Source organism: Campylobacter concisus, from assembly GCF_002165785.1.
Lineage (GTDB): Bacteria > Campylobacterota > Campylobacteria > Campylobacterales > Campylobacteraceae > Campylobacter_A > Campylobacter_A concisus_W.
In genome coordinates, this window is sequence record NZ_NDYO01000005.1 from 1 (window position 1) to 57671 (window position 57671).

The window sequence follows — 57671 nt, forward strand, 5'->3', positions numbered from 1 at the left end:
TTTGGCGCTTGCCCAGCAAGGACAAGGGTAAAAACAGTCGGTTGCCCTGGCTGGGGAACTTATTTTAACATTGAGGGTGCGACCGTTTGGGGCGTGGAGCTAAGTGGCGATTATGACATCCTTTCAAATCTAAATTTAAGCTCAAACTACACTTATAACAAATCAAAGATAAAAACTGGCGACCCAACGATAAACACGCCAAATGGCCCTATGAAATTTAGCCAAACAGGGCTTAACAGACTTGATGGCAAAAGCCTAACAGCAACGCCAGAGCATGTATTTCACGCTACGCTTACATATAAGCCTGTAAAAAGCGTCAAGACATTTTTTGGCACAAACTACGAGAGTAAGCTAACGAGCGTAAATTTTGGTGCTGGCAACAAAGTAAGAGAGAACACAAAAGACCTTCTCACCTTCGATACAGGCGTCAGCTGGGACGCAAACAAGCACCTAACTCTTAGCCTAAATGCTTATAATATCTTTGATAAAGTAAGATACGATGAGTCGCTTGTGGGCGATACATACTACTTTTATCCGCAAGAGGGTAGGAGATTTTGGTTTAAGGTCGCTGCAAAATGGTAAGAGCGTTTAAATTTTTGCTTTTTACGCTTGGTGTGACGCAAACTTTGCACGCAGGACCTAGCCAAACGCCTGAGCCACTTAGCCAAAAAGCTGCTAGTAAATTTGAAATTTCAAGCTTTAAAATGAGCGCAAATGGTGAAATTTATAAAATTTTCACAGCCAAGCTAAAGGGGCAAAATGAGTTTAAAAATGTGCTTTTTTTACTTGATGCAAACGCTCAGTTTAACATGCTTTTAAATGAATTTGATGGCTCTTTTGCCCCACTAATAATAGGCATAGGATATGATACAGACAAAAGCTATGAGGTGGAAAAACGCACAAGAGATCTCACACCAAAAGCAAAGGGCGAGGAGTTTAGCAAAGGCGGTGGTGCAGATGCGTTTTACTATTTTTTGACAAGAAATTTAGTGCCACTTATCGATCAGAAATTTAATGTGCAAGACAGCCAAAAAAGCCTTTATGGACACTCTTTTGGCGGTCTTTTTACACTCTATGCGTTGCTTAAAAATGAGGGTATTTTTCAAAATTTCTTTATCGCTTCGCCATCTCTTTGGTGGGGCGAGTCTGAAATTTTAAAGCAAAACGTGAGTGAGGGTAAATTTAAAGAGAAATTAAAAGCCAAATTTGTCTTTCTTAGCGTTGGCGAGCTTGAAAAGAGAAAGGGCAAAACTGATAAAGCTGGCATTTTAAAGGCGAGTGATCTAGCTCAAATTTTAAAGCAAAGTGGCATAAATTCTCACTTTGAGCTTTTTAAAAATGAAACCCATGGCAGCGTCATACCTCTAAATTTAAAAGAGCTTTTAAAATATATAAAGGATTAAAAATTTAAGGCTATTTTTGTTAAAATCCGCCACATGAGAGTAGATAAATTTTTAAACGTAGTAAATATCACCAAAAGGCGTGCTGTCAGCGAAGATATGTGCAAAAGTGGCGTTGTGAGCATAAACGGCGTGCAGGCAAAAGCGGCCAAAGATGTCAAGATAGGCGACGTGATCACCATCAAATTTCTAGCTCACGAGGCGAGATATGAGGTGCTAGCGATCCCAACTACAAAAAGCATACCAAAAAGCGCTCAGAGCGAATATGTAAAAGAGCTTTGATGGTTTTTGAACTTTTAGAAAATGAGCTTGATGAGCTTGTGCGGGTGCTGCCAAAAAGTGGCGTGGTGCTACTAAGTGGCGATCTAGCAAGTGGCAAAACGACGCTTGTAAAGGCGATCATCAAAGCGCACGGCATAGATGAGAGCGTGACGTCGCCGACATTTTCTTTGATGCAAATTTATGGTAAAGATATCTACCACTACGACATTTATCAGATCGGATTTGACGGGATGGCCAAAAATGGTCTTTTTGAAAATTTATTTGAAGAGGGGCTTCATCTAGTAGAGTGGGGCGATGAAAATTTAGAAAAAGCTCTAAAGAAAAACGGCGAAAGCTATACATTAGTAAAAATTTCTCCTAGCAAAAATGGTAGAAAATACGAGGTTATAAGTGCATAAACTAGAAGTAAAAGATCTAAAAAAGACGATCAAAAAAACTGAGATCATAAAAGGCATATCTTTAGAGGTAAATAGTGGCGAGGTTGTGGGGCTTCTTGGGCCAAATGGCGCTGGAAAGACGACTACTTTTTATATGATTTGTGGACTCATCTCGCCAACTAGCGGAGATGTCTTTTTGGATGATCAAAAGATCACAAGTGTCCCTCTTCACAAAAGGGCGCACCTTGGCATTGGCTATTTACCGCAAGAATCAAGCATATTTAAAGAGCTAAGTGTAGAAGAAAATTTACTTCTTGGAGCTGAAATTTTAGATCAAAACACAGAAGAGATCTCTAAAAAAGTAAATGAGATGCTAAATATGCTAAACATTGAGCCTATTCGCCTAAGAAAGGGCGTTAGTCTAAGTGGTGGCGAGCGTAGACGCTGTGAGATCGCTAGAAGTCTCATCATAAAGCCAAAATTTTTGCTGCTTGATGAGCCATTTGCAGGCGTCGATCCTATCGCAGTTAGCGACATCCAAAGCATCGTTAGGGACCTTAAAAAGCTAGGCATCGGTGTTTTGATAACTGACCACAACGTCCGTGAGACACTAGCTATTTGCGACAGAGCCTACGTCATCAAAGATGGCTCACTTTTAGCAAGCGGCAGTGCGAGCGAAGTAGCAAACAACAAGCTTGTTAGAACGCACTATCTTGGCGAAGAATTTAAGCTACTTGAGTAGATGATGCTAAGGCAAAAGCAAACTTTAGCGCCAAAGATCAAACTAAACCAAACGCTAAGAAGCTGGCTTCCTATCCTTCAAAGCGGGCTTGATGAGCTAAAAGAGACGCTTGAGCCTTTTATAAAAGACAATCCATTTGCCACAATTGAGCATAAAAATTTAGAAAAAAGCGAAAAAAAACGAAATTTTTTCGAGCAAGTCAGTAAAAATTCAGTAAGTGAGAGCATCGAGGCTTTAAGCATTTATAAAGAAAGCCTCTATGAAAAGCTAATTAGTCAGATAAATCCACCACTTTTTCCCACGCAAAAGTCACAAGATATCGCATATAAGATCATCGAGTGCTTAGACGATGAGGGCTATTTTTCTTATGATGATGAAATTTTTGCGGGCTTTAATGAGGGCGAAGTAGAGCGGGTTAGAGCGAGATTTGCTTACCTTGAGCCTTGTGGCGTTGGTGCAAAAGATGTCAAAGAGAGCTTTTTGTTTCAGCTTGGCGAGGCAGAGGCAAGTGATGAGATCATAGAGTGTGCGAAAAAGATTATCTTAAATTTTGAAAACATAGAAAAACTTAGAAAGCTAAAATTTTACGACGACGCGCTAAAGATCATAAAAAAATTTAAAAATCCCCCGGCCATTGAGTATCTCGAAGATGAAAAAGAGGCGGTGCCTGATATCTTCGTGCTAAGCACAAGCAGTGGCATAAGTGTGCAGATAAATGATGAGTACTATCCAGAAATTTTGGTTGATACCGAGGGGCTAGACGAGAAAGAGGTCTTTGTAAGCTCGCGCATAAAAGAGGCGAGCGAGCTCATAGACGCCCTTGAGATGAGAAAGGCAACGCTTTATAAGATAGGGCTCATGATAGTTGAGTATCAGTATGACTACTTTTTGGGCGGCGACATAAAGCCCATGAAACTAAAAGACCTAGCAGACGAGCTTGGACGCAATCCGTCAACCATCTCAAGGGCAATCGCAAATAAGTATCTAAGCTGCTCAAGAGGCACGGTCGCACTTAAAAATTTCTTTTCAACTGGCTTTGACGAGGAGACTTCAAATGCTGCGATAAAGGAATTTTTGCTAGAGCTTATAAAAAACGAAGATCACAAAAAGCCACTTTCTGATCTAAAAATTCAAGAGCTAATCCAAGCTAAATTTAACATCCAAATCGTTCGCCGCACTATCACAAAATACCGCAAAATTCTAAACATCGGCAGCTCAAGCCAGCGAAAAAAAGTCTATCAGATAAACGGCTAACTATCACTCATTTACAGCAAAAAGTATGGCCTTGCGTATCTGCGTAAAAAGCTCGTTGCTAAGCTCTTCATACTCTTTACCACGTTTTTTATATTGTGCCATGCCTGCTGCATCGTCGTTCCAAGAGCCCATACCACCAAAAACATCAGCCAAGCTTGCCGCAGCAAAAAGAGCTAAATTTTTCTTTGGAATAAGCGGTGCATTAAATATCTTTTGATCATCATTGCTTGAAGATCTAAGTGATTTTAATGCCCTGCGAAAACACTCACCAAAATTCTCACACTCTATCTCATCTGCAAAGGCCGCTATCTTGATAAGTATGGCCACAAAAGCCTCTGTGTTGTCGCTAAAATTTTCTAAATTAACATCTTTTTCAAGACCAAATTCTTTATATATTATATCCCAGCCTCTTTGATCTTTGTTGTATTTCCAGTAGGGTACGAAGCAGCTTATATGCTCTTTAAAAATGCAGATGATCAATTTTGCGGTAGAGTTTGAAAAGCTAAGCAATAAACGTTCATCTGATGAGCCAGTTAAATTTGCAGTAAGTCTTACATCGCTTAATCCAAGTTTTAATGCGTGCTCAAACCACTCATTTACGCTATTTGCCCTATGGCCTGATAGAAAGTGAAAATTTATACTATTTTCGTAGCTAGTGCCATTATACAGGATAGGAGAATTTGACTTTATGGCCTGCTTTGCGGCAACAATAATGGCGCATATATTAAACATTTCACCATTCATTTTTGCTCTCTTTAATAGCTCTATGGTAAGCCGTGCTCTAGCCAACCATTACAAAATTTTCTTGATTTTTAAAGTATGGTTTTAGACTCTCATAAGCAGATTGAATATTTTTAAATTTCTTTGCGTATTCTTCTTGTATGAGAGGATTTTTGTTGGTGTGCCTGTCTGGGTGGTAGATATTTACGAGCGAAAGGTAGCTTTGTCTAATGGTTTCAAAGTCATCATCTTTTTTGCAACCCAAAATCCCAAAATTTTCCTCAAGTAAATTTGCAAGCACAGAAAATCTACTTACAAATTTAGATGAGCTTTTTATTTTTATGCCTTGTTTAAAGGCTTTGTAGTCTTTTTCATCATAGATAAAATTTACGCTAAATTTTGGGTAGCTTCTTTTGTAGAGCAGTTTGTTTAATGTGTTTATGTCGTTGTCATTTGAGATGGTGATGTTTAAAAAATCATCATTTTTGCTAAAAGTAACATTACTTTTTACCAGACTCTCGCTGATATAGCCAGCAAAATCTCTGCAAAGTGCATCTTTTAGTTCAAATTTGACTTCATTTTTTACAAAATTTACGTTTAGGCTAATGACTGGAGTTAGGGTATTTTTTTGAACAAAGCCAAGTTTTATGGTTTTATAGTTTGCAAAACGAATATCAAGCTTATCATCACTTTGCTTTTCATAAAGTTTTTTTATAAATTTTAAAAAGCACTTGCGTTGTGGGATCTCGCTCTCTTCGTAAAACGAAATAACCTTATTTTTATTAGATAAAATTTTTGTAAAATTTCTGCTTATCATATCTCTAAGCTCACGAAACAAAGTGTCATTATCAGTTAAAATGCTTAGAGATTCTAATGTTTGCGTAACTTTCATTGCCTACTCCACATAAAATATTACATGTTTTAGCAATAAGCATTCCAAATTTATATTTTTCTTATATCTTGACCTTTAATGTACTCTGCAAATTCGTTTTTTAGTTTATTTTCTTTATACGAGATCGCCTCTTCTTTTGTATGAGAAACGGCTTCTTTTTGAGTTTTTTTGATCTCACCTTGCTCTTTAGTAAGTTCTTTTTTTATCTCTTTTAAACTATCGAAAAAATCATTCATTTTTGCTCCTTTTATTTTTATTGGATTTTACTAAAACAGTTATAAAATTAAAATGAATACAATTTTTCTTTAAGGAAAGTTTGGCTAATATCTCGACTTAACTTTCTTGTGCGCTCGTAGCTCAGCTGGATAGAGCATTTGATTGCGGTTCAAAAGGTCAGAGATTCGAATTCTCTCGGGCGCACCATCTTTTTAATTCTTAATGATAAACTTCATAATTTTTATAGTAAAATAAGCAAAAAAATTAAAAGAGAAAAAATGGATTTTCAAAATATTCAAAAACAAATTTCGGTACTAAAAGAAAGTTTGACAGCATTAGAACAAAATAGTGAGCACGAGATCGGGTTAGCAGTTGGGGTTGTAGAGTTTAATAAAAACGCTGATGAACTTAAAAAAAAGCTTATAAATTTAAAAGGTGAAAGCGATTTCTTTAAAAGTGTCTTCAACACAGAGGACTATTATGAAAACATTAGTACTTATTTAGAGCAGATAAAGAGAAGCTTAAACTATAAAATTGAGAAAAATGGCGTGAGCTTTAAGGCAAATGAAAATTTACAAGAAAGCTATGTCGCCATTTTAAATATAATAGAAATTTTGGTAGCAGAGTATCAAATACAAAACAAAAATAAAGCGAAAAATCTCTTTTCTAGGACAACAGACACTACTCAAATAAAATCACTACTTGCGGAGCTAAATACTCTACAAGAGCGTATACATAATGTTTTACATATTCATTCTAGGATAGTTTCAAATGTTATTTTGCAAAATTTTAAGATAATTTATACGTTCTTTTATAATTGTATTAAGGCTGCAAAGCAACGCAAAGATGAGCTTTTGCTAGTGGAGATCGCGGGCATAACTGACAAGATAATAATTATGATAAAACCAGTCTTTAGTGCAAAAATTTTAAATACAAATGAGCTTATTTATCACTACTTAATCTTTGAGCTAAAAGAACTAAAAGCTTGTACGATAGGCGAGGAGCTAGTTTAAAATTTTATCAATTATCTCTTTTGCTCCATTTGGCAAAAGGATCTCTTTTAGAGCTTTGCTGCTTTTGTTTAGATCAAAATTTTCTATCATTCTTATAACTTCGTCTTTGTCTAAAATTTCTCCATTTTGCAAACAAATTTCAGCAATGCCCTTATCTTTTAAAAATTTAGCGTTATAAAACTGATGATTACCAGCAGCATAAGGAAATGGCGCAAAGATAGATGGCAAAGCATTTGCACAAAGCTCCCAAAGCGAGCTAGCTCCTGCTCTTGATATGGCAAGGTCAGCCTTGCTCATCTTATTTTCTATCTCTTTACTAAATTCAAAAATTTCTAAATTCGTTTCATTAAAGCCAAGTTCATCATATCTTTTTTTAAGTTCATCAAAGCCGTTTTTACCACATTGATGAATTATATTTATGCCTTTTTCTTTAAGATATGGAGCTAAATTTATAGCTAGCTCGTTTATCGCTTTTGCACCTTGTGAGCCTCCTAAAAACAAAATAGTCTTTAGCTCATCTCTCACTCTTGCACTATCAAAAAATTTCTTTGCTACGGGATAAGGGTAGGGCGAAGCTTCATCATAAGAGCTAAAAAAGCCTTTCGCGTAGGGCTTTAAAATTTTATTTAATTTGCCCATTACAGCATTTTGTTCGTGGATAAAAAGCGGTACTTTTGAGATAATGGCTGCAATGGCTGCTGGCGCTGCCGAGTAGCCACCAACGCTAATGACTGCCTTAACGTCATTTTGCTTAAAAATTTTTCTACATTTTAAAGCAAGATTTACGATATTTGTTAGTGATTTTAGTTTAGCAAAGCCTCTCTTATTTACCACACCACTACTTGGTAAAAAAAATTTTTGTAAAAAAATCTCGTCATTTTCAAACCAAAATTTATCTTGCCCACTAGTTGAACCAATAAATATAGGCTTAATATCTCGTCTATTTAGCTCTTCGCAAAAGCTTCTTGCGATCGCTAAATGCCCACCAGTGCCTCCACCGCAAATAACAATCATAATTTTGCCCTTTTACTAACCATCAAGACCATGCCGATACCGATACAAATCGCAAGCACAGAGCTACCGCCGTAACTAAGAAATGGCACAGCAATACCCTTAATAGGCGTGATCGATGTGATACCGTAGCTATTCATTAAAAATGAAAACGATAAGATAAGTCCTACACCAAGCGTAAATAGATGATATACCTTATTTTCGCTTCTAGCTGAAATTCTAAAAATTCTATAAAGTAGCGTTATAAATATAGCTACGATACACAAAATACCAAATACACCTACCTCTTCAGCGATACCAGCTAATACAAAGTCAGTATGAACCTCGCTTAAAAAACCAAGCTTAAATATACCAGCGCCAAGCCCTTCTCCGAAAAATTCGCCATGTTTTATAGCGTTTAATGAGTGAGAAATTTGATATGGCTCTGGTGCATCAGCCACTCTTAATACGTCTGCAACACTATCAGGCAAGAAAGAAAGCACCATATTTTGTATCGTACCCCACCATGATTTTATACGTAAAATTCTATGCTCAGAGCTGATTATCGCTACTGTCATAACAAAAGCGGCTCCTAAAATACCGATACTAAAAAGTCTCGCACTTGCTCCTGCAAAAAGTGCCATCGTCACAAATGTAAGTGCCAGCACGACCACTTGACCAAGGTCATTTTGCATAACAGCGATAAGAAAGATAGCAACACCAAAAAGAATGATATAAGGCATAAGTATCTTAATCTCATCTAGTAAGGTCCTTTTGCCTTCACTAAATTTTCTAGTAAAACTCCAAGCCAAGAAGTAGACAAAACCGATTTTAAAAAACTCGACTGGAGCTAGCGAAAAGCCAGGTAGCCTGATCCAACGCCTAGCACCACCAGCGTCAGTTACCATAGAAGCTGGCAATGCATGCATTAGCCCCATGGCGATACCGCAAGATATAAGAAGGCCAAATCCTATCCAAACAAGCGTCTTTTCAGGATTGAGCCTAGAGAGCCACCACATGAGAAAAATTCCTATGCAGCCGACGATAAATTGGCGGATAAAAAAGTGAAATTCGTCGTAATTAAAAAATAAAACCGTAAAAACTGGCAAAGATAGTGAAAAAATAATGCTTATAGCGATCAAAGTCGAACAAAGATAGAAAATGATCTTATCAACTGCCAAAATTTAACTCCAAGTTTAAAAAGTGCCAAAGTATAATAAAAAACGGCTTACAAAGATATTATTTGCTATAATTGCAGGCTTTAAGGATGGGCATGAAGATAGGCATATTTGACTCGGGGCTTGGCGGACTGAGTGTCTTAAATGAAGCTTTAAGCAAGCTTAGCGAGCATGAATTTTTATATTACGCAGACGTTAAAAATGTCCCATACGGACAAAAGAGCAGGGATGAGATCTTAAAATTTAGCTTTGATGCGGTGAAATTTCTCATAGAAAATGGCGCAAACGCCGTTGTAGTGGCTTGCAACACGGCAACAAGCGTAGCGATAAAAGAGCTTAGAGCAAATTTAAATGTACCTATAATCGGCATGGAGCCAGCCGTAAAAAAGGCTCATGACTTAAGCCATGATGATGCCTTAAAAACGCTTGTCATAGCCACTCCGGTCACCGTAAATGGTGCAAAACTAAAAGAGCTGATCGCAAATTTACACGCAAAAGATAAAACTGAGCTACTTGCTCTACCGCGCCTTGTAAATTTTGCTGAAAATGGGGAATTTGATACCAAAAACGTAAAATCATATCTAAAAGAAGAGTTAGCTAAATTTGATCTAAGCAAATTTGGCTTTTTGGTGCTTGGCTGCACGCACTTTAACTATTTTAAAGATAGCCTAAGAGAAATTTTGCCATCAAATATAAGCATAATTGATGGCAACGAAGGGACAATAAACCGCCTCATAAGTGAGCTTGGACTAAAAATTTCTACTTTAAATAAAGCCCCAAAAGTTAGATTTTTCTATTCTGGCAATGAAGTATTCAGTAAATTTGAGCTAGATAAAATTTTAAGAAATTTAGCTAGATTAGAGAAGATGAGGGCGATCTGCTAGGTTAAATCTAACTAAATACCACAAATAAAAATTTTATAAAATACACTAAATTTTACATACTTTTATATGTATTTAGGCTTTTCTTTGCTTTATTATATAGACTACACTTATTACTATAACCACCGCTAAAAGAGCGATCGTGATTATTAAAAGTGTCTGTTTATCAGGGTTTGAGCCTATAAAATAGCCAACTCCAAGCAAAACAGCACACCAAATCCCAGCTCCAAGTGAGGTAAATAGGCAAAATCTAAAAATGTTCATCTTAGCAAGTCCGGCTGGTAGGCTGATGTATTGACGAATGCCAGGAATCAGACGTGAGTTAAATGTAGAAATTTCGCCGTGTTTATTGAAAAATGCCTCAAATTTATCCATTTTTTCATGAGTAATTCCCACAAATTTGCCGTATTTTAAAAAGATCTCACGTCCAAAAAAATAGCAAAGATAGTAATTAAAAACAGCTCCAAGCAGGCTTCCAAGCGTACCTGCAAGAAAGGCCAAAATTAAACTCATTTCACCTTTATGTGCCAAATAACCAGCTGGTATCATCGCGACCTCGCTTGGAAATGGAAAAAACGAGCTTTCTAAAAACATCATCACAAATATGCCAGCATAACCCCAACTACTTACGCTCGCAACTATAAAATCAATAACATCATGCAGCATTTAAATTCCTGAAAAATTTTAAAGTGAGCCATTTTAGCAAAGCATAGCTTAAGCTTTTTGACAAAAATAAAGAGAGTTTATAGCTTATTAAAACAAGATGAAAGTAGAAACAAAATAGGGCGAAAGCTCGCCCCGTTTTTAAAATGCAGGTATAACTTCGCCTTTATAGCGAGTGATGATGAAATTTTTGGTATCAGGGCTAAGCACCGCATCAACTAAAGCTTTGATTTTAGGGTTATTTTCGTTGCCAGCCTTTGTAACGATGATGTTAGCGTAAGGACTGTTGGCATCCTCAAGCAAAAGTGCGTCTTTTGCCACGCTCATGCCAAGATCAAGGACGAAATTTGTACTAATGGCAGCGATATCGACATCATCAAGCGTTCTTGGTATCTGAGCACCCTCAAGCTCTACAAATTGTAAATTTTTAGAATTTTTAGTTATGTCATTTATAGTTGCAACTTTTACGTTTTTATCGATCTCTATAAGACCAGCTTTCTCTAAAATTCTAAGTGCTCTATTACCATTTGATGGATCATAAGCGATCGCAACTTTTGCACCATCTTTTAATTCTTTTATGTTTTTTATCTTTTTAGAGTAAAAGCCAAGTGGCTCAACATGAACATTTGCAACGCTTACAAGATGCAAGCCTCTAGCCTTGTTTTGCTCCTCAAGATATGGTAAATGCTGAAAGAAATTTGCGTCCAAACTGCCATCTTCTGTTGCGACATTTGGGATAGAGTAGTCTGAAATTTCAGAGATAACAAGGTCATAGCCTTTATCTTTTAGCTTTGGCTTTACAAATTCTAAAATTTCAGCGTGTGGTACTGGCGAAACGCCGACTATGATAGTGTGGTCCTTGTCGGCTGCGTGAAGGCTTAGAGCAACTAAAGATGCGGTTAAAAGTTTGATGAATTTCATTGTTTTTCCTTTTTTGATTTGATTTGAAGCGACGCTAAAAAGGTAAAAGCTTTTACGTCGCTTTTTTATAAATTTGACTAAAACGCTGGGATGATAGCGCCGTTATATTTTGTTTCGATAAATTTCTTAACCTCTGGTGAGTGTATCGCTTTATCAAGTGCTTTAGTTTTAGGGCTATTCTCGTTGCCAGCTTTTACAACTACGTAGTTTACGTATGGGCTATCTTTGCTCTCGATCACAAGCGCGTCTTTTGTTGGATTGAGGTTTGCATTTAGAGCGTAGTTTGTGTTGATAACTGCGATAGTAACGTCATCAAGCGTTCTTGGCACTTGAGCGGTCTCTATCTCTTCAAATTTAAGTTTTTTAGGGTTATCAACTATATCAAGCGGAGTTTTTAGTGGGTTGTTGTTTAGCTTGATAAGACCAGCACTAGCTATGATGTCAAGTGCGCGGCTCTCGTTTGTTGGGTCATTTGGGATAGAAACGATCGCGCCATCTTTTAGCTCTTTGATATCTTTGATCTTTTTAGAGTAAACTCCCATTGGCTCGAGGTGTACGCCAACTGTTTTTACAAGGTGAGTGCCTTTGTTTTTGTTAAATTCTTCAAGATATGGGATGTGTTGAAAGAAGTTTGCGTCAAGGTCGCCGTCCTCTGTCGCAAGGTTTGGCGTGGTGTAGTCGTTAAATTCTTTGATCTCAAGCGTATAGCCATCTTTTGCCAAAATAGGCTTTACAACCTCTAAAATTTCAGCGTGTGGGATAGGTGTAGCACCAACGATTATTGTTTTTGATTTATCAGCTGCATTTGCACTTACACTAAGACCAAGAGCAACTAAAGAAGTAAGAAGTAGTTTTTTCATTTATTATCCTTTTAAAATTTGCTAAGCACTAAAAAAGGATAAATTTAAGCTAGAGGGTTAAATTTCTTTTTAAGCGCTTAAGCTAGTTCTAAGCACTTAAAAAGAAATTTTGTGCTTAGAGATTAGTCTTTCGACAACGCGTTTTTTAGTAGGCGGCACATGTGGCACATATCTGATTTCATCTTTTATCCTTTCAGCTAAAAATTAATTCGGGCAATTTTAAGGAAAAAAGCTTAAAATCAGATAAAAACAAAGGTCTATTTTTTAGAAATTTTATATAAATAGTTACCTAAAACTTGAAAAATTTGAACCATAATGATAAGAATAACCACGGTGTAGAGCATGATATCTGGGCGAAATCTTTGATAACCGTAGTTTATAGCGACAGATCCTAGTCCGCCACCGCCAACCGCGCCAGCCATTGCTGAAAAGCCGATATTTACGATAAGCGTTAGTGTAAAAGCCGAGATGATGCCAGGAAGCGCTTCTACAAACATCACTCTAAAGATGATCTGAAATTTCGAACTACCAAAACTTTGAGCGGCTTCAATTATACCTTTATCAACCTCTTTTAGCGCATTTTCAATGAGCCTTGCTACAAACGGAGCCGCTCCGATAGTTAGCGGAACGATCGCAGCTGTGGTGCCAATACTTGTACCTACGATCATTTTTGTGACCGGAAAGAGCACAATAATGAGGATAATAAATGGAAAGCTTCTAAGCACGTTTATAACGATATCAAGGACAAAGTAAAGCTGTTTGTTTGGCTTTAGGCCGTCTTTATCTGAAAGTATGAGCAAAACCGCTGGTATGAGGCCAATGGCAAAGGCGAGTAGGGTGGAGACGATGCTCATATATAGCGTCTCGCCGATAGCTGGCAGCAGTATCCTAGAAAATACATCTGGAAATTTAGAAAAATCAATACCAAACATCAAGCAACCTCCCACAAAACGCCACTTTGCTTGATGTAGTTAAGCACGTTTTCTTTATCTTTTTCATCTATGTTTATGACAAGCGAGCCAAGGACGTTGTCGTTTAGCTTCTCAAGCTTGCCCCAGACTATATTAAAGTCGATATTTAGGCTTCTAGCCATATGTGTGATCACGCTATTTTGAGCCACTTCTTTTGGAAAAAATAGCCTGATATTTGTGCCAGTGCTTGGCAAAATTTCAACCTCGCCCAAAAACTCTTTCATCTTCTCATCTGGCTTTAAAAATAGCTCCTCAATGCTTCCAGAGCCTATTATCTTGCCACCTTCTAGCAAGATCGCTCGTTTTGCGATCGATTTTACAACCTCCATCTCGTGCGTGACGATGACGACGCTGATATCTAGCTCTTTGTTTATCTTTTCAAGCAGCTCTAAAATTTGATTTGTCGTGTTTGGGTCAAGGGCTGAAGTCGCCTCGTCGCTTAGTAAAATTTTAGGATTTAAAGCAAGTGCTCTAGCGATAGCGACACGCTGTTTTTGCCCGCCACTTAGCTCGCTTGGATAGCTTTTTGCCTTGCTTTCAAGACCGACTAAATTTAAAAGTTCTCTCACTCTTTTTTCAGTTTCATCGCTTTTATAACCCCAAAATTTAAGCGGAGTAGCGACGTTTTCAAAGACGTTTTTTCTAGCCATCAAGGCAAAATGCTGAAATATCATCCCAACATCTCGCCTTAAATGTCTCTGCTGCATCTCATCTAAATTTTTTATCTCTTTATCAAAGATTTTTAGGCTGCCACCTTGATAGCTCTCAAGCCCGTTTATGCACCTTAAAAGCGTTGATTTACCAGCGCCGCTGTGTCCCACGATAGCAAAAATTTCACCCTTTTTAACCTCTAAATTTATATCAAAAAGGATCTGCGTATCACCATAAAATTTGCTTAATTTCTCTATTTTTATCACTATTTTTCTCCAAGAGCTTCTAATTCTTCACATACTTTTTTAAATTTAGCCTCAGCACTATCTAAAGCCTCTTTGTTTGTCTCTATAACTTCTTTTGGTGCATTTGCCACGAAATTTTGGTTATTTAACATGCCTGAAAGTTTGGCTATCTCTTTTTCAAGCTTTGTCTTTTGAGACCTTAGTCTTGTGATGATACCGCTCATATCAAGCCCTTCAAGCGGGACAAATGCCTCTAAATTTTCGCTCACATCTCTTATTGAATTGTCGATTTTCTCATCTATAAAGCCGATCTCTTCGCATTTTGCAAGCAGTTTAATATACTCTTTAACCTCGTCAAGATCTATTTTTTCGTTAAATTTAACAAAGGCTTTTGCGATCTTTGAGTTGCCAAGATCGATGGTCGCTTTTGCACGGCGAATAGCCACGATCGCTTCGATAACTAGCTCAAATTTCTTCTCAACCTCTAAATTTCGCTCTTTTACCTCTGGATAGCTCATCACCATTATTGATTTTGCGTTTTCAAGCTGTGTGCCACTAAGTTCTTGGAATAGATACTCTGAAAGAAACGGCATGAAAGGATTTAGCAGCTTCATCGCCTCTTTAAATATACTTCCAAGCTCTTTTACGCTCGCTTTATCAGCCTTGCTAAGCTCGATGCCCCAGTCGCAAAACTCATCCCAAAGGAATTTATAAAGTGTGTTTGCTGCGTCATTGAAGCGATAGGCGTCGATGTTTTCGCGCACCTCTCTCACGCACTCGTTAAAGCGGCTATTCATATAAATGCCAAGCTTTGTTTGAGGCTTGATATTCTCTAAATTTGCAAATTTGCTCTCATTTAGCATAAGATATTTGCTTGCGTTATAAAGCTTATTGGTGAAATTTCTTACCTGCTTCATCTTAGCGTCGCTTAGCTTGATATCGCGTCCTTGAACGGCCAAAAGCGTTAGCGTAAAGCGCAATATATCAGCGCTATACTCATTTATGCTATCAAGCGGATCGATGACGTTACCAAGGCTTTTACTCATCTTTCTACCAAACTCATCTTTTACAAGCGCGTGCAGATAAATGTCGTCAAATGGCAGCTTGCCAAGGGCATTTTCACCCTGAAACATCATCCTAGCAACCCAGAAAAATAATATATCAAAGCCAGTTATAAGAAGGTTGTTTGGATAAAATTCAGCCAAATCGCCCTCAAACCATTTTTCATTTTTTAGCTCATTTTCATTACCCCAGCCAAGCGTACTAAATGGCCAAAGACCAGAACTAAACCACGTATCTAGCACGTCTGGGTCTTGGTGGAAATTTTTACTTTTACACTTTTTACACTCACACGGCTCGCCTTCGTCAGCCCACATATAACCGCAGTCATCGCAGTAAAATACTGGAATTTGATGTCCCCACCAAAGCTGACGTGAGATACACCAGTCTCTTAACTCTCTCATCCACGCATTAAAGCTGTTTATCCAGTGCGGCGGATAAAATTTAGCAAGACCTTCTGAGACTTTTTGTATCGCCTCGTCTGCAATCTCTTTTTTGACAAACCACTGCTTTGAGATATATGGCTCGACGACGTTTTTGCAACGGTAGCAGTATCCTACTTGGTTTTCATAGTCTTCTATCTTTTCGACATTGCCAAGTTTTTCAAGCTCGGCCATGACGATATCTCTAGCCTCAAGCCTCTCAAGTCCTGCAAATTTATCGCACTTGTCGTTTAAAATGCCTTTCTCATCAAAGACGGTGATAAACTCAAGGTTGTGCTTTTTGCCTACCTCGTAGTCGTTTTGATCGTGTGCAGGTGTGACCTTAACAAGGCCTGTTCCAAACTCCATATCAACGTGCTCGTCTGCGATGATCTCGATCTCTCTATTTATGATAGGTAGTATCACCTTTTTACCGATTAAATTTTTATAGCGCTCGTCGTTTGGATTTACCATTACTGCGGTGTCGCCAAAGTAGGTCTCTGGACGAGTTGTCGCCACTACAACAAAATCGCTTGGCTTGTCTGCAAAATAATATCTCAAATGATAAAGCTTGCCTTTATTCTCTTTGTGCTCGACCTCGATGTCAGAGAGTGCGCCGTCATGTGTACACCAGTTTATCATGTAGTTTTTCTGAACGATCAGTCCTTTGTCGTATAAATTTACAAAGGCTTTTTTTACGGCTTTTCTTAGGCCCTCATCCATAGTAAATCTCTGGCGCGACCAAGCTGGAGTGATGCCAAGTTTGCGCATCTGATGGACGATCATGCCGCCGCTTTTCTCCTTCCACTCCCACACTTTTTCTACAAATTTCTCACGTCCGAGCTCTTCTTTTTTGATGCCTTGAGCTAAAAGCTGCTTTTCAACGACATTTTGAGTGGCGATGCCAGCGTGGTCAAGTCCTGGCTGCCAAAGCGTCTTGTAGCCGTCCATCCTCTTGTAGCGAGTCATGATATCTTGAAGCGTGAAGGTTAGGGCGTGTCCGATGTGAAGCGAGCCAGTCACATTTGGAGGTGGCATCATAATGCAAAATTTACGTCCATCTTTTTGGATATCTTTGTTCGCGTCTATTTCGAAGTATCCGCGTTCTTCCCAAATTTTATAAAATTTATCTTCTATCTCTTTTGCATTGTAAAATTCTGCCACTTTTGTGTCCTCTTTCGTTTAAAAAATACTTAATGTTATCTAAAATTTGTTTAAAAAAATCTTTGCAAAAGTGGGGAAATATGGGCTTGGGGCGGTTAAACGCCCCGGAATTTATATGGCTTATTTGACAGTAAAGCTTCGCTGAGCTAGGTCGTAGTCATTTTGTCTTTCGTTATACATATTTTCAGTTGTGACTGCGCCAAGTGAGCATTTGCCGCCAAGTCTTACACGATAAGGTGTGTAAAGCACAGCCTCTCTCTTGTCACTATCTAGTGTATAAAAACTTAAAACGCGATCATCTTTTATGCTCTGATATTCAAGCTCAATGCTATCTTTAAGACTCTTATTAAAGCCACTTAGATTTTCATTTATTGGCTCAAAGCAGCTGCTTACGATCTCGTTTATTACACCATTTTTAACCATAGCTTTAGAATTTATCACTATTTTTGAATAGATAACATCATTTACTCTTAGGCTGTCAAGACCTAGCTCTTTGCCTTTTTCATCCACAAATGTTCGGTAGATGTCAAGCTCTTTTGGCTCTATTTTATGTTTAATCTCAAGTGGCACATAAGCATAGCTTAAAATAGTGGCATATAGCTTGTTTTCACCAAGTGGAGTGATGGTAAAATTTCCATCCTTTGCTGTAAACGATACGCTTAAAAGGCCGTTAAATTCTTTGCTTTCGCCATTGTAGCTAAGCTTAAATTTATTATTTTTCTCGCCAACATCTTTGCCAAAGTAGGCATTTAGTGCTCTAAGAGTAAAAGCGCGCTCTTGCGTTGAGCTAAGCTCATTTAAATTTGTTATCAAGAAATTTGCAAGATCATCTGAGTAGTCGTTTTTCTCAAAATATTTTGCATGCAGATACAAGATAAATGCATTGTCTCTCATCTTTGAGCCAAAGCTAGAATAATCCCTGCTGTAATCAGCCGCCTGAGCTTTTTTGATATCTTTTAGCGCCACCTTTGCTTCGTCATTTAAGCCGTTTAGCTTTAGAGCCGCTGCCATTAGATATTTATTAAGTGCAGTCGTATTGTAAGCTTTGTGGTCATAAATTTTATTTAGCACTGATTTATCAGCAACATTTGCGCGGGAGCTTACATAGATAGCATATAGGGCTTCAATGTCTGTATTTGTATATTTTAAGAGCGAATTTAATGCTCTTTGCTTTACATTTTTATTTAGCTCATATCCAGCCTCTTCAAGATCAAGCAGCACGTCAGTTGCATAGATCGAAGCAAATGCATTTGTACTACCTAGATCGCTCCAGTAGCCAAAGCTACCATCTGGTTTTTGCATCTTAATTAGCTCACTCATACCGCTTGCAATAAATCTCTTTTGATCATTTTTTTCAAGCTCATCTTTTGGCTTTAAATTTAAAAGCGCAAGCAGCCTTGAGCTCCTTTGTTCCGCACATCCATAAGGGTACTCGACTAAATTTTTAGAAGCTGCTAATAGCACGCTTGAGACCGAGCTTGACGCATCTATACTAACATTGTGAAAGCCTTTTGGAAGAGAGATCATGCTCTCTTTATCAAAGACGCTACTTTTTGCATAGGTGCTAATCGTATAAGGATTAACTACATCAAGTAAATTTTGAGCAGTTTTTGAGCTACTTTTATCACTTATTGTTATATTGTATTCGCCAGCTCCAGCTTCAAGAGCTGAAATTTTAAATGTAAAGGCTTTATTTTCAAGCGGCTTTAAATTTACATTTTCTTTTGTTTTAATGCTTAAATTTTTACTGCTAGCCACTTTTATGGTTAAATTTTTATCCTCATTTGTTGTGTTTATGAGTCTTAAGTTGGCATTTAGATCATCGCCTTTTAGCAGATAAACTAACGCGCTTGGCTTAATAATCACATCATCTTTTACTAAAATTTCTTTATTTACCGCATTCATGCTATTTTCATTATTTGCCACGACATCTACTCTAACGGCAGAGTTAAAGCCATTTGGTGTTTTAAACTCGTATGAAATTTCACCATTATCGTCAGCTTGAAGGCTTACTAAATTTGCATATGTTTTTACCTTTTTACTATCGACCGGGCTAGCATGTTTTGCCATTTTTGCCTCCATGGCAAGTGCTGCCATATCGCCACCAAAGCTTAAAGTTTTGCCCTCAACCTTATAGTTTGTGAGCATATTATAAATGTCATAGTCAAAGACGCCATCTGGTAAAATTTTGTCAAAAAATTTAAGCGGATCGGCTGGCTTTTGTGACGTTATATCAAGCACGCCAACATCTGTGATAAATAAATTCACATAAGCTTTTGGCTTTGTTTTTAGAGAAATTTTTATATTTTCATCGCTTTTTGCTGTATTTGGTGCATCAAGACTTAGATCAAGTATCCTTGATGACTTATCAGCTTTAGCATAGACCTTGCCGTAAGTCCTAAACGGAGTTAATCCACCATCTGTCATGCGGTAGATATTTGCACTCACGTAAAGTCCGCTAAAATCAAAATCAAGTTTAAATTTCACATTTGCTGAGTTATTCTTTATCTTAACAACCTTGTAAGCTTTCACGCCACCATCTTCAAGCGTAACAAGTGCGATACCTTCTTTTATAGCTGAGCTTATATCAGCACTTAGCTCATCGCCTTTTTTGTAGATATTTTTATTTAGTTTGATTTGAGATTTACTAAGCTCTTTTGTAGGTGCTAGAGTCGAGTAGTTGTAGCCACTTACGTCCATATCAAGGCTTGTGCTTGCTCCGCTTACTAGATTTGTGGCGATGATCACATATGAGCCACTTTGTGTAAATTTATAGCTAAACTCGCCATTGTCTTTATAAAAATTATCCACATCTTCTAGCGTTTGAAACCACTTTATATAGCCATTTGCATCTCTTTGGTATTGCCAAGTGACACGTTTTATATCAAATTTTAAATTTGATTTTACGGCCTTTTGACTTGACATATCTACCACAACTGTTCTTATTTTTACATCTTCGTTTGGCTCAGCAAATGTCGTGCTTGCTGCGATACCGACCATATCTTTATAAGGATAGAGCGTAAAGCTTTTTGTATTGCTTACGTTTTTGCCATCATCATTTACATTGAAATTTATCACGCCTCTTATGATAGAAGAGGCATTTTTAGTGCTAAAGCTAAGATCTATCATTTGACTTGATTTACCATCTTTTGAAAGAGTGAGATCATTCTCAAAAGATGGATAAGCACTTGGTTTTAGCGTATTGTTTTTAAATTTATACTCTTTAAACTCGCTATTTTTATATTCATCATCAAAAAAGCTCACCTGCATGCTGCCATCAAGCTCGCTAGCAGCGCCACCAAAGAGATAGTTACTAGCTAGATTTGCTCTAATAAGCTCATTTGCGAAGAATTTATCTCTCTCAAGCGTTATCTCATTTTTTATCCTATTTGGCATAAAACTCTCAACAAAAAATGGCACATTTGAGATCACTTTGCTTGCGTAAATTACTTGCATATTAAATCTGCCACTAAGATCGCTTAGTATCTCTTTTTCAAAATTTACCATGCCAACGTCATTTGTATTTTTTGAAATTTCAGCGCTACTTTTGCCTTGCGGATCGAAAAATTTTATCTTTACAGGCATATTTTTTAAAGGATTAAAATCTCTATCTCTTAGATAGATTGCACCCTTTAAACTCTCATTTGGTCTTATGATATTTGAAGCAAAATGAACGTACGCATCGATACTCTCACTAGCATTTTGGCTCATAAATTTCGCTTCATTTAGCGCTTCGTCTTCTTTTAAAATAAGAAAATTTTGCTCTTTTCCAAGAGAGACAACTACTGAGGAGATATCTTTGTAAATATCTTTTTTGTTAAATTTAAAAACGCCTATATCATTTGTCGCACCAACTGCGATCTCTTCGTTCTTCTTGCCATAAATTTTTACATTTGCGTTTGGAAGCATTGTATTTTCGCCAAGACGATTTGCAAATACGAAAATTTCATCCTTGCCAAGCTTTGCATTTACGGCGATATCGCTTAGATAGACTACTTTTGAGACGCTCTTATCCTTGCCGTAGTTTAAATTTATCTTATAAACGCCGTCTCCAGCTCCGGCAAAGTCAAGTTTGATTTTATTTAGCGAAATTTCATTTAATGCGCCATCAAGTTTATAGCTTTTGCTTGCCACTTTTGTGCTGAAGTTGCTTAACTCTTCGTTATTGTCATTAAAATTTAAGAAATATCTAAAATTTTGATCGCTTAGCTTTTCAATGCTTACATTTAACTCAGGCAAATTTGCACTTCTGATACCGATCTCACCGACACTTGAGATATATGGCTCATTATTTATAAAATTTGCAAATGGAGTGAAATTGCCAGCTACTACTTCATAGCTACTTTCTTCTCTTACTACATTTCTATCATCGCCAAAACCGGGCTTAATGGTGATTTCATAACTATTTTGTGGCTTAAAATCGTCACTTGTAATATCAATGTAGTAATAATACTCGCTAAGCTCTGAGTTTTCTTCATAGTTGTCACTATATTTAACGTCACTAATGCTAAAGTTTTTTACACCTTTAATGTTTATAAATTTTTTTAAGTTAATATCGTCATCAAGCCAATTTTTTAGATAAATTCTAAAGCCCAAGATACCATTATCAAGGCTCACTGGATAAATTTCTGGTATCTCAAGACTCTTTGCATTATCATTTATATTTACGCTTTCTTCGCTTATTTCATCGGCAAAATTTACTATCGTTTCACCTGAAAGCGTTGCACCAAATTTGCTCTCAAATTTTTCACCAAAATCAAAAACTGGATTGCTTAAATTTTTATCAAGATTAAGCTCAAAGCTATTGTTAGAAAGCTCAATCACTTTAAATTTTGCATCTTTTACGGCAATATTTTTGATAGCTTCAATATTTACTTCATCATTAAATTTAAGTATATATTTACTATCGCTTATTTTTTCTGTCTTTGTTAGCTCAAATTCTTTCGTGGCAAAACTAGCAGTGCTTCCATTTTCAAGCTTGCAGCTGTAATCCAAACCAGCATGCATATCTTTTGTAAAAAGTAGCAAGCTTTGACTATTAAATCTAACCGTACCATTTAATGCTGGTTGGCACAAAAGTAGCTTTTTATCACTTAGCATACCAACAAAATTTTTATCGACTTTATCTTCTAGTCCAAACTCTACGCTTAGGGGCGATTTTATCTGCGCAGTGCCATTTAGGCTCAAAGCATATAAATTTGTCATTCCCAAAAGTGCTAGAAGCGCTACTTTTTGCCACATTTTATCTCCTTATTTTTATTGTTATTTCACTTTGATTTGAGTTTTGATCAAGGCATTTTATGCTGTGCTCGCCAAGAGTTAGATCAAACTTTTTTTCGCTTGCATTTTCTATCTTAGAAAAGTTCAAATCATCTATTTTTAGGTAAATTTCATCGCCTAAAAACGCGTAGCATTTTACCATAACTTGTGTAATATTTTCATCTGTCACTATCTCTTCATTGTCATACGGATAGGCAAAAACTGGCTTTTTATCTTTAAAAATTTCAGCACAAGGGCTTTTTTGTATCTCATCTTTATCCAAAAGCTCATTTTTAACCAAAAAATCAAGCTCTTCGCCCCTTAAACTTTCGCACTTATCCTTTAAATCTACACCATTTATCCTATCATCAAGCGCCATTTTTTTACACTTTTCATAGTTAAAGGCATCAAGGCAAGTTGGCAGCTTTTCTATGCCATCTGGCTCACTCATAAATCTTAACTTCTCTTTTTGAGCGATTATCTTAAACATATCAAAAAGGCTCTTTGATACGTCATTTAGTCCTGTTAGTTTATCAGTTTTACTGGCATTAAAATTTCCAATCCAAATAGCAATTGTGTAATTTTCATCAACGCCTATGGCGTAAAGATCACGTGAGTTTGCGCTTGTACCAGTTTTAAAGGCTATTTTGGGCGTATTTTTGGCGTACTGCCAAGCATTTTTTAGATATGATCTTGAGGCTTCGCTTAGCATTTTAGCAGTTAAATAGGCACTTTGAGGCGAGATTAGAGTTACATTTTTCTCTTCATTTTTGTAGTTTTTTCCTGCAAACTCAAGTGGCCTATAAACGCCGTCATTAGCATAAATAGTATAAAGATGAGCAAGATCAAGCAGGCTCATTTCAGCACTTCCAAGCGTTATAGAAGCTCCATAATACTCCTTATTTTCATCTACTAAATTTACCTTTTCAAGTAGTTCGTAAAGGGAATTGTCTTTTAGTTTTAAGTTTAAATTTATAACCGGAATATTTAGGCTGAAATTTAGAGCATCTTTCGCGCTTACGATACCTAAAAAATCATTACTAAAATTCTTTGGGGCATACTCTTTTATATAAATTTGCGTGTCTATTAACTGCGAATTTGGCGTTATAAGCCCACTATCAAGCGCAAGTGAGTAGATAAAAGGCTTTAGCGTGCTGCCGGTGTTTCGCTTCATATTTATGGCTGAGTTTTTGCCATCACGTGCGCGCTCATCGTGTGAGCCTATGAAGGCAACAACACTCATTTTTTTATTATCAATGACTACCGCAGCAGCGTTATTTGCATTTTTAGCCTTTAGCGAAAACATCGTATCTTTTAAAATTTTAAGCATATCTTTTTGTAAATTTAGATCCAAGCTAGCCTTTGAAATTTGGTTTTTAAAAGCGACATTTGCGTAGTCGCCTGCGTTTACAACGGCTCTTATCCTTACATTTTTAAATGGCTCGGCCTGTGCTCTTTTAAACGCACTAAGATCGATCAACTTTGCCTTGTAAAGCATCTTTATGACTCTGTTTTTTAGGGCATTTATGTTTGAAACATGATCTAGTCTATTTTTATTTGGATTTTTAGGAATCGTGCTTAAAAGTGCTGCCTGAGCGTAGCTAAGCTCATTTAGCTCTTTTCCAAAATAAAAGAAACTTGCCGCCTTTGCACCCTCGATATTGCCACCATATGGGGCTAAATTTAGATAAAAATTTAAAATTTCATCCTTGCTAAAGTGAAGTTCAAGCTGAAGTGCTCTAAAAATTTCTCTTATTTTATTTTTATAACTTCGATCACTTGGCTCCAGCATCCTAGCTACTTGCATCGTAATAGTGCTCGCACCTATACGGTTGTCGCTTCTTAGGTTGTGGAAAAATGCTCTAAAAATAGAGGCAAAATTTACGCCAAAATGGTAGTAAAAGTATCTATCCTCAAAAAGAACGACGCATTGTTTTAGCGAGCTTGGGAAGCTTTGCTCGTGAAATCTCCAAATTCCGTCACTACTAAGCTTCATATTTATGATCTCACCATTTTTATCAAGCAAAATTTTGGCTTCGTCTTTTTTAAGTGCGTCTAAATTTAGTGGATAAATTTGATCAAGTATCAAAAAAATAGCAACCAAAAGAGCCAAAAATAGGGCAAGGAATTTTAGAAATTTAAGCTTTTTCATTTGCGTGATTATAGCTGTTAAAGTTTAAGTAGCTATAATTAGACCTTTTTAAAAAAGAGGAAACAATGCCCTTATCTAGGTTAAACAAAGAACAATACACCGCCGCAACTGCGCCATTTGGACACAATCTCATCATCGCTTCAGCTGGCACTGGCAAGACTAGCACCATTGTCGCACGCATCGCTCATCTACTAAATTTAGGCGTAAAACCAGAGAAAATTTTGCTTCTAACTTTTACTAACAAAGCAGCAAGCGAAATGATAGAGCGCTTGAATAGGTATTTTGACAAATCAGTCACCTCCAAAATCACTGCAGGCACCTTCCACTCGGTCTCATTTTCGCTTTTAAAAAGCCTTGATAAAGGCGTCACGCTAAAGCAGCCAAGCGAGCTAAAGACGCTTTTAAAAAGTCTTGTTGAGAGGCGTAAATTTTACCATTTAAGCGACGTCAAACCTTACGGCGGAGCCTATCTATACGATCTTTACTCGCTATTTCAAAACAGCGAGCAAGGCACAACATTTGGCAAATGGATAAGCGATAAGAGCGAAGAGCAAGGCGTTTATGCTGAAATTTATGAAGATGTTTTAGAGGAGTTTGAGGCTGAAAAGGCTAAATTTTCTTACGCTGACTTTAACGACCTTCTCATAAAAATGCGCGACGAGCTAAAAAAGGGAGCAAATTTAGCTTATGATGAAATTTTGATCGATGAGTATCAAGACACAAATACTCTTCAAGGCAGCCTCATAGACGCATTTAAGACAAAGAGCCTCTTTTGCGTGGGCGATTTTGACCAGAGTATCTACGCATTTAACGGCGCAAATATCGAGATCATTGGTTCATTTAAAGATCGCTTCCCAAACGCAAATATCTACGCTTTAAATGTAAATTACCGCTCAAGTTCAAGCATACTTGCCCTTGCAAACAAGGTGATAAACAACAACCCAAGGCTTTATGAAAAGCACCTTACAGTTAGTCGCGAGGGAAATTTCAAGCCCCCAAGGCTGCTTGTCTATAATGAGCTTTTTGATCAGTATCAAAACATCGCTGATATCATCTCGCTCTCGCCATTTAATAGAGAAAATATCGCCATAATTTTTAGAAATAACTCATCAGCTGATGGCATCGAGGTCGCACTAAAAGAGCGAGGTATTGGCTCAAAGCGAAAGGGCGGGGTGAGCTTCTTTGAGAGCCGTGAGATCAAGGCGCTCATCGACATCATGGGAATTTATGTCAATCCAAAAGATATAATGGCATTTATCCACATCTGCGAATACGCAAAGGGCGTTGGAAGCGCAGTTAGCAAAGAAATTTTTGATGCACTTCTTAAGCTTGGGCATGGAAATTTGATAAAAGGGATAGTCGAGCCAGATGAAAGCGTAAATATCTCATCAAACAAAAGGCGAAACTACCAGCTTGGCCTTTTTGACGATCTTGACGAATTTGCCGAGATTTCAAGGTTTTCCAAGCTTGGCTTTAGCGATAAATTTCTAGGTCATCCTGTGCTAAAACTACAAAAGCTAAGCGAGAGTGGAGCGCAGTTTTTATATGAAATTTACAGCTTTTTAAGAGGCATGAGAAATATCTCAAAGCCAGCCACGATGATAAATGAGATAAAAACTAGCAAAATTTACTCGCTCATAGTTGAAAACATCAGCACAAAAAGAGCAACTCTAAAAAACGGCAATGTCGATCTTGCCCTAAAAGAAGAGGTCAAAGAGCGCATAATGGCAAAGAGTGTGGTGCTAAGCGAGCTAGCTAAAAAATATCAAGATATCAGTAAATTTTATAACTTCTTAGCCCTTGGAAGCAACGAAATGAGCGAAGGGCAGGGCGTTAGCTTGCTCAGCGTGCATGCGAGCAAGGGGCTTGAGTTTGACCAAGTTTTCATAGTCGATCTCGCGCAAAACCGCTTTCCAAATTTAAAGCTAATGTCCATGGGAGGCAGCCTAGAAGAAGAGAGGCGGCTCTTTTATGTCGCAGTTACTAGGGCAAAAGACGAGCTCTATCTTAGCTACGCAAAATACGACAAGATAAAGAAGGTGACCTACCAACCAAGTAGGTTTTTGATAGAGGCTGGCATGGCAAAAGAGGAAGCTTAAAGAGTGTTTACTCTTGTGAAGTAGAATTTACCAATTTTTTACAAAGAGAAGCGATGAAAAAATCTAAAATTTTAATAATCCTGCTTATTTTAGGCGTCGGTGGATATTTTATCTACGATAAATTTTTTAAGGTAAAAGATGAAAAGGTGGAGTTTATCACCAAAAAGGCAAAAAGAGGATCATTTAACAAAAAGGTCGATGCCACTGGAGAAATTTTCGCTACCGAGCTAGTTGATGTGGGCGCACAGGTGAGCGGTCAGATAAAAAAGCTATACGTTAAGCTTGGAGATCAGGTAAAAAAGGGCGATATGATAGCAAGTATAGATAGTTCGACCCAGCAAAATAGCATTGATAATAAAGAAGCCCAGCTAGCCATCTACAAAGCTCAGCTTAAAAGCGCAAAAGTGGCTCTAGACATTGCAAAAACGCAGTTTGATAGAGAAAATGCACTTTTTGCCAAAAACGCCACTTCAAAACAAGAATTTGAAAGCGCAAAAAACACTTTTAGCACAAATAGTGCCAAGATAAAGGAGCTCGAGGCTCAGATCAAGCAGACAAATATCGAGCTAAGTACTGCTAAGATAAATTTAGGCTACACAAAGATCACCGCCCCAAGAGATGGCATAATAGTAAGCGTGCAGGTCGAAGAGGGACAGACCGTAAATGCCAATCAAACTACGCCAACTATCGTAAAGATCGCAGATCTTAGCTATGTCAAGATGAAGATGCAAATAGCTGAGGGCGACATCACAAAGATAAAAGTCGGCACGCCAGTTGAGTACTCGATCCTCTCTGAGCCAACAAAAAAATTTCAAACGACGGTTAGCTCAATCGACCCTGGCTTAACGACATTAAGCGATGGTAGCTACGGCTCTAGCAGTAGTAGCAAATCCACAAGCTCAAGCACTTCAAGCAACTCAGCTGTTTATTATTACGCGCAAAGCATAGTTGAAAATAAAGATAAAATTTTAAGAATAGGCATGACCACGCAAAATGAGCTTTTAATAGCAAACGTAAAGGACGCTATCATCGTACCAAGCATCGGCATTAAAAGAGATGAAAACGGCACGTTTGTCTATGTTTTAAAAGATGGCAAAGCGGTAAAAACAGCGGTCAAAACCGGCATAAAAGACAACCTCGATACGCAGATCATTAGCGGTGTGAACGATGGCGACGAGATCATCACATCACAAGGCTCAGCAAGCGAAATAGCCAAGATGATCGAAAAAGAAAATAAGAAGTTTTAAGTGATAAGTCTAAAAAATATCACAAAAAGCTTTAAGCTAGGTGAGAATGAAATAGAAATTCTTCATGGCATAAATTTAGAGATAAAAAAGGGCGAATTTATAGCCATTATCGGTCAGTCTGGCTCTGGCAAATCAACCCTGATGAACATCCTTGGTTGCCTTGATAGCCCAAGTGGCGGGCAGTACCTGCTAGATGGCAAAGATATATCAAAATTTGATAGCGACGCACTTGCTAAGCTTAGGCGAGATAAATTTGGCTTTATATTTCAAAGATATAACCTTCTTAGCACAATGAACGCCCTTGAAAACGTCGCACTTCCTAGCATTTACGCAGGGGCAAACAAGAGCGACCGAGAGAAAAGAGGGATGGAGATCTTAGACTCTCTTGGCCTTAGCGAAAAGGCTAAAAATTTACCAAATAAACTCTCAGGCGGACAACAGCAAAGGGTCTCCATAGCAAGGGCGCTGATGAATGGCGGCGAGATCATCTTAGCTGACGAGCCAACAGGTGCGCTTGATAGCAAAAGTGGGCTAAGAGTGATGGAAATTTTAGTTGATCTTTACAAAAAAGGTCACACCATCATCATCGTCACACACGATCCAAAGATCGCCGAGTATGCTAGTCGTGTAATCGAGATAAAAGATGGCAACATCGTAAGCGACAATGTCAAAAGTAGCGAAATTTACGAGGCGACAAAGCAGAGCCAGCCAGAAAAAAGTAAATTTACCTACTATAAAGATCAGCTAATTGAAAGCTTTAAAATGTCGGTAAATGCGATGCTGGCTCATAAATTAAGATCGCTTCTTACTATGCTTGGTATTATCATTGGCATCACTGCAGTCATTAGCGTTGTAGCTCTTGGCAAAGGCTCACAGGAGCAAATTTTAGCTGGTATCAGAAAGATCGGCACAAATACGATCGACATAATGCCAGGAAAAGGCTTTGGCGATATGCTCTCGGGCAGGGTAAAAACGCTCTCTATAAGTGACGCAAATATGCTCTCAAAACAGTCATTTCTGGACTCAGTCACTCCAAACACAAGCACTTCAGGCGTACTAACGTATGAAAATATCTCCTTAACAGCGACACTAAAGGGCGGTGGAGTAGGGAGCTTTGATGTAAATGGACTAAAACTAGAAAAGGGAAGAATTTACGATGAGGACGAGGTTTTAAACTCAGATTCTGTCACACTAATAGACCAAAATACCAAAAATAGTATATTTAAAAACGAAGATCCGATCGGTAAGATCATTCTTTTTAATAAAAAACCACTTCGCATTATAGGTGTTTTACAAAAAGATGAATTTAAAGTCGGCGATGCTAGCTCGCTTAAAATTTATGCTCCATATACGACTGTGATAAATAAGATAACGGGCGATAAATTTATTAGCTCAATAACCGTAAAAGTAAATGAAAGCGTAAATGCTCAAATTGCAGAAAAGAGCCTAACTGATCTTTTAACGATAAAACACGGAAAAAAAGACTTCTTTACTAGAAATTCTGATAGCATCAAGCAAACTATCGAAGAGACCATCTCCACAATGCGCCTTCTAATATCAAGTATCGCTGTAGTTTCACTAGTAGTTGGTGGCATAGGCGTGATGAACATCATGCTAGTTTCAGTTACAGAGCGCACCAAAGAGATAGGCATCAAAATGGCGATCGGAGCTAGGCAGAGCAACATCTTGCAGCAGTTTTTGATAGAGGCGGTGCTACTTTGCTTAATTGGCGGAGCTATCGGTATAGCCTTTTCTTACGCGATCGGCTACATCTTTAACAACTTTTTAGATGGCTTTAGCATGATCTTTTCAAATGGCTCGATCGTGCTTGCGCTTGTCACGTCGATGGCCATTGGCATCATTTTTGGCTACATGCCTGCCAAAAATGCCTCAAAACTAAATCCAATAGATGCGCTTTCAAGGGAGTAATATGAAATTTTTAAGCTTAGCTTTAGTACTTGTTTTAAGCGGCTGCGCTGTTAAAAATATAGACGAAAACTACAAACAAATTTTACTTGAAGATAACGCCAGCCAGGAGCTAAATTTAAACACTTCTTGGTGGAAAGAGTATCATCAAAGCTACCTTGATGAGCTTGTAGAGCTTGCGCTTAAAAACAACACCGACCTTGCAAAAGCTGCGATAAATATAAATAAAGCACTCGCTCAAGCTGGAATTTTGGAGGCAAATCTCATCCCAAGCTTTAACGCTGGCATTGAGGCATCAAGCAACAAAAATATAAAAGAGGGTGGCGCCTCTAGTAGAAATTTTAGCTCAAACATAGGGCTTAGCTATGAGCTTGATCTTTGGCAAAAGCTAGCAAATAGCAAAGATGCAGCGATGTTTGAAGCAAGGGCAACTAAATTTGATCTGGAAGCTAGTAAGCTAAGCGTAATAAACTCCGTAACAGACGCTTATTTTCAAATTTTATATCTAAACGAGAGCATAAAAACTTATGAGCAAATTTTAGAAATTTATAACAAGCTAAATGAGATAGTCGGGCTTAAATTTGAGCTTGGCAAAGAGGAAGCGTTAAGCCTAAAACAGATAAACTCGCAGCTTTTAAGCGCTCAAAATAAGATAGAAAGTGCTAAAAAAGAGCTAGTGAGCGCTAAAAAAACGCTTAGGATTTTGCTAAATGAGAGGCCAGAATTTGAGCTTAAATTTGAAGGCCTCACGCTAAGCCCTGTAAAAAGTGTGGGCGTTGATCTAGATGTGCCAACAAGCGCCATAGCAAATCGCCCGGACCTAAGAGCGGCTATTTACCGCATAGAAGCGGGCATCCTAAACTATAAAGCTAGTCAAAAAGAGTTTTATCCAAGCATCACGCTAGGAGCTAGCCTCAAAAGCAGTACCGACAAAAAAGACGAAGCGTTTAATCTTAAATTTCTAAATGGCAACATCGCTTTAAATTTACCGTTTTTAAACTACTCTAAACTAAAGTCAAATTTAAAAGTAAGTGAGGCAAATTTCGAGCTTGCAAAACTAAACTACATAAGCACTCTAAATAGCGCATTAAACGAAATAGACGCATTTTACAAAGGCTATCTAAACGACGAAGCGCTGCTTATAAACTATCAAGAGCAGATAAAAAACTATGAGGAAATTTCAAAAATTTACGAGCTAAAATACTCCTACGGCAAAGTCGAGCTAAAGCAGTTTTTGGAGGCTAAAAACAGCGAGCTAGAGGCTAAAATAGGGCTATTAAAAGCAAAATACACGCTTTTACAAGACGAGCTAAATATCTACAAAGCCATGGCTGGTAAATTTAGTAGGTAAATTTCTTAGTTTGGAGCTATGAGACAAACGAGTTTAGCGCAGATAAAACTAAAACAAGCAAAAAAAGTTGTGAAATTTCTCTCATTTATGAGAAGATATGCTAGAAATTTTAGACTCACCAATCTTTATACTAAAGAATATACACTGAATGTCCGTATATTCTTTCTTTAGTTAAATTTAAAAAATAGGTTAGCTAAATTTTCTACCACAATCGCTTAAATTTTTAAACTACAACAAAAATCTATTATTTTTAAAAATTGTAAATTTTAACTGATTTTTTACAAATATTTTTACATCAAATTTAATGGATAAATTAAATCATACAAAAGATAAAATCCAAAATAAGCCTATAAATCAATATTTAAATTTATTTAAAAGAAAAAACAAGAAAATTAAAATAATAATTTGAAAATTATAGTTTTCAATACAAATATATAAAAAAGCTTGTATTTTACCTTTTAACAATATTCATAATAAGTATTATGCTTTTAAAATTATCTTTTTAAAATGAAAGTCGTATTTGATTTTTTGAAAACTTACACATTTAGAAGTAAGTTTTCAAAATTAAAAGTTTTATAAGATTGTATATTTTAAGCCAAAAGCTCTTTTGCGATCATAGTTATGCGTTTTGCTTCAGCACTTGCTCCGATCTCATCTTTTGCCATTTTCATTACAGCGCCTAAATTTTTACCAGCTCTTTCAATAATCTTTTTTATTTTCTCTTTAAGCTCTTCATCACTTAGTTGTACTGGCAAATATGCCTTAATAAGCTCAATCTCGCCCTGCTCTTTTTTAGCCAAATCCTCTCTAGCACCTTTTATATAAAGCTCAACCGAGTCAGCCCTCTTTTTGATCTCCTTTTGAAGCAGTGGGAGTACCACTTCATCAGTCATTTCGATCCTTTGATCGACTTCAACTTGTTTAAGTGTTGCATTTAGCGTTCTTAAAGTGTCTCTTTTAAACTCATCTTTTGCCTTCATAGCCTCTTTTATATCAGCTAAAATTTGCTCTCTTATACTCATTTCCTCTCCTTTAAATTTTTGAAATATTAACTAAAAATTTGTGATAATTTCTTGAAATTTTCCTTGCAGATAGGCCACCCCAACACCCTCTCTAAGCCCATCATCTATAACTAAAAATTTTGCTTCTTGCTCGCCTAGAAGCTCCTCTAAAAGTAAGGTTCCAGCGATGAGTGGATACTTTCTGTTTCTTCCAACCGCTACGTCAGCGCTTATATCATCCATCTTTAAAAGCTCATCCATAAACCAGGCAAGATCGTCATTTTTAAGCTCAAATCCACTTACTTTTTTTGGATCATAGTTCTCGTAGTTAAGTCCAAGTCGTAACGCTGCGATAGTAGTTGGTACGCCAGAAGTCAGCACGATAAATCTATTTCTTAAGCTATTTAAAAATTCTTTTGCATCTTTTGTATAAATTTTTGCATTTTCTTGCATTAAATCAAGCGTTTTAAATTTCTCAAAAAATGTAATAATGCCAAATTTAAAGCTCATGAAATTTCCATCTTCACCGATCTCTGAGCTTGCTCCACCGATGTCAATGACGCTAAAATTTTCATTTATTCTAAGCTTTTTAAAAGCATTTTGAACACCCAAAAATGTAAGTTTTGCTTCTGCTTTGCCACTGATGATATGAAAATTTATGCCAAATTTCTCTCTTATCTCGCTAAAAATTTTTCCGCTATTTGATGCCACCCTAAAAGCCTCAGTCGCGACTGCTGCGCATTTAAATTTATCAAAGTCAAATTTATTTTTAGCCTCTGTTATCGCTTCAAAGAGCCTATTTTTAGACTCATCTGCTATCTTACCACTTTCATTTAAACCCCTTGCAGCTCCTACTATCTTTTCATAAATTTGCTCATTACTAAAGCCATTTTGTTCTTTTTTGACAAGTGCTACGCGAAATGTGTTTGAGCCAAGATCGATCGCTATAACCAAAATTTATCCTTAAAAATTTTTGTAGATTCTAACATATGATAATTTAGTATCATTTAAAGTTGAAAAATTCTAAAAACTTTAATATTTTTCAAGATATAATCCCTATCAAAAACCTTATAAGGGGGCTTGATTGCTTCGAGATAACTTATTAGCATTTGTTATTTTTGCAATTTGTAGCGTTGGATTTTTCGTTTGGGGCTATCAGTACATCCCGACAAATAACTACTTTTTATTCTTGATCGCTGGCATGTTTGGTCTTTTTATGGCTTTTAATATCGGTGGAAATGACGTTGCAAATAGCTTTGGCACAAGCGTTGGCGCTAAGACTCTTACGCTTAAGCAAGCTCTCATCATCGCAGCTATTTTTGAGCTTAGCGGTGCGATATTTGCAGGATCAGAGGTTACAAATACGATTAGAAACGAGATCGTGAAATTTCCAAGCGATCTAAACCCGATGAAATTTGTCATCATCATGATCTCAGCCCTTCTTAGCTCAGGCCTTTGGCTATTTTACGCGTCCAAAAAAGGTCTACCAGTCTCGACCACTCACTCGATAGTTGGCGGTATCGTTGGCGCAGGACTTGCTATGGGATTTATGATAAAAGACCCTGAGCCATTTAATATGGTCTCTTGGGGCGAGATCGGCAGGATCGCCGTTAGCTGGGTCATCTCGCCACTGCTTGGCGGCGTGATGTCTTACATTATATTTGGCTATGTAAATAGCAAAATAATCGAGCCAACGCACGAGCTAAAGACAAATTTAAAAGCGTTAAAAGCTGAGAGAAAAGCCTATAAAGAAAGCTTCATAAAAGCGCTTAAAACAAAGCCAGCTGAGGAGCAGATAGCCACTCTTTCAAAGATCGCAGTTATCGATGAGGACGAGATTGAAACCACTGAATACAGCGAATACCGCTCAAAAATTCGCATCATGAAAGATAGCGAAAAAGAGATAGATACCTTTAAAGCGATGAAAAAACACATCCCGATCATCGCTGGATTTGCCGCAATGGTCATCTCATCAATGATGCTTTTTAAAGGGCTTGAGCATATAAATTTAGCCTTTAGCATCATCCAAACAGTCTGGATCATCTTTGTTATCGGTGCCCTAGCGTATCTTGCAAGCCTTGCTATCATAAACGTCATGAGTAAAAACGATAGCGAAAAGAGCATCAATAGAATTTTCTCATGGTTTCAAATTTTTACCGCTTCATCTTTTGCATTTTCACATGGTGCAAACGATATCGCAAATGCAGTTGGACCATTTGCAGCTGTGCTTGATGTGCTAAAGACTGGCTCTATAAATGAAAGCTCGCCCATACCTAGTATCGCAATGGTAACCTTTGGTATCTCGCTTGTCGTTGGACTTTGGTTTTTAGGCAAAGAGGTCATCACCACCATCGGCTCAAAACTAGCTGAAATTTTACCGACAACTGGCTTTAGCGCCGAGCTTGCCTCAAGTATCGTCATACTTCTAGCCACAAAGCTTGGCATACCAGTTAGCTCAACTCATATCCTAATAGGTGCGGTTTTAGGTATCGGCATCGTAAATAAAAATGCAAACTGGAAAATGGTAAGACCTATCATCCTAGCTTGGCTCATCACGCTTCCTGCAGCTGCTATCTCATCGGCTATATTTTATTTTGCCCTTGCTAAATTTTTAGGCGTTTAGGCATATTTTTGGATTGCAAAATCGCCCTATTTCTAGATATTTTTTGTATAAATTTATATGAAAGCTTGGCAAGTTGATCCAACCTGCCAAGTAAATTTGAAGTTATTTTTTCTTAATGATGATCTTCTCGCTATCGCTATCAATGGTGATCTCATCGCCACTTTCAAGCTCATCTTTTAAGATCATATCAGCGATCTTGTCTTCAACTAGCTCATAAAGCGCTCTTCTAAGAGGTCTTGCGCCATAAACTATGTCAAAGCCAGCTTTTGCAATAAATTTCTTAGCCTCTTCGCTTAAAACTGCTTTGATACCGCGGTTGTGAAGAGTTTTTTCAAGCTCTTTAAACATGATCTCGACGATAGAGATTAGACCCTCTTCATTCAAAGGATTAAAGATGATAGTGTCATCAAGTCTATTTAAAAACTCAGGTTTAAAGTAGTTTTTAAGCTCGTTTTTAACAGCTACATCGCGGTCTTCGCCCTTTAGCTCCATTATGAAATTTGAAGCGATGTTTGAAGTTAAAATGATGATCGTGTTTTTAAAATCAACCGTTACACCCTTATTATCAGTCGCTCGCCCATCATCAAGTATGCCAAGAAGTATGTTAAATACGTCCTTGTGAGCCTTTTCAACCTCGTCAAAAAGTATTACTGAGTATGGTCTTCTGCGAACTGCCTCTGTTAGCTGACCGCCTTCATCGTAGCCTACATATCCTGGAGGCGCACCAAGAAGCCTGCTCACGCTGTGTTTTTCCATATATTCGCTCATATCAAAGCGGATAAGTGCCTTCTCGTCGTCAAATAAGAATTTAGCCAAAGCCTTAGCAGACTGAGTTTTGCCAACGCCTGTTGGTCCAAGAAATAAAAACGAACCAATCGGTCTTTGACCCTCATTTAGCCCTGCTTTGTTTCTCTTAACAGCACGTGCAAGTGCGTGTAGTGCGTCATCTTGACCGACAACGCTCTCTCTTAGATGCTCTTCGATGTGCAAATATTTCTCTTTTTCACTTGTTAGCATCTTTTTAACTGAAATTCCGGTCCATTTGCTCAAAATTTCAGCCACAAGCTCTTCATCGACTTGATTTTTAAGAAGCACGCCCTCTTTTTTCATGTGCTCCCATTTTTCTACAAGCTCGTGTTTGTGCTTTTTGGCGTCTGCTATCTTGCCGTATTCTATCTCGGCAGCCTTTTGAAGATCGCCATTTCTTTTTGCTATCTCAGCTTGTGATTTTAAGCTATCGATCTCTTTTGTCGCTTTTGAAATTCCGCCAAAAACGGCCTTTTCGTTTTCAAATTTAGTATCAAGCGCTAGCTTTTTCTCGTTTAGATCAGCGATCTCTTTTTCGATCTCGCCAAGTCTTTCTTTGTTTTTGTCCGCATCCTCCATCTTTAGAGCTTCTTTTTCTACTTGAAGCGTTACGACCTCGCGTTTTATCTTTGAAAGCTCGTATGGTTCGCTCTCTATTTGCATCTTAAGCTCAGCTGCTGCCTCGTCGATAAGATCTATCGCCTTATCTGGCAAGAAGCGGTTTGCGATGTAGCGATCACTTAGCCTTGCTGCGGCAACTAGCGCACTATCAGTTATCGTGATGCCGTGATGAACTTCAAGACGCTCTTTTATACCACGCAAAATTTGAAGTGCCTCATTTACACTTGGCTCTTTGACGTCTATTGGTTGAAAACGTCTTTGAAGTGCTGCGTCTTTTTCAAAGTATTTTCTATACTCTTTCAATGTTGTCGCACCAACAGCGTGAAGCTCGCCACGCGCAAGAGCTGGTTTTAGGATATTTGCAGCGTCCATTCCACCCTCGCTCGCACCAGCTCCAACGATGGTGTGAATTTCATCTATAAAAAGTATGATGTTGCCAGCTTTTTTGACCTCGTCAATGACAGCTTTTAACCTATCTTCAAACTCGCCTCTATACTTTGCGCCAGCTACAACTGCACTCATATCAAGCGCGATAACACGCTTGTTTGCAAGACTTGTTGGCACATCGCGAGCCACTATCTTTTGAGCTAGACCCTCAACGATAGCTGTTTTACCAACACCTGGCTCACCTAATAATATAGGGTTATTTTTGCTCTTTCTTATTAAAATTTGCATCATTCTAGTGATCTCTTCATCACGGCCGATGACTGGATCAAGCTCTTTATTTAGCGCTTTTTGCGTGAGGTCGATACCAAATTTCTCTAAGCTATCAAGAGTATCATCGCCAGTTTGGCTATCTATCTTTTTACCACCTCTTATGCTCTCAAGGTTCTTTTTGATCTCCAAAATGTCGCAAAATTTGCTTAAAATTTGTTTGATCTCACTAAGCTCAAGAGCCGAGATGATCCATGTATCAACAGCTATGTAGCTATCGCCCATGCTTACCATCAACGCTTTTGCATTTTCGAGAGAATTTATAAGCTCTCTTGAAACTGAAACGTTATCTTTTGTAACATTTGAGCTACTTGGAAGTGAAGAAATTTTACTTTTTACTTCAAGCTCGACAGCGTCTTTACTTACATTCATTTTATTAAACACTTGGTTTAAAATGGAATTGCTATCTGCAAGCAAAGCCCAAAAAATATGAAGCGGAACAACTTGTGGGTTTTTAGAGAATATCGCTAAACTAATACCTTTTTCAAGAGTTTCTTGCATCTGAGCTGTTAAATTTTCTGTTATATCAGCCATTAAATCTCCTTGTATTATTTTATATGGTCGCCATTATATAACTTTAGTCTTGTATTGTCAAGTATTTTTATAATGCTTGTCACTCTTTTTATTTAATTGCTAAAATTTGCTGTCATAAATTTGTATCAAAAACTATCCAAAAGCAAAAATATAAGCTTAAATTTATACTTTTTTTAGCCAAAAGCTAATAGAATTGAGCCAAAAATTATAGGAGAAATTTTGAATAAATTTAGTAGATTTTTTGCACTAAAAATTACAGGTGCTTTGCTTATCTCAAGCGTAGCAGTGAATGCACTTTTTGCAAAGGGTGAAGACGAAGCAAGTGCGAAGCTTGAAGCACTTTCAAAGCTTACAAAAACAATTTCAACCGTTGAAAAATACTATGTTGATGACATTAAATTTAAAGAGATCATTGATAAAGCCATAGCAGGGTTAATGCAAAATTTAGATGCTCATTCAAGTTTTTTAAATGAAAAAGCTTACAAAGATATGCAGGTGCAAACAAGCGGAGAATTTGGTGGCCTTGGTATAACAGTTGGTATGAAAGATAGCGCACTAACCGTTATCTCACCGATAGAAGATACCCCGGCTGATAAAGCAGGCATAAAATCAGGCGATATCATTTTAAGGATCGATGGCAACTCAACTATCGGCACAACGATAGATGAAGCTGTAAATAAAATGCGCGGCAAGCCAAAAACTCCAATAACTATCACAATTTTGCGAAAAGGCGAGCAAAAACCATTTGACGTAAAGATCATAAGAGATCTTATAAAGGTTGAGTCTGTCTATGCAAAAATGATAGAAAATGATAACATCCTTTATATACGCGTCACAAATTTTGACAAAAACGTCGTTACAAAGGTAAAAGAAGCAATCAAAGAATATCCAAAAGCAAGTGGCATCATACTTGATCTTAGAAATAATCCTGGCGGACTTTTAAATCAAGCTGTCGATCTAGTGGATCTTTTTGTAGATAACGGCGTCATCGTCTCTCAAAAAGGTCGCGACGCATCTGAAAATGTAGAGTATAAAGCAAGTGCGAGTAAAACTCTTTCAAAACTACCACTTGTTGCACTAGTAAATGGCGGAAGTGCTAGTGCTAGCGAGATCGTAAGCGGCTCACTTCAAGATCATAAACGTGCTGTAATAATTGGCGAAAATACCTTTGGCAAAGGAAGTGTTCAAGTAATCCTTCCGATAGATGACACCGAAGCACTAAGACTAACTATCGCAAGATACTATTTGCCAAGTGGCAGAACTATCCAAGCAGTTGGCGTAACACCTGATGTAGTCGTGCATCCTGGTAAAGTGCCACAAAGTGACGACAGTGCATTTAGCATCAAAGAGAGTGAGCTAAAAGCGCACCTAAAAAGCGAGCTAAACAAGATAAATCCTACAAGCGAGGGCAATAAAACTGAAGCAAAAGATGATAAAAAGATAATCACGCAAAAAAAAGTCGATGAAGATATTCAATTAAAAACAGCGATTGATACGATCAAAATTTTAAAAATAAAACAATAAATTAGAAGGAGATCTCCATGCAAAAAAGAGAACTTATTTACGAGGGAAAAGGTAAAAAAATGTATGCCACAGACGATGCAAATCTGCTTGTGGCTGAATTTAAAGACGATCTAACAGCATTTGATGCTCAAAAAAGAGGCAACGAAGCTGGTAAAGGCGCATTAAATAATAAAATTTCAACACAGCTTTTTAAGCTTTTGGAGAGTAAAGGCATCGTGACTGACCTAGTTGAGACTATTAGCGACACTGAACAAGTAGTCAAAAAATGCGAGATCATACCTCTTGAAGTTGTTGTGAGAAATATCGCAACTGGCTCACTAAGCAAAAGACTTGGTATAAAAGAAGGCACAGTTTTACCTTTTACTCTCGTTGAGTTTTACTACAAAAACGATGATTTGCACGATCCATTAGTAACAGATGAGCACTGTATTATCATGGGATTAGTAAAGAGCGAAAAAGATCTTCAAACTCTAAGACATACAGCAAGAGAGATTAACTCTATATTATTTAAATTTTTTGCCGAAAGAGATCTAAAACTAGTTGATTTTAAAATAGAATTTGGTATCGACAAAGACGGCAATATCATTTTAGCTGATGAGATAAGCCCTGATAGTTGTAGATTCTGGGATGCTAAAACCAATGAAAAACTTGACAAAGATAGATTTAGACAAGACCTTGGTAGCGTAAAAGTCGCTTACGAAGAAGTTTTAAGAAGAATTCTCTCTTAAGGACAAAAATGAAAGCTGTTGTAAATATAGCATTAAGAAGTGGGGTCCTTGACCCTGCTGGTAAGGCAGCGGAACACGCGCTAAATTCACTTGGATTTAGCGGTGTATCGAATGTCAGAATAGGCAAACAAATCGTTTTAGATATCAACGAGAACGATAAAGCTAAAGCAAATGAGCAGCTAAAAGTGATGTGTGAAGAGCTTTTAGCAAATACCGTCATCGAAGACTATGAGATCGTACTATGAAAGTAGCGATAATACTTTTTCCTGGCACAAACTGCGAAGAAGACACAGCTCACGCATTTAAATTACTTGGATGCCAAACACAGATCATTTGGCACAAAGAAGATAAGATTGATACTGATCTAGTCGTACTTCCAGGCGGTTTTAGCTATGGAGATTATCTAAGAACAGCTGCGATAGCTAAATTTAGCCCAGCGATGCAGGCTGTAAAAGAGCATGCAAAAAAAGGCGGCTATATCTTAGGAATTTGCAATGGTTTTCAGATGCTGCTTGAGCTTGGGCTCTTAAAGGGTGCAATGAGAAGAAATGAAAATTTAAATTTCGTTTCAAAATATCACCACCTAAAGGTAATCTCAAATAACAATAAATTCTTAGCAAATTTAGCCAAAAATGAAGTGGTTAATATCCCTATCGCTCATGGCGAGGGCAACTATTATACTGATGAAAACACTCTAAAAAGCCTTTATGACAACGATCAAGTACTACTAAAATACTGTGATGCTAAAGGCAACGAAATAAATCCAAACGGCTCAGTCGACAATATAGCTGGAATTTGCGATGAGAACAAAAGGATTTTTGGTCTTATGCCTCATCCTGAGCGTGCTTGTGAGAAAATTTTAGGTACAGATGATGGTATGAAGATGCTAAAAGGTCTAGTTTGGTAAAACATTTTCTTTTTATTTCCCTACTCGTACTAAATTTATTTGCTATAAATACCGACGAAGTAAGCGTTTTTGACATGATGGACGAAGCTAGGGAGGATAAATTTGTAAATAGCCCTACTTCAAATCCAAAAACTCAAAAACCGCCAAAAGAACAAGATTTTTCAAGAAAATTTGTATCACCACAGCCAGAGCGTATCACTCCAGAGCAGATGCGAAACATCGTGCCAACAAATGAGCCAGATATTAGTGTCCCAGACAATCAAGTATATGACAAGATCAAAGTAAAAGAGCTTCTTTTAAAAGCCACAAATGTACCAAAAAATGTTGTTATAGGAGAAATTTTTAGTGTTGAGATAGTGGCTGATACACAAAATGATTTTGAGTTTGAGTTTGAGACACAGCTTGATGAAACAAATATCAAATGGCTAAATAAGAAAAATTTTCAATGGGTAAAAAGCGAAGACAACAAATATGTAGGTACTTTTTATCTTGAGGCAACAAGCATTGATGCAAAGACTTTAAAAGTTAGCTTAACCCTAAAAAGAAATGGCGAAAACTATCAAAGCTCAAGTATAAATATCTTTTTACCAAAGCTAAAAGAGCTTAGAAATGATGAGAACTACAACCACATCGTGGCTGATAATCTTGAAGTTAAGAAATTTAAGACAACAAAATTTGATGATATAAACAATATCATGGTTGTAGAAATTTATGGTAACAACGTAGATCTAAGTGCTTTTAATATAGAAAATAAAACAATCCTAAAGCAAGGCGTAGATACGATAAATGGCGACTTTAACTCACAAAGCGCATATTATTTTGCAGTATTTAAGCCAAATAAAAAATCGCTTGACTTTAACTACTACAACCTAAAAAAGGCTAAATTTGAAAGCTTTTCTTTGCCAGTGAGTGTCGAAGATGACGATGTCAGCACACAGATCGGACTAAACCCAAAACAAAGCGAGTTTAGCACCTATAAAGATGCCATGATCTACTCTTGTGCGGTAATTTTTATATTATTAGCTATTTGGCGCAGAAGGCTTAGCTACTTTTTCGTAGCAGCCATTTTTATAGCACTTGGAATTTACACCTACAACCCTTTTGGCAAAGCAGTGCTTAAGCCAGATGTGAGTGTCACTATCCTTCCAACTAAAAATTCAACTGTTTTTTACACATCTCGTAAAAATGAAAATGTTGAAATTTTAGATACAAAAGACGACTACTCAAAAATTTTATTTACTGATGGTAAGATTGGCTGGGTAAAAAAGGATAATCTTGTCAAAAATTAGAGCTTTATTTTTTGCTATTGAGTTTGTTATCAGCGTTGTTCTAGTCGTCTTTTTTATGTGGCTATTTAATGACAAAAATAGAGCCATAAGAAAATTTTGGGGAAGATCACAAAGGTTTTTTGGTGGATATAAACTTGAAGTGATAGGTAATTTTAGTGATGAGGCAAATATCTTACTCATAAACCATCAAAGTATGCTTGATATCATTGTCATCGAAGAGCTACACCCAAAAAATGTTTGCTGGATCGCAAAGGCACAGATCGGTAAAATTCCTATAATTGGTAAAATTTTAAGCTTGCCAAAAATGATAGCGGTTGAGCGTGAAAATAAACACTCACTTATAAAGCTTTTAAGCGAAGCAAAAGATAGGGTTGAAAATGGTCGCGTCTTAGCTATATTTCCCGAAGGAACTAGATCTCAAACCAATAAGCTTTTGCCTTTTAAAGGTGGCGCAAAGATGCTAGTTGAAAAGCTAAATTTAAAAGTTCAGCCTATCGTTATTGTAGGAAGCGATGCGATGAAAGTAAAAGAATTTAGCTTTAAAAAAGCAGATATCAAGCTCTTTTGTCTTGATTTAGTCGATACTTCAAAAGACAACTGGCTAGAGGCGACTAGAGAGAGTATGCAAAAAGTCCTAGACGAAAATAGAAAATAAATTTAGTTTTGCAAATTTGCAAAGCCCCTACTCTATATCATTATCTATAAAAATTTGACTTTATACACTAGAAATTTTTATCAATAAATTTAAAAAGGTCTAGCAGAGAGCTAGACCTAAAAATATTAGTTTTGTAGATAAGTTCTTAAGTTCTAAAGACACTAAGTTTTGAATTTAATGCATCTGTCATCTTGTTTAGATGTTCTGCTGCTGAAGCTATCTCTTCGACACTTCTAGCATTTTCAGATGAAATTTGGTTGATATTTGAGATGCCTTCCATGATTTCATTTACATTTTTGCCAGTTGCGATGTAGTCTTGCATAGTCTTATCAGACATTGCTATGGCGTTATTCATCGTCTCACTCATAACATTTATAGTTTTTTCAACGTCGCTTGCCACGTGAGTTAGCTCTTGGATCTGTTTAGAGTTGATACCCATTTGCTCGCTACTATCATTGATCGCTTGGACAATGACGTTAATAGTAGCATTTATCTCAGTTAAACTCTTTTGAGTTCTCTCAGCTAGCTGTCTAACTTCATCAGCAACAACGGCAAAACCGCGTCCATGCTCACCTGCTCTTGCAGCCTCGATAGCGGCATTAAGTGCAAGCAAATTTGTCTGATCAGCTATATCATTGATAACAACAAGGACCGATTTTACCTGCTCGGCATCACGGCTAAGCTGATCGATCTTATCAGCCATTTGATTTTCTACATTAGCAGAGTCAATAATCTGCGCTGATAGTGATCTTATGGCTTCAGTTGCCGTTTTTATATGTGTGCTTGCTTTTTGAAGGTCATCTTTGCCAGCTTGAGCTACTGCTAAAGATTCTTTCATATTTTCTTGCATTACTTTACATCTTTGATTTGTCTCTTCTACTATTTCAGTTGATTTTTCTACACGTTTGCCTGTCTGAAGAGATGTGGAACTAAGCTCATTCGCAACGGAGCTATTTTCACTTGAAAGGTGCTTTGTATCACTTATTAATACCCTTATTCTTTCAATAAAATCATTTATATCTCTACTTATCTTAGCTATCTCGTCTTTACCATAAATAGGAATTTTAATTGTAAAATCAGATGTTATCGCATTTAAATTTGTTCCTAGTCTATCGATAGGACTTGCAACCATCTTCTTAAGCAAGAACATCGAAACAGCTATCAAAAGTAAGGTAACTATGACGCTTGCTATGATGAAATTTTTACTAACTACTTTTAATGGTGTTAAAAAATCATCAGTCACAGCTGAACCTAAAACCATCCAGTCTAGCTTATCAAATGACTCAAAAGCAACTATGCAGTCAACCCCATCAATTATAATAGGCTCAATACCCTTTCCTTTTTTAACAATATTATCCATAGTAGTTTTTAATTCACTACTTAGCTCTTGATTTGCCTTGGTTGGATGAAAGTCAAATTTTCCAGTTTTAGTATTGTAAAGAGAAAAATATCCATGCTTACCAAGTTTCATCTCAGAAAAAGTCTTTTTCATATTGTTTAATCCCTCGGTAGGATCATAACCAACAAATAAAATTCCTATTACCTCGTTATTTTCAATAATAGGATCATAAATACTCATATAGTTGCGTCCAAATAAATTTACAACACCTACATACCTCTCTTTATTCATGATATTTTTATAGGCTTGACCGTTTTTGTCAATCATCGTACCAACAGCTCTACTACCATCAGCCTTCGTCACCGATGTACTAACTCTTAAAAAATTATCACCCGATTTTGCAAAAATGGTTGAAATTCCACCTTTTGTAGCTTTATTAAATTTATCTAGAATATCGTAGTTGTTGTTTAAAATACCATTTTGAGATATTAGTTCTATCGCTTCGTATTTGTCAGTCTTGCTCATCTGGTGATTAGTTGAAATTTTTCCAATCATCTCTTTAAAAACACTCATTATTAGCTCTGTACTACTTACATTATCTTTTTCAAATAATTTAACCGTATTCATAGCAAGCTGGACGTTTTGTTCTACTGTTGTAAGCACACCATCTTTTATCTCGCGCTCTAAAATATTTGATGTATATACAACAAAACATGTCATAGATACTGCCAAAACCATAGCAATCGTTGCTGAAACTTTTACCAAAATGCTTCGTAAATTCATTTTGTCTCCTTTTTCCAAAAATTTTCGCCTTGATTATAGCACTATTTTAAATAAACTTTATACAAGAATGCATAATTAATAACAATTAATAAATTATCATTATTATTTTATTCATAAATTATAACTTTTTTAAAACCATTTTAAAAATTTAATTTAAAAACCTTGATAGTAATACTATCAAGGTTAAGTATATTTTTATCACTTTGTGTTATAATCTGCCAAAAATTTTAAAACAAGGAAAAGAAAAATGGCAGATAAATTTGAATTTCAAACAGAGGTCAATGACCTTTTAAATTTGATGATCCACTCTCTTTACTCAAATAAAGAGATATTTTTAAGAGAGCTCATCTCAAACTCAAACGACGCACTTGATAAGCTAAACTACCTATGCTTGACCGATGAAAAGTATAAAAGTCTGAGCTACACTCCAAGGATCGACATCAAAGTAGATGAGAAAGCTAAGACTTTAACCATCAGCGACAATGGCATCGGTATGGATAAGGACGAGCTTATAGCAAATTTAGGTACGATAGCAAGAAGCGGCACAAAGGGCTTTATGAAAAATTTAAGTGGCGATGCTAAAAAAGATAGCTCACTAATCGGTCAGTTTGGTGTTGGCTTTTACTCAGCATTTATGGTGGCAAACAAGATCGAGGTCATAAGCAAACGAGCACTTAGCGACAAAGCCTATAAATGGACATCTGATGCAAAAAGCTACGAGATAGAAGATGCTAAAAAAGATAGCTTTGGAACGGACATCATCTTGCACTTAAACGATGATGAGTTTGCAAATTCTTGGCGTATTGAAGAAATAGTCAAGAAGTATTCAAATCACATTCCTTATCCTATATTTATGGATAAACAAAGCTATGTCGCTCCAAAAGAAGGCGAAAAAGAGGGCACTTATGAGACTAAAAATGAGCAGATAAATAAGGCAAATGCGCTTTGGAGGCTAAATAAAGCCAGCTTAAAAGAGCAAGACTACAACGACTTTTATAAGCAAATTTCACACGACAGCAGTGATCCGCTCCTTTACATCCACACAAAGGCCGAGGGTAAGATCGAGTATTCGACACTATTTTATGTGCCAAGCACCGAGCCGTTTGATCTATTTAGAGTTGATTACCAAAGTGGCGTGAAGCTCTATGTGAAAAGAGTTTTCATCACAGATGACGCAAAAGAACTCTTGCCACCATATTTAAGATTCATCAAGGGTATCATTGATGTCGAGGATCTGCCATTAAATGTAAGCCGTGAAATTTTACAAGAAAATGCGATCATGAGAAGTGTCAAAGAGCAAAGCGTGAAGAAAATTTTAAGCGAGCTTGCAAAAGTAAAAGATAACGACCGCGATAAATACATAAAATTTTACAAACTATTTGGCAAGGTTTTAAAAGAGGGACTTTATGGCTTTAACGCTGAAAAAGAGCAAATTTTAGATCTTTGCCTATTTAAAAGCTCAAAAAGAGACGGGCTTATCAGCTTAAAAGAGTACAAAGAGGCGATGAAAGAGGATCAAAAGTCGATCTACTACATCAGCGGCAACAACGAAAATATGCTAAGAAATTCGCCGCTTCTTGAGAGCTTTAAGAAAAACGATATAGAAGTTCTTATCATGGATGAAGAGATAGATACGATCGTTATGCCAATGGTGAATGAATTTGACAAAACTCCTATAAAATCTATCTCGCACGCTGATATCAATGACGAAATAAAAAGCGATGAAAAGGTAGATGAGAGTAAAGTTGCAAATACACTTGTTAAAATGAAAGAAATTTTAAAAGATGAAGTCAAAGACGTCAAGCTTAGCTCAAGGCTATCAAGCTCAGCAGCGGTGCTTATCTATGATAAAAACGATCCTGATTATGCTATGCAAGAGATGCTAAAACAAATGGGACAAAGCGCAAATGCTCCAAAAGTTAAACCAATCTTGGAAATCAATGCTGACCATGAAATTTTTGCAAAACTTGAGAAAAATGAGGCTATGATTTACGACATCGCACCTTTACTTCTTGATATGGCAAGGTTAAATGAAGGCATGAGCCTAGAAAATCCAGCTAAATTTTCAGAGCTATTAACGAAAGTTATGATAAAAGCTATCTAATTTTATAAAGCCCAAAAGAAATTTTGGGCTTTAACCTGCTTCTATAAATTTAATTTCCTATATTTATTATCTTTATTACGGTAAAAATTTAATTGTGTAAGCTAAATTTCCCACGCCAAAAGACGTGGGACAAAATTTACGCTATCTTGGTAGCGTCGATGATGTTTAGATCAAGTCCAAGATCTTCAACAGATAGACCAAGTGCAAGACCTACAAGCTGAGATAGGTGAATGATTGGCTTTCTCACGTTTGAGTGGTTCTCATCTTGATATCTCTCTTGGTAGATGTCAAGTTGCATTTGACAAAGTGGACATGGTGTAACAACTACATCAGCACCATTTTCATCGGCGTTATTTACGATCTGGCTTGACATTTTTCTTACAGATGTGCCGGCTGGATAACTAGCGTGAAATCCGCAGCAGTTAAGTCTTTTCTCAAATGGTACAATAGTAGCACCAAGTGCGCCTACAACGGTTTCAAAGCTCTTTGGATTGACTGAGCTTTCCCTGTTGTGAAGATCTTTTTCAGGTCTTAGGCTATGGCAGCCATAAAATAGCGCTACTTTTAGCCCACTAAGTGGCTTAACAACCTTTGCTCTTAGTGTTTCTACGTTTTGATAAAGCACCCAAAGAAGGCTTGTGATCTCGGTTGAGCCATTATATTTCATATTGCCCTCAGCCAAGAAAGTATTTATACGATCCTTTGCCCCCTTATCAAGCGTGCTTTTAGCTCTTGTTAGAGTTAGCATACAAGTTGAGCATGTCGTAAGCATAGGCATATTCATCTGCTCAGCAAGCGCTATGTTTCTAGCATTTGCCACAAGCGTAGCGATAGGATCCACGTCTTGTGCTTGTTGGGCACCACAGCAGCTCCAGCCCTTTATCTCGTGAAGCTTCCAGCCAAGTATCGGAGCGATAGCCTCAAGCGACATCTTAGCCTCTTTAGCTGCTTGAGAGAGTACGCATCCTGGAAAAAAAGCGAATTCGTTTTGCATAATTACTCCTTACTAGCAGCTTTGCGAGCCGCATTTATCATTTTTACTAGATCATCATGACCTTCTATGTCCTCTTCTCCAAAGATATGAAGCGGATTCATCTTGCCTGCAAGCATTAAATTTGCAGCGATATCCATTTTGCCCATATTTTTAAACACTCCCTCAGAGCGAAGCGCAAGCTTGATCTCATTTAGTCTGCCTGAGCCATCAACTATATCGGTTAAGAATGCCTCAGCGTGATCTGGTCCCATGCCATCATCAAAACCTTTTTGTATAGCCATAATGCGAAGATCAGTTATATCTTTACATGCGCTTATGCCTTTTGGACAGCGATCAGCGCACTCTTGGCACTTTACGCACATCCAAAGGCCATTATCTATAGCTGGTTTTAGGTGCGGCATAGGATCTTTACTACGTGAGTCAAATGCCGCTCTATAAGCATGCACAAATACAAATGGCTGCATATAATCGCTCGCATCAGCTTCAAGTTTATTACACTCACTAGCGCACGCTCCACAAAGTATGCAGTCCCATTCAAGCGCTACTTTTTCATACTCTTTTTGGCTTTGTTTACAGCCTTTTTCTGCGCTAAATTCTGACTTAGCAGTGATACTAGGCCTAATCTTGCGTAAATTTTCGATACTTGGCTCCCAGTCCACCATGAGGTCTGAGATCACTTTGAAATTTCCAAGTGGAGAAATTCTTATGCTCTCTGTATTGTCATACTCAGCTAAAAGCTCGTTCATCTTCGTATCACAGGCTAGATATGAGTGACCATTTACTCTAACAGCACACGCTCCACATATCGCTGAGCGGCAAGATGCTGTGAAATTTAACGTCGCATCCTTTTTTTGTTTGATATCAAGAAGCACTGTTAAAAGAGTTTTGCCTTTGATCTCTTCATTTGTTAGCTCATAAGTTGATTCATATTTTTTAGTTCCGTCAAAGCGGTCGATAATAATTTTCATCCTAGCTCCTTACTCTGGCTTCTTGCCGTCAAGTGAAAATATGCCTGTCACAACGTCTTTGTAGCTAAGCTCCAACTTGCCGTCATTTAGTGTGACTATGCTGTGTTTTAAGAAATTTACATCATCTCTTTTGGGATAGTCCTCTCTTGTGTGAGCACCACGACTCTCAAGACGATTTTGCGCTGCAAGGCATGCTGCACGAGAAAGAAGTATAAGGTTGCCAAGCTCGACATAGTCGGTAAATGCTGTGTTCATGACTGGGTTTTGATTTGGCACTTTGATGGTGTCATATTTTGCTTGGATGGCTTCTAGGTTTTTAGAAAGCTGATCTAATTTTGCGCCAGTTCTAAAGATACCCATTAGATCCCAGTTGTTTTTACCAAGCTCTTCACGAAGTGCGTACATATCATTTATACCGCCCTCACCTGTTGCTATGGCTTTAAATTTATCTTGCCACATTTTTGCTAGCTCAGAAGTTTTCTTACCGCTTGCAAATTTTGCATTTTGAGCGTAAGCACCAGCACCTTTGCCAGCTAGATCGCCAGTTACAACTGCGTCAGTTAGGCTGTTTCCACCAAGGCGGTTTGCGCCGTGGATAGATACGCATGAGGCCTCACCACCTACATAAATTCCAGGGATTTTTGTGCTCATATCATCAAATTTAGCTACCTCTATGCCACCCATTGAGTAGTGAGCTGTTGGGCGGATAGGCACTGGTTGCTCGATAAGGTCGATGTCTTGGAAAAGCATAGCAGTGTGGCGAATTTTTGGAAGCTTTTTCATGATAGTATCTTTGCCAAGGTGACGAACATCGCAAAGCACATAAGCGCTCATACCCTCGCCAAAGCCTCTACCCTCGCGAATTTCTGTCTCGATAGCACGAGCGACGACGTCACGAGGAGCTAGCTCCATCTTTTCGTGATAGTTTTTCATAAAGCGCTCGCCCTTGTTGTTTAGCAAGTAACCACCCTCACCACGAGCAGCTTCTGTGATAAGCGTGCCGCCATTTTGAACGCCAGTTGGGTGAAACTGAAGCATCTCAGGGTCTTCAAAACCAAGACCTACTTTAAGCGCAGCAGCTATGCCATCGCCTGTTGCTATAAATGGAACTGATGTGCGGTTATAGAAAATTCTAGTGTATCCGCCAGTTGCAATGACTAGAGATTTGCAAAGAACTGGGTAAATTTGACCATCTTGGATGTTGCGGAGAACGACACCCTCTACTTTACCGTCCTCAAGACCGATCTCAAGTAGCTCATGATCCATTAGAAATTTAACGCCAGCTGTGATAGCATCGTCAAGACAGGCGTGCATTAAAACGTGGCCAGTTTTATCAGCCGCGTAGTTACAGCGCTTTTTACTAGCGCCACCCATGAAGCGAAACGCAACATCACCATTATCTTTACGGGACACGTCACCATTATCTATACGAGAAAAGAGCATGCCATTGTGGTCTAGCTCGTGGATGACTGCGCCTGCTGCCTCGCAAAATTTCACAACTGCATCTTGATCAGCAAGATAAGCCGCACCTTTAACTGTGTCATAAGCGTGAAGCTTGAAGCTATCGCCATTACTAAAGTCAGTAACGCCGTTTATTCCGCCCTCCGCCATACAGGTCGCATTGCGAGATGGCATCATCTTTGTAGCAACAACGACGGTTGAGTTTGGATATTGCTTGCGAACGGCTGTTGCTGCACGAAGTCCGGCACCACCAGAGCCGATTATTAACACATCAACAGATGGTAAGCCACTTTCATTGCCTTTTGGCAACTCACCAGCAAAAACATTGGTCGCACCAGCCGTTGTAGCTAGCGCACCTACGCTGATACAGGCACTTTGTAGAAATTCTCTTCTGGTAAATTTTTCACTCATTGATAACTTCCTATCTTAGTAAATTTTTAGCGTTTAAAACGCACCGCTAGTTCATTTCTTAATATTTTTTAAAACAACTATATTAATTAAATAATTAATAATGAAAGATTACATTAAATTTACTTAAAAGAAACATAAAGATTTATTTTAGATTAAGAAATGAGAGCTGGTATTAAAATCAAAAAGGATGAAATGGGCTTTTAAGACGGTTTATATAAATCTAGCGGTAGAAATTTTATAAGATGTATAAAAATTTCTACCAATTTGAAGTTTGTTTTTATTTTTGATTTTTTAAGCTTTAGAAGCTCTTTTTTAGGATATTAGGAAGATAAATTTACTTTTATACTTAAATAAATATATTAAATATAATAAATAACATTATTTTTGTCCTATTATCAAAATCCACCCTTTGGGTGCAAAATTTCTTTTAGCTCGCCATCACTTAGCTTGTAGTTATAAAATCTCTCGTAAAACTCTCTTGTTTTTTGCTCTAAATTTAGATCGCTAAACTGCTCTGGGTAAAATGTCTTAGCCAGCCAAAGCGGATAAAGCGCACCTTCAGCACTTCTTACGCTCCAAAGATAAACGCCACTTGGCACTACAAAAATTTCTCCATTTTGCACAGCTTTTAGCTTAGCAAATGATGCGTTTTTAGCGATAGCATCGGCACTTTTTTGTGAATTTGTGATGATGATGTCTGGGTTAAAGATGATGACTTGCTCTTCATTTATCGCTTTTGAAATTTTAAAATCCCCATCGCTTAGCTCTGAGCTTAAATTTATACCACCAGCCACGCTAATATACTCTGCGCCGATATCCTTTGAGCTAATGGTATTAAAGTTTCCTGAGTTGTAGTTAAGCACCAAAACTCTCTTTTTTGGCGTTAAATTTGCTGTTTTTTGGCTTACAAATTTTATGTTGTCGTTAAAATAGTCATTAAACTCACGCGCCCTTTTTACACTCTTTTTGCCCCAAATTTCAGCGATCTTGCTAAAGCTATCTTGTATCTCTTTGATACTTTGAAATTTATCTATCTTCACAACTGCGATACCAGCGCTCTCTAGCTGAGCTTTGCTATTTTCATCAAACATCATACCAATTGGCCCAAAAACAACTTGCGTTTTTGACGCGATGATAGTCTCGACGCTGCTACTTAGCATACCGCTTTTATTGTCGTTGCTCTTTATCTTTGGAAAAATTTTTGACATGAGCGCAGGCAGTTTTGACGCACCGCTAATTATATGATCTTCGTTGCCAAGCATCGCAGAGACCTGCACAAATGCCCCTATTAAAGGCGTCGCACGCTCGATCACGTCAGGCACTTCTACCTTTTTGTTGTCGCTATCAAGCACCACTCTTGCTTGCAAACTAACAAGCAAAAAAGCCAAAAGCAAAATTTTCTTAAACATATCTTCTCCTTTCAATCCACCATCACGCAAGAGTAATGCTCGTGCTCATCGATGATATTTTTCACCACACGTATATCTACGCCGTAAATTTTCTTTAAATTTTCGCCATTCATCACCTCACTAGCCTCGCCGTAGATGTAGTTTTTATCTCGTCCAAGCATCGCAACCTTTGCATTTAGATAAAAGACCTGCTCTGGTTGATGAGAGGTGAGGATGATGATGTATCCTTGCTTTGCGAGTTTTTTTATCTCTTTTAAAACTCGCATTTGGTTGCCAAAGTCTAAATTTGCCGTTGGCTCGTCAAGTAGCATCACCTTTGAGCGCTGCGCCAAAGCCCTAGCTATCAGCACCATTTGCCGCTCACCGCCACTTAGATCGGTGTAAATTTTATCTTTAAAACTCTCTAAATTTAGTGTCTTTAGCGCATCTAGCGCTATCTTCTCATCCTCTTTGCTAGGGCGCTCAAATATACCAAGTCTTGCATTTGCACTCATCATCACCACATCAAAAACGCTAAAAGCAAATGGCGGCGTGTGAGCTTGCTGGACGTAGCTTATAAAGCTTGCTCGCTCCTTCTCGCTCATCTTTAGCGCATCTTTGCCGTCTATTAAAATTTCTCCCCCAAGTGGCTTTAAAAAGCCAAGTATCGTCTTAAACGTCGTCGTTTTGCCAACGCCATTGCTACCAAGCAGGCAAAAAATGTCGCCATCTTGTAAATTTGCATTGAAATTTTCTATAACGACCTTTTTATCGTAGCCGCAGCTTAAATTTTTTATCTCAAATTTCACGCAAAACCCTTTTTGCTTTTATAGAGCAGATAGACAAAAACAGGCGCGCCAACTAGCGAAGTGATGACGCCAAGTGGGATCTCGCTTGCCATTAGACTGCGTGAAGTGGTATCGACTATAAGCAAAAATAGCCCTCCGCCAAGCAGCGAAGCTGGAAATAGCGTGATGAAATTTGCTCCCACGACAAAGCGCATGATGTGAGGGATGACGAGCCCCACCCAGCCCACGATACCGCAGAATGAGACGCAAGTAGCGGTTAGAAGTGTCGAGGCGATGATGATTATGATGTTATAAAATTTCACATTTAGCCCCATCGCCCTAGCCTCTTCTTCGCCAAAGCTAAGCGTGTTTAGCTTGTAGCGAAGCATGAAAAGTGGCACAAGACAGATCATAACTACGCAAAAAAGTAGAGCTAAATTTTTATATCCGCCGCTTCTTGCAAGGCTTCCCATCAGCCAAAAGGTAACTTCTGGTAGCTTATCTTCGCTATCGGCTAAAAATTTTATAAGCGAGCTAAGTGCCCCAAAAAGAGATGAGATGACGATGCCAGTTAGCACCATCACGAGTAAATTTAGTCTGCCCTTTGCGATGACGCTACTTATAAAAACAACAGCAAAAACAGCAAACAGACCGCAGCCAAAGGCGCTAAGCTGCACGCCTATGTAGTTAAAATTTAAAATGATAGCCACACTCGCCCCCACGGCTGCGCCACTTGAGACACCAAGGATGTCGGGCGAGACTAGAGGGTTTTTAAAAAGACCTTGATAGACAGCTCCAGAGCTAGCAAGCGCTGCACCGACAAGGATGGCAAAAAGCACCCTTGGCAAGCGAATGAGCGTAAAGACCGTATAGCCTTGCTCGTCGCTTGGTTGCTCGTTTAAAATGGCTGATCTTATAAACTCAAAAATTTGAGCGTAGCTTATCTCGTAGCGTCCGATACCTAATGAAAAAAAGAGCACCAGCAAAAGAAGCGCAAATAATGCGAAAATGATCTTTTTGCTACTCAAATTTCATCTCCCGCACGTCCCACCAGATAAGATAGCTCTTTGTTTCTCTTTTAAATTTAAAGCCGCTTTTGCTCTTTTTGAGGTAGCTTTTTACATTTTCTTTGTAAATTTCTTCTTTTTCAGGCGCGATCTCGCCGACAAATCTAAAATAAGAAAACGCCTCTTCAAGGCTAGCAAAATCCCTCTCATAAATGGTGTCGATTATTTTTAAATTTGGATTTGCTCCCATGTCGTATGCGATATTAAAGATAAAGTTGTAGCCAAATCTCCTGTCGCTAAGACCTGTCTCTTTTTCATCTTTTATCCCTTTTAAGAAGTCTTGCCAGATATCTTTAAGGCTTGGATGATCTGGCAAAAACGAGGTCATCACGACATATTTTTTAGCAAATTTACAAAGCTTTTTTATATCAAAAAGCCCAACCGAGCGTGATGCTAGCACGATGTCATGCTTTGGCAAACCCTTTATGCTCGCCTCATCGCTCCAGTCTTTTTGGATGAAATTTATATTTTTCGCTCCAGCCTCTTTTGCGTTTTTTTTAGCGTATTCAAGCATTTTAGCAAACGGATCTAGCGCACTAACGCTCTTTGCTAGCTTTGCAAGTGGCACGCTAAGCCTTGCAGGACCACACCCCACGTCAAGCACGCTATCATCTTTTGTGATAGGTAAATTTGAGAGCAAATTTAGTGTAGAGGCCGTCTCCATGCCGGTCATCTCGTTATACATATCTGCGAAATCATCCCACTTTACGCCGCCATCTTTGCCTTTTACTTTTTGCAAAGTAGGCGAAAACACTCGCTCCAAAATCGCTTGATAATCAACCAGCCCTTGCATCTTTCTCCCTTTGGTTGTTTAAATCTGCCCTATAAAAAGGGCAAATTTAAAGAGCCTAAAGCCAAAATAAATTTGGCTTTGGTTTTTAGAATTTAACTTGAGCTGAAAGCATGAAGGTTCTGCCATAACCTCTAAACATGCTTGCACCAGAATAACTGCTTGGAACAGACCCATCTAGATCACCAGAGAAGATGCTGACCCAGTATTTTTTATCAAATACGTTATTTACATTAAATCTAATAGATGTCTCTTTGCCTATCCAAGCTTTTGTGGTATATCTAGCACCAAGATCGGTTGTAAAGTATCCGCTTACGCTTGCAGTATTCATCTCATCAACATAGCGTTTGCCTGTGTAGTGGAAATTTGTTGTAAATGCAAGTTTATTTGTGCCAGGAACTGCATAGTCAAATAACACATTTGCTTGAACTTTTGGCTCACCAACGATAGTTTTTCCAACTACTTTTTGATTTGCTGATTTATGCATTTTTGGGTCTATAAATGTTATACCACCATAAGCACTCAAACTATCCACTATCTTTCCGCCAGTTGTAAATTCTATTCCTCTATTTCTTTGATCACCTTGTTTGCCAAATATTCCATTTACCTCATAATAAGTTGGTCTTGTTATTTGGAACACAGCAGCACTAAAGTCGATCTCATTTACTCTAGTTTTTACTCCTAACTCATATTGTTTGCTTCTGTAAGGATTGAAGCTAATAGTTTGTCCATATAGCGGATGTCCGACTTTATCATAAGTTTTAGATGCACCATCCTTTAAGCTATCAGCATAGGTGAAATATACATTAAAATCAGGCACGATTTTATACACTACGCTTCCAGCCCAGCTAATACCATCTTTTTTATAATCAGTCTTTTTAAACCAAGTATTTGAAGCTGAAAGTATAACATTTAAACTATCATTAAGAGCGATATCATCGACTACTGAGATGTTTTTCATATCTGTTAATAAAGACTTATCTTTACCACTTGACCATCTATATCCATTTAGCTCTGTAGCAAAGTTATGTTTGATGCTTCCAGTATTAAAGTCTGTTTGAGCTTTTAAAAATGCACTAGGTACAGTAAATACACTATCGCCATTTCTGCTTCTAATAGCCTTTTGCCATTGATAGCCACCTTCAAGATACCATCTATCAGTTGGAGCATATTTAAATTTACCACTAGCTGTTATGGTTCTCATAAATCTCTCATCATCTGTTGATGTAGTTACATCTGAGAAGCTAGGCATACCAGTATGTTTAACACCGACTATTCTTCGTCCTGCTCTAATAGGAGAGTATCCTTGATATACTCCATCTTTACTTGCAAAGCTAACACCGTCATAATAGCCACCCATAGTGTGTTTGTAGTAGCTAAAATTTGTCTCAAATGTTAAATCATCAGTTGGATAAAAATCAAGTCCTATAGAAGCTAAACGGCGTGAAGTTTTGCTATCTTTTGGCTCTCTTTCTCCATCTGTATAATAAAATACTCCGCGGTAGCCTATTTTTTCAAATTTATTTGATGTATCAAATCCTACACCCAAATTTCCACGAGAGATATAATCTGTCCAAATAGCGTTGTAATCAGCAACAGGGCGCTTGCGAGAGTAGCTAAAAATTCCCGCTGGATCTTGTCCGCCATATAGTGAGCCAGCAAGTCCGTTTTGAATTTGTAAGCTCTCAAACATTACCATAGGAATAGCTGTCGTAGAAACTGCGTAAAAGCCGTCCCAAAGAACGTTACCTACGACTGAGCCTTGAAAACCACGAGTTTGTGGGCGACCCATTTCGCCACCGCCACGGTACTGAAGTTGTGCTGATGGGAAATATTTAACAGCTTCATCAAAAGCTTGAACGCCTTGGTTATCAAGCACCTCTTTTGAAATTGTATTTACTTGATAAGGCATATCTATAACTTTTTTGTCAGCCAAAGGACCAGCAGCTACTCTTTTGTTTAAAATTCCCTCATCTATGCCGCTTTCGCTGATGTTATCACCGACAGAATTTACTTCAACGCCCTCAAGCTTTGTCGTTTGCACAGCAAAAACTTGACTTAAAAAACCACTGCACATCAAGAGCGCAGCACATGTTGCAACTGAGATTTTGTAACTCAACTTTTACTCCTTTTTATAAAAATTTTACGTCTGAAATATTACTAAAACAAATCTTAAATATAATTTATTAATTTATTAAATATTTAAAAATACATTTTATTTAAGAAAGCTAAAATAAGGCATTGTAAGAACGATTTTTAAAAATTTCATAGCTTTGACAAGATAAATAAATACTATAAATATAATTTTTTATATCGAAAAGTTATGCTTAAAATTTTAAGAAAAGTAATAATTGATAAAAATATAACGAAGGCTAATTTTTTTATTTTTAGTAGAAATTTTGGCTAAAAATTAGCCAAAATTTATTTTAAAAGCTCTTTTGCGTATTTTAGACCTAGCTCGTAAGCTTTTGCGTTTGCCTCTTTGACCTTTTCAGGCACGCTTGACAGCATCTCTTCACGCACTAAATTTTCATCCATGCACTTGCTCATCGCCACAGCCACGCCAAGAGCCACAACGCTTTGAGTGATGACATTTCCAACCTCGTCTTTTGCGATAGAGATGATAGGAATTTCATAAATTTTCCAGCGCTTTTTGTCTTCATCGCTTACTTTTACCAAATTTGGCTCAACAACGATCGCACCGCCCTCTTTTACACCACTTTTAAAGGCATCGTAGCTTATCTGTGCGGTTGCTAGCATAAAGTCTATCTCGCCCTCATTTGCGTAAGGGTATAAAATCTCTTTCTCATCAAGGATAATATCGACCTTTGTTGGACCGCCACGCACCTGAGATGTGTAGGTAGAGGCTTTAACACCGTATCCGCCTGCCTTTATTTTGGCAGCTGAGAGAATCTCGCCTGCTAGTATGACGCCCTGTCCGCCAACGCCGACAAATCTTAATTGTGACTTCATGCTAGCTCCTTAAAATCTATCGCTTCACCACTCATAGCAGCTTTTCTTACCTTGTCGTAAGCCTTGGTATACTCTATTTTCTCTTCGTCTTTGTGCAGCACACCAAGTGGGAAAATACCCTTTTTTTCTTCGTCGCTTAGCATGTCAAATTTGACTTTGCTCGTTGTGCGGCCCTTTATCCACTCTAAATTTTTGACAGCCTCGCCCATTTTGTTCTTGCGACCTAAATTTATATGGCAGTTTGAAAATACATCAAAAAAGCTGTAT

Annotated in this window: 46 protein-coding genes, 1 tRNA gene and 2 pseudogenes (1 of these 49 running past the window's edge); 21 read left to right on the forward strand and 28 right to left on the reverse strand. The window is 37.7% G+C overall.

Going from position 1 to position 57671, the window contains the following annotated elements; genetic code table 11:
- The 6 genes from B9N62_RS04030 to B9N62_RS04055 form a co-directional block, all read left to right on the forward strand.
- Positions 1 to 582 (forward strand): TonB-dependent receptor domain-containing protein (locus B9N62_RS04030; RefSeq protein WP_141083201.1); only part of this gene is annotated, 582 nt, incomplete at its 5' end.
- Positions 576 to 1403 carry an alpha/beta hydrolase gene (locus B9N62_RS04035; protein ID WP_087584488.1) on the forward strand — a complete coding sequence of 276 codons (828 nt, stop codon included), beginning with the start codon at positions 576 to 578 and terminating at the stop codon, positions 1401 to 1403. The genes B9N62_RS04030 and B9N62_RS04035, both read left to right, overlap by 7 nt.
- A 33-nt stretch (positions 1404 to 1436) precedes the next feature.
- Entirely contained in the window at positions 1437 to 1682 is a 246-nt protein-coding gene (locus B9N62_RS04040) for an RNA-binding S4 domain-containing protein (protein ID WP_087584489.1), read from the forward strand.
- Positions 1682 to 2080, forward strand: coding sequence for a tRNA (adenosine(37)-N6)-threonylcarbamoyltransferase complex ATPase subunit type 1 TsaE (tsaE, locus tag B9N62_RS04045; RefSeq protein WP_021086198.1), 399 nt, complete (start codon positions 1682 to 1684; stop codon positions 2078 to 2080). Before B9N62_RS04040 ends, tsaE begins: the two co-directional genes overlap by 1 nt.
- Positions 2073 to 2801, forward strand: a complete 729-nt coding sequence (gene lptB / locus B9N62_RS04050; protein ID WP_087584490.1) for an LPS export ABC transporter ATP-binding protein — start codon at positions 2073 to 2075, stop codon at positions 2799 to 2801. The genes tsaE and lptB overlap by 8 nt, the downstream gene beginning before the upstream one ends.
- Before the next feature lie 3 nt (positions 2802 to 2804).
- The gene (locus B9N62_RS04055; RefSeq protein ID WP_257640176.1) at positions 2805 to 4055 is read left to right on the forward strand and encodes an RNA polymerase factor sigma-54; all 1251 of its coding nucleotides are present in this window, start codon (positions 2805 to 2807) and stop codon (positions 4053 to 4055) included.
- 3 nt (positions 4056 to 4058) lie between these two features.
- Here B9N62_RS04055 and B9N62_RS04060 read toward each other — a convergent pair whose 3' ends face one another.
- From B9N62_RS04060 to B9N62_RS04070, 3 genes are read right to left on the reverse strand one after another with little or no spacing between them, the layout of a single operon-like run.
- Positions 4059 to 4799, reverse strand: coding sequence for a hypothetical protein (locus B9N62_RS04060; RefSeq protein WP_087584492.1), 741 nt, complete (start codon positions 4797 to 4799; stop codon positions 4059 to 4061).
- A 37-nt stretch (positions 4800 to 4836) separates the two neighbouring features.
- Positions 4837 to 5667 (reverse strand): adenylosuccinate lyase, encoded by an 831-nt coding sequence (locus B9N62_RS04065; protein WP_087584493.1) that lies wholly within the window; start codon positions 5665 to 5667, stop codon positions 4837 to 4839.
- Between the two features lie 50 nt (positions 5668 to 5717).
- The gene (locus B9N62_RS04070) at positions 5718 to 5903 is read right to left on the reverse strand and encodes a hypothetical protein (protein WP_054196631.1); all 186 of its coding nucleotides are present in this window, start codon (positions 5901 to 5903) and stop codon (positions 5718 to 5720) included.
- 110 nt (positions 5904 to 6013) lie between these two features.
- Between B9N62_RS04070 and B9N62_RS04075 the strand changes: the two genes are divergently transcribed.
- Both B9N62_RS04075 and B9N62_RS04080 read left to right on the forward strand, forming a co-directional pair.
- Positions 6014 to 6090 (forward strand) — tRNA-Arg (locus B9N62_RS04075).
- Positions 6091 to 6161: 71 nt separating this feature from the next.
- Positions 6162 to 6896 (forward strand): imidazole glycerol phosphate synthase, encoded by a 735-nt coding sequence (locus B9N62_RS04080; RefSeq protein WP_087584494.1) that lies wholly within the window; start codon positions 6162 to 6164, stop codon positions 6894 to 6896.
- Here B9N62_RS04080 and murG read toward each other — a convergent pair.
- Together murG and B9N62_RS04090 are read right to left on the reverse strand one after the other, a co-directional pair.
- A complete protein-coding gene (gene murG, locus B9N62_RS04085; RefSeq protein ID WP_087584495.1) occupies positions 6888 to 7910 on the reverse strand; it encodes an undecaprenyldiphospho-muramoylpentapeptide beta-N-acetylglucosaminyltransferase in 1023 nt (340 codons plus the stop codon). The genes B9N62_RS04080 and murG overlap by 9 nt on opposite strands.
- Entirely contained in the window at positions 7907 to 9067 is a 1161-nt protein-coding gene (locus tag B9N62_RS04090; RefSeq protein ID WP_087580079.1) for an FtsW/RodA/SpoVE family cell cycle protein, read from the reverse strand. The genes murG and B9N62_RS04090 overlap by 4 nt, the downstream gene beginning before the upstream one ends.
- A 92-nt stretch (positions 9068 to 9159) precedes the next feature.
- Here B9N62_RS04090 and murI point away from each other — a divergent pair, with 92 nt between their 5' ends.
- Positions 9160 to 9948, forward strand: coding sequence for a glutamate racemase (gene murI / locus B9N62_RS04095; RefSeq protein WP_087584496.1), 789 nt, complete (start codon positions 9160 to 9162; stop codon positions 9946 to 9948).
- Between the two features lie 72 nt (positions 9949 to 10020).
- Here the strand turns inward: murI and B9N62_RS04100 are convergent, their stop codons facing one another.
- The 8 genes from B9N62_RS04100 to pbpC form a co-directional block, all read right to left on the reverse strand.
- Positions 10021 to 10611 carry a DedA family protein gene (locus tag B9N62_RS04100; protein WP_087584497.1) on the reverse strand — a complete coding sequence of 197 codons (591 nt, stop codon included), beginning with the start codon at positions 10609 to 10611 and terminating at the stop codon, positions 10021 to 10023.
- Between the two features lie 138 nt (positions 10612 to 10749).
- Positions 10750 to 11529: a MetQ/NlpA family ABC transporter substrate-binding protein gene (locus tag B9N62_RS04105; protein ID WP_087584498.1), complete on the reverse strand. Its 780-nt coding sequence runs from the start codon at positions 11527 to 11529 to the stop codon at positions 10750 to 10752.
- Positions 11530 to 11606: 77 nt separating this feature from the next.
- Entirely contained in the window at positions 11607 to 12389 is a 783-nt protein-coding gene (locus tag B9N62_RS04110; protein WP_087584499.1) for a MetQ/NlpA family ABC transporter substrate-binding protein, read from the reverse strand.
- Positions 12390 to 12646: 257 nt separating this feature from the next.
- On the reverse strand, positions 12647 to 13321 hold the full coding sequence (locus tag B9N62_RS04115) for a methionine ABC transporter permease (protein ID WP_021086223.1): 675 nt from the start codon (positions 13319 to 13321) through the stop codon (positions 12647 to 12649).
- Positions 13321 to 14277, reverse strand: coding sequence for a methionine ABC transporter ATP-binding protein (locus tag B9N62_RS04120; protein ID WP_087584500.1), 957 nt, complete (start codon positions 14275 to 14277; stop codon positions 13321 to 13323). Before B9N62_RS04120 ends, B9N62_RS04115 begins: the two co-directional genes overlap by 1 nt.
- On the reverse strand, positions 14277 to 16901 hold the full coding sequence (locus B9N62_RS04125) for a valine--tRNA ligase (RefSeq protein ID WP_087584501.1): 2625 nt from the start codon (positions 16899 to 16901) through the stop codon (positions 14277 to 14279). The genes B9N62_RS04120 and B9N62_RS04125 overlap by 1 nt, the downstream gene beginning before the upstream one ends.
- Positions 16902 to 17021: 120 nt before the next feature.
- On the reverse strand, positions 17022 to 22142 hold the full coding sequence (locus B9N62_RS04130) for an alpha-2-macroglobulin family protein (RefSeq protein ID WP_087584502.1): 5121 nt from the start codon (positions 22140 to 22142) through the stop codon (positions 17022 to 17024).
- Position 22143: 1 nt separating this feature from the next.
- Positions 22144 to 24312 carry a penicillin-binding protein 1C gene (gene pbpC, locus B9N62_RS04135; RefSeq protein WP_087584503.1) on the reverse strand — a complete coding sequence of 723 codons (2169 nt, stop codon included), beginning with the start codon at positions 24310 to 24312 and terminating at the stop codon, positions 22144 to 22146.
- 65 nt (positions 24313 to 24377) lie between these two features.
- Between pbpC and B9N62_RS04140 the strand changes: the two genes are divergently transcribed.
- From B9N62_RS04140 to B9N62_RS04155, 4 genes are read left to right on the forward strand one after another with little or no spacing between them, the layout of a single operon-like run.
- On the forward strand, positions 24378 to 26411 hold the full coding sequence (locus tag B9N62_RS04140) for an ATP-dependent helicase (RefSeq protein ID WP_087584504.1): 2034 nt from the start codon (positions 24378 to 24380) through the stop codon (positions 26409 to 26411).
- Between the two features lie 53 nt (positions 26412 to 26464).
- Complete coding sequence (locus B9N62_RS04145) at positions 26465 to 27658, forward strand: efflux RND transporter periplasmic adaptor subunit (protein WP_087584505.1); 1194 nt, start codon at positions 26465 to 26467, stop codon at positions 27656 to 27658.
- A complete protein-coding gene (locus B9N62_RS04150; protein WP_087584506.1) occupies positions 27659 to 29587 on the forward strand; it encodes a MacB family efflux pump subunit in 1929 nt (642 codons plus the stop codon).
- A 1-nt stretch (position 29588) separates the two neighbouring features.
- Positions 29589 to 30935, forward strand: coding sequence for a TolC family protein (locus tag B9N62_RS04155; RefSeq protein WP_087584507.1), 1347 nt, complete (start codon positions 29589 to 29591; stop codon positions 30933 to 30935).
- Between the two features lie 590 nt (positions 30936 to 31525).
- On the opposite strand, the gene B9N62_RS04160 is transcribed toward B9N62_RS04155, so the two are convergent.
- Both B9N62_RS04160 and B9N62_RS04165 read right to left on the reverse strand, forming a co-directional pair.
- Entirely contained in the window at positions 31526 to 31957 is a 432-nt protein-coding gene (locus B9N62_RS04160) for a GatB/YqeY domain-containing protein (RefSeq protein WP_087584508.1), read from the reverse strand.
- Positions 31958 to 31987: 30 nt separating this feature from the next.
- Positions 31988 to 32890 (reverse strand): Ppx/GppA phosphatase family protein, encoded by a 903-nt coding sequence (locus B9N62_RS04165; RefSeq protein WP_087584509.1) that lies wholly within the window; start codon positions 32888 to 32890, stop codon positions 31988 to 31990.
- A 130-nt stretch (positions 32891 to 33020) separates the two neighbouring features.
- Between B9N62_RS04165 and B9N62_RS04170 the strand changes: the two genes are divergently transcribed.
- Entirely contained in the window at positions 33021 to 34559 is a 1539-nt protein-coding gene (locus B9N62_RS04170; protein ID WP_087584510.1) for an inorganic phosphate transporter, read from the forward strand.
- A gap of 102 nt (positions 34560 to 34661) precedes the next feature.
- Here B9N62_RS04170 and B9N62_RS04175 read toward each other — a convergent pair whose 3' ends face one another.
- Positions 34662 to 37235, reverse strand: coding sequence for an ATP-dependent Clp protease ATP-binding subunit (locus tag B9N62_RS04175; protein WP_087584511.1), 2574 nt, complete (start codon positions 37233 to 37235; stop codon positions 34662 to 34664).
- A 207-nt stretch (positions 37236 to 37442) separates the two neighbouring features.
- On the opposite strand from B9N62_RS04175, the gene B9N62_RS04180 reads away from it, so the two are divergent.
- Genes B9N62_RS04180 through B9N62_RS04205 form a run of 6 tightly spaced genes read left to right on the forward strand, consistent with a single transcriptional unit; the run spans position 37443 to position 42338 of the window.
- On the forward strand, positions 37443 to 38759 hold the full coding sequence (locus tag B9N62_RS04180; RefSeq protein ID WP_374188103.1) for a S41 family peptidase: 1317 nt from the start codon (positions 37443 to 37445) through the stop codon (positions 38757 to 38759).
- 17 nt (positions 38760 to 38776) lie between these two features.
- Positions 38777 to 39487 carry a phosphoribosylaminoimidazolesuccinocarboxamide synthase gene (gene purC, locus B9N62_RS04185; RefSeq protein WP_021091373.1) on the forward strand — a complete coding sequence of 237 codons (711 nt, stop codon included), beginning with the start codon at positions 38777 to 38779 and terminating at the stop codon, positions 39485 to 39487.
- Positions 39488 to 39495: 8 nt separating this feature from the next.
- Entirely contained in the window at positions 39496 to 39732 is a 237-nt protein-coding gene (gene purS / locus B9N62_RS04190; protein WP_087584513.1) for a phosphoribosylformylglycinamidine synthase subunit PurS, read from the forward strand.
- The gene (gene purQ / locus B9N62_RS04195) at positions 39729 to 40394 is read left to right on the forward strand and encodes a phosphoribosylformylglycinamidine synthase I (protein WP_087584514.1); all 666 of its coding nucleotides are present in this window, start codon (positions 39729 to 39731) and stop codon (positions 40392 to 40394) included. The genes purS and purQ overlap by 4 nt, the downstream gene beginning before the upstream one ends.
- Positions 40388 to 41683 (forward strand): SH3 domain-containing protein, encoded by a 1296-nt coding sequence (locus B9N62_RS04200; protein WP_087584515.1) that lies wholly within the window; start codon positions 40388 to 40390, stop codon positions 41681 to 41683. The genes purQ and B9N62_RS04200 overlap by 7 nt, the downstream gene beginning before the upstream one ends.
- Positions 41664 to 42338 carry a lysophospholipid acyltransferase family protein gene (locus B9N62_RS04205; RefSeq protein ID WP_257640179.1) on the forward strand — a complete coding sequence of 225 codons (675 nt, stop codon included), beginning with the start codon at positions 41664 to 41666 and terminating at the stop codon, positions 42336 to 42338. Before B9N62_RS04200 ends, B9N62_RS04205 begins: the two co-directional genes overlap by 20 nt.
- A gap of 145 nt (positions 42339 to 42483) precedes the next feature.
- Here the strand turns inward: B9N62_RS04205 and B9N62_RS11010 are convergent.
- Both B9N62_RS11010 and B9N62_RS11015 read right to left on the reverse strand, forming a co-directional pair.
- Positions 42484 to 43536: pseudogene (locus B9N62_RS11010) on the reverse strand (methyl-accepting chemotaxis protein); the annotation flags it as partial.
- Positions 43537 to 43563: 27 nt separating this feature from the next.
- Positions 43564 to 44460: pseudogene (locus tag B9N62_RS11015) on the reverse strand (Cache 3/Cache 2 fusion domain-containing protein); the annotation flags it as partial.
- 247 nt (positions 44461 to 44707) lie between these two features.
- Here B9N62_RS11015 and htpG point away from each other — a divergent pair.
- Complete coding sequence (gene htpG / locus B9N62_RS04215; protein ID WP_087584517.1) at positions 44708 to 46564, forward strand: molecular chaperone HtpG; 1857 nt, start codon at positions 44708 to 44710, stop codon at positions 46562 to 46564.
- A 136-nt stretch (positions 46565 to 46700) separates the two neighbouring features.
- Here htpG and sdhE read toward each other — a convergent pair whose 3' ends face one another.
- The 10 genes from sdhE to B9N62_RS04265 all read right to left on the reverse strand — a co-directional run.
- The gene (gene sdhE / locus B9N62_RS04220; protein WP_087584518.1) at positions 46701 to 47558 is read right to left on the reverse strand and encodes an 8-methylmenaquinol:fumarate reductase membrane anchor subunit; all 858 of its coding nucleotides are present in this window, start codon (positions 47556 to 47558) and stop codon (positions 46701 to 46703) included.
- Between the two features lie 2 nt (positions 47559 to 47560).
- Positions 47561 to 48526, reverse strand: coding sequence for an 8-methylmenaquinol:fumarate reductase iron-sulfur subunit (gene sdhB / locus B9N62_RS04225; protein WP_087584519.1), 966 nt, complete (start codon positions 48524 to 48526; stop codon positions 47561 to 47563).
- Between the two features lie 9 nt (positions 48527 to 48535).
- Positions 48536 to 50398, reverse strand: coding sequence for an 8-methylmenaquinol:fumarate reductase flavoprotein subunit (gene sdhA, locus B9N62_RS04230; RefSeq protein WP_087584520.1), 1863 nt, complete (start codon positions 50396 to 50398; stop codon positions 48536 to 48538).
- 395 nt (positions 50399 to 50793) lie between these two features.
- Entirely contained in the window at positions 50794 to 51807 is a 1014-nt protein-coding gene (locus B9N62_RS04235) for an ABC transporter substrate-binding protein (protein ID WP_087584521.1), read from the reverse strand.
- Between the two features lie 11 nt (positions 51808 to 51818).
- Complete coding sequence (locus tag B9N62_RS04240) at positions 51819 to 52595, reverse strand: ABC transporter ATP-binding protein (RefSeq protein WP_087584522.1); 777 nt, start codon at positions 52593 to 52595, stop codon at positions 51819 to 51821.
- Positions 52592 to 53602, reverse strand: coding sequence for a FecCD family ABC transporter permease (locus B9N62_RS04245; protein ID WP_087584523.1), 1011 nt, complete (start codon positions 53600 to 53602; stop codon positions 52592 to 52594). Before B9N62_RS04245 ends, B9N62_RS04240 begins: the two co-directional genes overlap by 4 nt.
- Complete coding sequence (locus B9N62_RS04250) at positions 53595 to 54434, reverse strand: class I SAM-dependent methyltransferase (protein ID WP_087584524.1); 840 nt, start codon at positions 54432 to 54434, stop codon at positions 53595 to 53597. Before B9N62_RS04250 ends, B9N62_RS04245 begins: the two co-directional genes overlap by 8 nt.
- An 85-nt stretch (positions 54435 to 54519) precedes the next feature.
- A complete protein-coding gene (locus tag B9N62_RS04255; protein ID WP_087584525.1) occupies positions 54520 to 56550 on the reverse strand; it encodes a TonB-dependent receptor in 2031 nt (676 codons plus the stop codon).
- 302 nt (positions 56551 to 56852) lie between these two features.
- Entirely contained in the window at positions 56853 to 57404 is a 552-nt protein-coding gene (locus B9N62_RS04260) for a 2-oxoacid:acceptor oxidoreductase family protein (RefSeq protein ID WP_087584526.1), read from the reverse strand.
- A protein-coding gene (locus B9N62_RS04265) for a 2-oxoglutarate ferredoxin oxidoreductase subunit beta (RefSeq protein WP_087584527.1) crosses the window boundary here: on the reverse strand, positions 57401 to 57671 show its final stretch. It continues 575 nt past the right edge of the window; the window shows 271 of its 846 coding nt (coding positions 576–846); the start codon falls outside the window, past its right edge; it ends in the stop codon at positions 57401 to 57403. The genes B9N62_RS04260 and B9N62_RS04265 overlap by 4 nt, the downstream gene beginning before the upstream one ends.

Excerpts from the sequence above, each read along its gene's own strand:
- B9N62_RS04035 (WP_087584488.1), top strand. The coding sequence starts at position 576 with ATGGTAAGAGCGTTTAAATTTTTGCTTTTTACGCTTGGTGTGACGCAA.
- B9N62_RS04040 (WP_087584489.1), top strand. The coding sequence starts at position 1,437 with ATGAGAGTAGATAAATTTTTAAACGTAGTAAATATCACCAAAAGGCGT.
- tsaE (WP_021086198.1), top strand. The coding sequence starts at position 1,682 with ATGGTTTTTGAACTTTTAGAAAATGAGCTTGATGAGCTTGTGCGGGTG.
- B9N62_RS04055 (WP_257640176.1), top strand. The coding sequence starts at position 2,805 with ATGCTAAGGCAAAAGCAAACTTTAGCGCCAAAGATCAAACTAAACCAA.
- B9N62_RS04060 (WP_087584492.1), bottom strand. The coding sequence starts at position 4,799 with ATGAATGGTGAAATGTTTAATATATGCGCCATTATTGTTGCCGCAAAG.
- B9N62_RS04065 (WP_087584493.1), bottom strand. The coding sequence starts at position 5,667 with ATGAAAGTTACGCAAACATTAGAATCTCTAAGCATTTTAACTGATAAT.
- B9N62_RS04070 (WP_054196631.1), bottom strand. The coding sequence starts at position 5,903 with ATGAATGATTTTTTCGATAGTTTAAAAGAGATAAAAAAAGAACTTACT.
- B9N62_RS04080 (WP_087584494.1), top strand. The coding sequence starts at position 6,162 with ATGGATTTTCAAAATATTCAAAAACAAATTTCGGTACTAAAAGAAAGT.
- murG (WP_087584495.1), bottom strand. The coding sequence starts at position 7,910 with ATGATTGTTATTTGCGGTGGAGGCACTGGTGGGCATTTAGCGATCGCA.
- murI (WP_087584496.1), top strand. The coding sequence starts at position 9,160 with ATGAAGATAGGCATATTTGACTCGGGGCTTGGCGGACTGAGTGTCTTA.
- B9N62_RS04100 (WP_087584497.1), bottom strand. The coding sequence starts at position 10,611 with ATGCTGCATGATGTTATTGATTTTATAGTTGCGAGCGTAAGTAGTTGG.
- B9N62_RS04105 (WP_087584498.1), bottom strand. The coding sequence starts at position 11,529 with ATGAAATTCATCAAACTTTTAACCGCATCTTTAGTTGCTCTAAGCCTT.
- B9N62_RS04110 (WP_087584499.1), bottom strand. The coding sequence starts at position 12,389 with ATGAAAAAACTACTTCTTACTTCTTTAGTTGCTCTTGGTCTTAGTGTA.
- B9N62_RS04115 (WP_021086223.1), bottom strand. The coding sequence starts at position 13,321 with ATGTTTGGTATTGATTTTTCTAAATTTCCAGATGTATTTTCTAGGATA.
- B9N62_RS04130 (WP_087584502.1), bottom strand. The coding sequence starts at position 22,142 with ATGTGGCAAAAAGTAGCGCTTCTAGCACTTTTGGGAATGACAAATTTA.
- pbpC (WP_087584503.1), bottom strand. The coding sequence starts at position 24,312 with ATGAAAAAGCTTAAATTTCTAAAATTCCTTGCCCTATTTTTGGCTCTT.
- B9N62_RS04140 (WP_087584504.1), top strand. The coding sequence starts at position 24,378 with ATGCCCTTATCTAGGTTAAACAAAGAACAATACACCGCCGCAACTGCG.
- B9N62_RS04145 (WP_087584505.1), top strand. The coding sequence starts at position 26,465 with ATGAAAAAATCTAAAATTTTAATAATCCTGCTTATTTTAGGCGTCGGT.
- B9N62_RS04155 (WP_087584507.1), top strand. The coding sequence starts at position 29,589 with ATGAAATTTTTAAGCTTAGCTTTAGTACTTGTTTTAAGCGGCTGCGCT.
- B9N62_RS04160 (WP_087584508.1), bottom strand. The coding sequence starts at position 31,957 with ATGAGTATAAGAGAGCAAATTTTAGCTGATATAAAAGAGGCTATGAAG.
- B9N62_RS04175 (WP_087584511.1), bottom strand. The coding sequence starts at position 37,235 with ATGGCTGATATAACAGAAAATTTAACAGCTCAGATGCAAGAAACTCTT.
- purC (WP_021091373.1), top strand. The coding sequence starts at position 38,777 with ATGCAAAAAAGAGAACTTATTTACGAGGGAAAAGGTAAAAAAATGTAT.
- purS (WP_087584513.1), top strand. The coding sequence starts at position 39,496 with ATGAAAGCTGTTGTAAATATAGCATTAAGAAGTGGGGTCCTTGACCCT.
- purQ (WP_087584514.1), top strand. The coding sequence starts at position 39,729 with ATGAAAGTAGCGATAATACTTTTTCCTGGCACAAACTGCGAAGAAGAC.
- htpG (WP_087584517.1), top strand. The coding sequence starts at position 44,708 with ATGGCAGATAAATTTGAATTTCAAACAGAGGTCAATGACCTTTTAAAT.
- sdhE (WP_087584518.1), bottom strand. The coding sequence starts at position 47,558 with ATGCAAAACGAATTCGCTTTTTTTCCAGGATGCGTACTCTCTCAAGCA.
- sdhB (WP_087584519.1), bottom strand. The coding sequence starts at position 48,526 with ATGAAAATTATTATCGACCGCTTTGACGGAACTAAAAAATATGAATCA.
- sdhA (WP_087584520.1), bottom strand. The coding sequence starts at position 50,398 with ATGAGTGAAAAATTTACCAGAAGAGAATTTCTACAAAGTGCCTGTATC.
- B9N62_RS04235 (WP_087584521.1), bottom strand. The coding sequence starts at position 51,807 with ATGTTTAAGAAAATTTTGCTTTTGGCTTTTTTGCTTGTTAGTTTGCAA.
- B9N62_RS04250 (WP_087584524.1), bottom strand. The coding sequence starts at position 54,434 with ATGCAAGGGCTGGTTGATTATCAAGCGATTTTGGAGCGAGTGTTTTCG.
- B9N62_RS04260 (WP_087584526.1), bottom strand. The coding sequence starts at position 57,404 with ATGAAGTCACAATTAAGATTTGTCGGCGTTGGCGGACAGGGCGTCATA.